The 56,316-nt window shown below is 62.5% G+C and carries 50 protein-coding genes and 1 pseudogene (1 of these 51 cut by a window edge); 24 read left to right on the forward strand and 27 right to left on the reverse strand.

What is annotated here, in order from left to right:
• The 4 genes from accB to BFP99_RS09760 form a co-directional block, all read right to left on the reverse strand.
• Positions 1–302, reverse strand: partial view of an acetyl-CoA carboxylase biotin carboxyl carrier protein gene (gene accB, locus BFP99_RS09745; protein ID WP_027607997.1) — the 5' portion only. It extends 160 nt beyond the left edge of the window; 302 of the gene's 462 nt are visible here — the first part of the coding sequence; it begins with the start codon at positions 300–302; its stop codon lies beyond the left edge, outside the window.
• A 24-nt stretch (positions 303–326) separates the two neighbouring features.
• The gene (gene aroQ / locus BFP99_RS09750) at positions 327–782 is read right to left on the reverse strand and encodes a type II 3-dehydroquinate dehydratase (RefSeq protein ID WP_065947165.1); all 456 of its coding nucleotides are present in this window, start codon (positions 780–782) and stop codon (positions 327–329) included.
• Between the two features lie 246 nt (positions 783–1,028).
• Positions 1,029–2,990, reverse strand: a complete 1,962-nt coding sequence (locus BFP99_RS09755) for a methyl-accepting chemotaxis protein (RefSeq protein WP_065947166.1) — start codon at positions 2,988–2,990, stop codon at positions 1,029–1,031.
• 53 nt (positions 2,991–3,043) lie between these two features.
• A complete protein-coding gene (locus BFP99_RS09760; protein WP_065947167.1) occupies positions 3,044–4,714 on the reverse strand; it encodes a response regulator in 1,671 nt (556 codons plus the stop codon).
• Between the two features lie 389 nt (positions 4,715–5,103).
• Between BFP99_RS09760 and BFP99_RS09765 the strand changes: the two genes are divergently transcribed.
• The 5 genes and pseudogenes from BFP99_RS09765 to BFP99_RS09785 all read left to right on the forward strand — a co-directional run.
• Positions 5,104–6,081, forward strand: coding sequence for a DUF2333 family protein (locus tag BFP99_RS09765; protein ID WP_370671257.1), 978 nt, complete (start codon positions 5,104–5,106; stop codon positions 6,079–6,081).
• A gap of 2 nt (positions 6,082–6,083) precedes the next feature.
• The gene (locus tag BFP99_RS09770) at positions 6,084–6,620 is read left to right on the forward strand and encodes an NUDIX hydrolase (protein ID WP_065925557.1); all 537 of its coding nucleotides are present in this window, start codon (positions 6,084–6,086) and stop codon (positions 6,618–6,620) included.
• 316 nt (positions 6,621–6,936) lie between these two features.
• Entirely contained in the window at positions 6,937–7,308 is a 372-nt protein-coding gene (locus tag BFP99_RS09775; RefSeq protein WP_027607992.1) for a translation initiation factor Sui1, read from the forward strand.
• A 143-nt stretch (positions 7,309–7,451) separates the two neighbouring features.
• Positions 7,452–9,365, forward strand: coding sequence for an arginine decarboxylase (gene speA, locus BFP99_RS09780; RefSeq protein WP_065925556.1), 1,914 nt, complete (start codon positions 7,452–7,454; stop codon positions 9,363–9,365).
• 298 nt (positions 9,366–9,663) lie between these two features.
• Positions 9,664–10,253 (forward strand): annotated as a pseudogene (locus tag BFP99_RS09785) (alpha/beta hydrolase); the annotation flags it as partial.
• Positions 10,254–10,677: 424 nt separating this feature from the next.
• Here the strand turns inward: BFP99_RS09785 and BFP99_RS09795 are convergent.
• Positions 10,678–12,015 (reverse strand): MATE family efflux transporter, encoded by a 1,338-nt coding sequence (locus tag BFP99_RS09795; protein ID WP_065925554.1) that lies wholly within the window; start codon positions 12,013–12,015, stop codon positions 10,678–10,680.
• A 213-nt stretch (positions 12,016–12,228) separates the two neighbouring features.
• Between BFP99_RS09795 and BFP99_RS09800 the strand changes: the two genes are divergently transcribed.
• On the forward strand, positions 12,229–17,124 hold the full coding sequence (locus BFP99_RS09800; RefSeq protein WP_065925553.1) for an alpha-2-macroglobulin: 4,896 nt from the start codon (positions 12,229–12,231) through the stop codon (positions 17,122–17,124).
• A gap of 138 nt (positions 17,125–17,262) precedes the next feature.
• Here the strand turns inward: BFP99_RS09800 and BFP99_RS09805 are convergent, their stop codons facing one another.
• Entirely contained in the window at positions 17,263–17,556 is a 294-nt protein-coding gene (locus BFP99_RS09805; protein WP_027607987.1) for a hypothetical protein, read from the reverse strand.
• A gap of 90 nt (positions 17,557–17,646) precedes the next feature.
• Between BFP99_RS09805 and pbpC the strand changes: the two genes are divergently transcribed.
• From pbpC to BFP99_RS09835, 6 genes are all read left to right on the forward strand, one after another.
• A complete protein-coding gene (gene pbpC / locus BFP99_RS09810) occupies positions 17,647–19,977 on the forward strand; it encodes a peptidoglycan glycosyltransferase PbpC (RefSeq protein ID WP_083221159.1) in 2,331 nt (776 codons plus the stop codon).
• A gap of 95 nt (positions 19,978–20,072) precedes the next feature.
• Complete coding sequence (locus tag BFP99_RS09815; protein WP_058423592.1) at positions 20,073–20,381, forward strand: MazG-like family protein; 309 nt, start codon at positions 20,073–20,075, stop codon at positions 20,379–20,381.
• Positions 20,374–21,123 (forward strand): methyltransferase domain-containing protein, encoded by a 750-nt coding sequence (locus tag BFP99_RS09820; protein WP_065947168.1) that lies wholly within the window; start codon positions 20,374–20,376, stop codon positions 21,121–21,123. Before BFP99_RS09815 ends, BFP99_RS09820 begins: the two co-directional genes overlap by 8 nt.
• Before the next feature lie 24 nt (positions 21,124–21,147).
• Positions 21,148–21,750, forward strand: coding sequence for a DUF4136 domain-containing protein (locus BFP99_RS09825; RefSeq protein WP_065947169.1), 603 nt, complete (start codon positions 21,148–21,150; stop codon positions 21,748–21,750).
• Between the two features lie 44 nt (positions 21,751–21,794).
• Positions 21,795–22,352, forward strand: a complete 558-nt coding sequence (locus BFP99_RS09830) for a DUF4136 domain-containing protein (protein ID WP_065925550.1) — start codon at positions 21,795–21,797, stop codon at positions 22,350–22,352.
• A gap of 85 nt (positions 22,353–22,437) precedes the next feature.
• Entirely contained in the window at positions 22,438–24,387 is a 1,950-nt protein-coding gene (locus BFP99_RS09835) for a pilus assembly protein TadG-related protein (protein ID WP_065947170.1), read from the forward strand.
• Here the strand turns inward: BFP99_RS09835 and BFP99_RS09840 are convergent.
• Both BFP99_RS09840 and BFP99_RS09845 read right to left on the reverse strand, forming a co-directional pair.
• Positions 24,372–27,110, reverse strand: coding sequence for a PAS domain-containing sensor histidine kinase (locus BFP99_RS09840; RefSeq protein WP_065947171.1), 2,739 nt, complete (start codon positions 27,108–27,110; stop codon positions 24,372–24,374). The genes BFP99_RS09835 and BFP99_RS09840 overlap by 16 nt on opposite strands.
• Positions 27,107–27,550, reverse strand: coding sequence for a TadE/TadG family type IV pilus assembly protein (locus BFP99_RS09845; RefSeq protein WP_065925547.1), 444 nt, complete (start codon positions 27,548–27,550; stop codon positions 27,107–27,109). The genes BFP99_RS09840 and BFP99_RS09845 overlap by 4 nt, the downstream gene beginning before the upstream one ends.
• 72 nt (positions 27,551–27,622) lie before the next feature.
• Here BFP99_RS09845 and BFP99_RS09850 point away from each other — a divergent pair, with 72 nt between their 5' ends.
• Positions 27,623–28,072, forward strand: coding sequence for a prepilin peptidase (locus BFP99_RS09850; RefSeq protein WP_027607978.1), 450 nt, complete (start codon positions 27,623–27,625; stop codon positions 28,070–28,072).
• 126 nt (positions 28,073–28,198) lie between these two features.
• Positions 28,199–28,978, forward strand: coding sequence for a response regulator transcription factor (locus BFP99_RS09855; protein WP_065947172.1), 780 nt, complete (start codon positions 28,199–28,201; stop codon positions 28,976–28,978).
• A 10-nt stretch (positions 28,979–28,988) separates the two neighbouring features.
• Here the strand turns inward: BFP99_RS09855 and BFP99_RS09860 are convergent, their stop codons facing one another.
• Genes BFP99_RS09860 through cpaB form a run of 8 tightly spaced genes read right to left on the reverse strand, consistent with a single transcriptional unit; the run spans position 28,989 to position 36,387 of the window.
• A complete protein-coding gene (locus tag BFP99_RS09860; protein ID WP_027607976.1) occupies positions 28,989–29,249 on the reverse strand; it encodes a DUF3613 domain-containing protein in 261 nt (86 codons plus the stop codon).
• Positions 29,250–29,259: 10 nt separating this feature from the next.
• The gene (locus BFP99_RS09865) at positions 29,260–29,970 is read right to left on the reverse strand and encodes a tetratricopeptide repeat protein (RefSeq protein ID WP_065947173.1); all 711 of its coding nucleotides are present in this window, start codon (positions 29,968–29,970) and stop codon (positions 29,260–29,262) included.
• Between the two features lie 11 nt (positions 29,971–29,981).
• Positions 29,982–30,869: a type II secretion system F family protein gene (locus BFP99_RS09870; RefSeq protein WP_065947174.1), complete on the reverse strand. Its 888-nt coding sequence runs from the start codon at positions 30,867–30,869 to the stop codon at positions 29,982–29,984.
• Position 30,870: 1 nt separating this feature from the next.
• Positions 30,871–31,752: a type II secretion system F family protein gene (locus BFP99_RS09875; protein WP_065947175.1), complete on the reverse strand. Its 882-nt coding sequence runs from the start codon at positions 31,750–31,752 to the stop codon at positions 30,871–30,873.
• A gap of 10 nt (positions 31,753–31,762) precedes the next feature.
• Positions 31,763–33,031 carry a CpaF family protein gene (locus tag BFP99_RS09880; RefSeq protein WP_065925542.1) on the reverse strand — a complete coding sequence of 423 codons (1,269 nt, stop codon included), beginning with the start codon at positions 33,029–33,031 and terminating at the stop codon, positions 31,763–31,765.
• On the reverse strand, positions 33,028–34,221 hold the full coding sequence (locus BFP99_RS09885; RefSeq protein WP_065947176.1) for a pilus assembly protein: 1,194 nt from the start codon (positions 34,219–34,221) through the stop codon (positions 33,028–33,030). Before BFP99_RS09885 ends, BFP99_RS09880 begins: the two co-directional genes overlap by 4 nt.
• Complete coding sequence (locus tag BFP99_RS09890; protein ID WP_065947177.1) at positions 34,218–35,435, reverse strand: type II and III secretion system protein family protein; 1,218 nt, start codon at positions 35,433–35,435, stop codon at positions 34,218–34,220. The genes BFP99_RS09885 and BFP99_RS09890 overlap by 4 nt, the downstream gene beginning before the upstream one ends.
• 19 nt (positions 35,436–35,454) lie before the next feature.
• Positions 35,455–36,387, reverse strand: a complete 933-nt coding sequence (cpaB, locus tag BFP99_RS09895) for a Flp pilus assembly protein CpaB (RefSeq protein WP_065947178.1) — start codon at positions 36,385–36,387, stop codon at positions 35,455–35,457.
• A gap of 319 nt (positions 36,388–36,706) precedes the next feature.
• Between cpaB and BFP99_RS09900 the strand changes: the two genes are divergently transcribed.
• Complete coding sequence (locus tag BFP99_RS09900; protein WP_065947179.1) at positions 36,707–36,904, forward strand: Flp family type IVb pilin; 198 nt, start codon at positions 36,707–36,709, stop codon at positions 36,902–36,904.
• Between the two features lie 53 nt (positions 36,905–36,957).
• Positions 36,958–37,362, forward strand: coding sequence for a response regulator (locus tag BFP99_RS09905; protein ID WP_065947180.1), 405 nt, complete (start codon positions 36,958–36,960; stop codon positions 37,360–37,362).
• Positions 37,363–37,370: 8 nt separating this feature from the next.
• On the opposite strand, the gene BFP99_RS09910 is transcribed toward BFP99_RS09905, so the two are convergent.
• On the reverse strand, positions 37,371–39,053 hold the full coding sequence (locus tag BFP99_RS09910; protein WP_065925538.1) for a ShlB/FhaC/HecB family hemolysin secretion/activation protein: 1,683 nt from the start codon (positions 39,051–39,053) through the stop codon (positions 37,371–37,373).
• Between the two features lie 185 nt (positions 39,054–39,238).
• Positions 39,239–40,708, reverse strand: a complete 1,470-nt coding sequence (locus BFP99_RS09915; protein ID WP_065947181.1) for a collagen-like triple helix repeat-containing protein — start codon at positions 40,706–40,708, stop codon at positions 39,239–39,241.
• Between BFP99_RS09915 and BFP99_RS33255 the strand changes: the two genes are divergently transcribed.
• A complete protein-coding gene (locus BFP99_RS33255; protein ID WP_155954386.1) occupies positions 40,707–40,880 on the forward strand; it encodes a hypothetical protein in 174 nt (57 codons plus the stop codon). The two genes, BFP99_RS09915 and BFP99_RS33255, sit on opposite strands and share 2 nt — an antisense overlap.
• Positions 40,881–41,008: 128 nt before the next feature.
• Here the strand turns inward: BFP99_RS33255 and BFP99_RS09920 are convergent, their stop codons facing one another.
• Both BFP99_RS09920 and BFP99_RS09925 read right to left on the reverse strand, forming a co-directional pair.
• The gene (locus BFP99_RS09920; RefSeq protein ID WP_065947182.1) at positions 41,009–41,857 is read right to left on the reverse strand and encodes a MaoC family dehydratase; all 849 of its coding nucleotides are present in this window, start codon (positions 41,855–41,857) and stop codon (positions 41,009–41,011) included.
• A gap of 2 nt (positions 41,858–41,859) precedes the next feature.
• Positions 41,860–43,203 carry a 3-oxoacyl-ACP reductase gene (locus BFP99_RS09925; protein ID WP_065947183.1) on the reverse strand — a complete coding sequence of 448 codons (1,344 nt, stop codon included), beginning with the start codon at positions 43,201–43,203 and terminating at the stop codon, positions 41,860–41,862.
• A gap of 103 nt (positions 43,204–43,306) precedes the next feature.
• On the opposite strand from BFP99_RS09925, the gene BFP99_RS09930 reads away from it, so the two are divergent.
• Positions 43,307–44,584: an acetyl-CoA C-acetyltransferase gene (locus tag BFP99_RS09930; protein ID WP_065947184.1), complete on the forward strand. Its 1,278-nt coding sequence runs from the start codon at positions 43,307–43,309 to the stop codon at positions 44,582–44,584.
• Positions 44,585–44,717: 133 nt separating this feature from the next.
• Positions 44,718–45,617, forward strand: a complete 900-nt coding sequence (locus BFP99_RS09935) for a PA4780 family RIO1-like protein kinase (RefSeq protein ID WP_027607961.1) — start codon at positions 44,718–44,720, stop codon at positions 45,615–45,617.
• 97 nt (positions 45,618–45,714) lie between these two features.
• On the opposite strand, the gene cueR is transcribed toward BFP99_RS09935, so the two are convergent.
• From cueR to BFP99_RS09950, 3 genes are all read right to left on the reverse strand, one after another.
• The gene (gene cueR, locus BFP99_RS09940) at positions 45,715–46,116 is read right to left on the reverse strand and encodes a Cu(I)-responsive transcriptional regulator (RefSeq protein WP_065925533.1); all 402 of its coding nucleotides are present in this window, start codon (positions 46,114–46,116) and stop codon (positions 45,715–45,717) included.
• Positions 46,113–48,329, reverse strand: coding sequence for a heavy metal translocating P-type ATPase (locus tag BFP99_RS09945; protein WP_065947185.1), 2,217 nt, complete (start codon positions 48,327–48,329; stop codon positions 46,113–46,115). Before BFP99_RS09945 ends, cueR begins: the two co-directional genes overlap by 4 nt.
• 65 nt (positions 48,330–48,394) lie before the next feature.
• Positions 48,395–48,775, reverse strand: a complete 381-nt coding sequence (locus BFP99_RS09950) for a hypothetical protein (RefSeq protein WP_027607958.1) — start codon at positions 48,773–48,775, stop codon at positions 48,395–48,397.
• Positions 48,776–48,922: 147 nt separating this feature from the next.
• Here BFP99_RS09950 and BFP99_RS09955 point away from each other — a divergent pair, with 147 nt between their 5' ends.
• Both BFP99_RS09955 and BFP99_RS09960 read left to right on the forward strand, forming a co-directional pair.
• A complete protein-coding gene (locus BFP99_RS09955) occupies positions 48,923–49,120 on the forward strand; it encodes a heavy-metal-associated domain-containing protein (protein ID WP_027607957.1) in 198 nt (65 codons plus the stop codon).
• Positions 49,121–49,205: 85 nt separating this feature from the next.
• On the forward strand, positions 49,206–50,399 hold the full coding sequence (locus tag BFP99_RS09960) for a multidrug effflux MFS transporter (RefSeq protein ID WP_027607956.1): 1,194 nt from the start codon (positions 49,206–49,208) through the stop codon (positions 50,397–50,399).
• 8 nt (positions 50,400–50,407) lie between these two features.
• On the opposite strand, the gene BFP99_RS09965 is transcribed toward BFP99_RS09960, so the two are convergent.
• The 3 genes from BFP99_RS09965 to BFP99_RS09975 all read right to left on the reverse strand — a co-directional run bounded on the left by BFP99_RS09965 (position 50,408) and on the right by BFP99_RS09975 (position 52,069).
• Positions 50,408–50,590 (reverse strand): hypothetical protein, encoded by a 183-nt coding sequence (locus BFP99_RS09965; RefSeq protein ID WP_027607955.1) that lies wholly within the window; start codon positions 50,588–50,590, stop codon positions 50,408–50,410.
• A gap of 147 nt (positions 50,591–50,737) precedes the next feature.
• Positions 50,738–51,751 carry a zinc-binding alcohol dehydrogenase family protein gene (locus BFP99_RS09970; RefSeq protein WP_065947186.1) on the reverse strand — a complete coding sequence of 338 codons (1,014 nt, stop codon included), beginning with the start codon at positions 51,749–51,751 and terminating at the stop codon, positions 50,738–50,740.
• 24 nt (positions 51,752–51,775) lie between these two features.
• The gene (locus tag BFP99_RS09975) at positions 51,776–52,069 is read right to left on the reverse strand and encodes a putative quinol monooxygenase (protein WP_065925529.1); all 294 of its coding nucleotides are present in this window, start codon (positions 52,067–52,069) and stop codon (positions 51,776–51,778) included.
• A gap of 115 nt (positions 52,070–52,184) precedes the next feature.
• Between BFP99_RS09975 and BFP99_RS09980 the strand changes: the two genes are divergently transcribed.
• Both BFP99_RS09980 and BFP99_RS09985 read left to right on the forward strand, forming a co-directional pair.
• Positions 52,185–53,114 (forward strand): LysR family transcriptional regulator, encoded by a 930-nt coding sequence (locus BFP99_RS09980; protein ID WP_065925528.1) that lies wholly within the window; start codon positions 52,185–52,187, stop codon positions 53,112–53,114.
• A gap of 134 nt (positions 53,115–53,248) precedes the next feature.
• Positions 53,249–53,944: an ArsR/SmtB family transcription factor gene (locus tag BFP99_RS09985; RefSeq protein WP_065947187.1), complete on the forward strand. Its 696-nt coding sequence runs from the start codon at positions 53,249–53,251 to the stop codon at positions 53,942–53,944.
• A 72-nt stretch (positions 53,945–54,016) separates the two neighbouring features.
• Here BFP99_RS09985 and BFP99_RS09990 read toward each other — a convergent pair whose 3' ends face one another.
• On the reverse strand, positions 54,017–54,970 hold the full coding sequence (locus BFP99_RS09990; protein WP_043051475.1) for an adenosine deaminase: 954 nt from the start codon (positions 54,968–54,970) through the stop codon (positions 54,017–54,019).
• 194 nt (positions 54,971–55,164) lie between these two features.
• Between BFP99_RS09990 and BFP99_RS09995 the strand changes: the two genes are divergently transcribed.
• Positions 55,165–56,256, forward strand: a complete 1,092-nt coding sequence (locus tag BFP99_RS09995; protein ID WP_065925525.1) for a calcium:proton antiporter — start codon at positions 55,165–55,167, stop codon at positions 56,254–56,256.
• The last annotated feature ends 60 nt before the right edge of the window (positions 56,257–56,316 follow it).

The following is a 56,316-nucleotide window of genomic DNA, read 5'->3' on the forward strand; positions in this document are numbered from 1 at the left end:
TCAACGAAGGCTGGCGAGGTCGGTGCCGGGGTGCGGTAGAACGTACCGACCATTGGCGACTTGACCACGAAACCGTTCAGCGCAGGGGCTGCCGGTGCGGCAGGTGCGGCGGCGGCAGCAGGCGCGGCGGCCGGAGCAGCAGCCGGTGCCGGTGCTTGCATCTGTGGTGCGTAGAACTGTTGGGCCGGGGTCTTGCTGTGGCGGCTGATCCGTACGGACTCTTCGCCTTCCTTGATTTCCAGCTCGTCGATACCGGATTCTTCCAGCAGTTCGATCAGTTTCTTAACTTTACGGATATCCATGAATCATCAACTCCCAAGGGTCGGTCAGGGGCGCTTGGCCTGTTCTTCAAGCTGTTCCAGGGCGGCCTCCAGGGCCAGTCGGTAACCGCTGGCGCCAAGGCCGCAGATCACTCCTACCGCAACGTCGGAGAAGTAGGAGTGATGGCGGAAAGGTTCGCGTTTGTGCACGTTCGATAAATGCACTTCGATGAATGGGATGCTCACCGCCAGCAGCGCGTCACGTAATGCAACGCTTGTGTGCGTAAAAGCGGCGGGATTGATCAGGATAAAGTCCACGCCTTCGCCACGGGCGGCATGGATGCGATCAATCAATTCATACTCGGCATTGCTTTGCAGGTAGAGCAGATGGTGGCCGGTTTCACGTGCCCGTCGTTCCAGGTCAAGGTTGATCTGATCGAGGGTCACTGCCCCGTAGACGCCCGGTTCACGGGTGCCGAGCAGGTTCAGGTTGGGTCCGTGAAGAACCAGTAAGGTCGCCATCGGCTGTTCCTTGTTATTGATGTGGGCAAGGCAGAACCCGGCGACTATGCCGCAAAGCCTTTGTGACTGTCCAGTTCTATGCAGTAGGCGGCACGATTAGCGAGGATTGCGCAAAATTTGTGACTGGGGGTCGGGATCCGGTCATGGGTAATACGCCCTTGAATCCCGTGGAGATCAAATGTGGGAGGGAGCAAGCCCCCTCCCACATTTTGATCTTCATTTGATTTTGGATCTTCATGGGGCCGGTCAGACACGGAACGCCTGCACAGCCGTATTGAGCTGCCCACCCAGCACCAGCAAATGCTCACCCTGGCTGCGGCCCTGGCCGATGCGCAGCAAATTATCCTCGCCGAGCTGATGAATCCGCTCGCTGTTGTCGCGAATCTCACTCACGGCGCCACTTTGCTGCGCCGTTACATCGGCAATCCGCACGGCGGTGTCGGAAATGGTCTGGATCGCGCCGACGATTTCATCCAGCGCGCCATCCGCAGCCTGGGCTTGCTGGGCGGTAGCCTCGGCATGTTCAACCTGGGCGCGCATGCCCTGCACCGATTGGTGCGCAGCGGTTTGCAGGCCGGTGATCAAGCCCTGGATTTCGGCGGTGGCGCCAGCGGTGCGTTGGGCCAGGGTGCGCACTTCGTCAGCGACTACGGCAAAGCCGCGCCCGGCCTCACCGGCGCGTGCGGCTTCGATGGCGGCGTTGAGCGCCAGCAGGTTGGTCTGGTCGGCAATCGAGCGAATCACGGTCAATACGCCGCCAATGGTGGCGGACTCCTCGGCAAGTTTTTCGATCATCTGCGCATTTTGCTGCACTTCACCCACCAGCGCGTGCAGGCCGGTCAGGCTCAGGCCGATCACGCGCTGGCCTTGCTCGACCGCCTGGCCCGCGCTGCGACTGGCGCCGGCCGCCTGGCTGGCATCACCGGCGACTTGCTGGATGGTGGCTTCCAGTTCGCCCAGGGAATCACGAATCTGCGCAGTATCCCCGGCCTGGCGCTCGGCGCCGTCGTGCAGGCCACTGCTCAGTTCGGCCAGGGCGCGGCTGCTGCCGGCCACTTCTTCGGCATTGCCACGGATGGTACCCACCAGATCCACCAGATAGGCGCGTAAACGGTTGAGGGACGCTTCGATGTCGCGCAGTTCGCGGTTGGTCTTGCCCAAGGTGATCGGTTGGCTGAAGTTGCCCTCGCCCCAGATCGACAAGGCGGGGGCCAGGTTGGTCAGCACCCGCGCCAGGCGCCGCTGCAGGGTGTCGATCAACAGGGCGATCAGCAGAATCAGGCCGATCATCACCCCTTGCATCAGGCGCACTTCGCCCTGGATCTTGCCGTGTTGCGCGCGCACCACCGGCTCGAGGCCGGCGATGGCCTGCTGAACGGCCGCGATTTTCAAGTGGGTGGCGGCGGCCAGGTCGGCACGCTGCTGGATCTGCGTGCGGGTGCGCTGGAGTTCGGCGGGGTAGCGGGCCAGCAGGCCGTTGAGTTCGCGCTTGAGCTCGACGCCGGTGTCCTGGGCTTCGGTTTTTGCGCTGTTTTCCAGGCCCATCAAGGCCGAAAAGTCATCGGTGTTGGATTCTGCGCTGGCCTTTACCCCGAGTAATGGCAGTTGTTCCAGCAGGTCGGCCTGGCTGCGCATATTGCTGACTTCGCGTTCCACATCGTCCGCCAGTTCCGCGCGGCCGCTGCTCACCAGTTTGTCGCGAGCCAGGGACAGCTTGCCCAGGTGCTGTGAGGCCGCCAGCAGCGGCGGCAGGTAGCGCGCGGCCTCGGCGCTGTTGACGCCCTTGGCGTACTGGCTCAACTGCTCCAGGTTGGCGCCCAGCTCCCGCTCGGCCTGCAGCAACAGGGCTTGTGGGTCACCTGCCAACTTACCGGCCGCCAGCAGGTCGGTCTTGCTGAAGGCATCCAGGTCCGCAAGGCTGGGGCGCAGGTTCTGCGCGAGGTCGGCGGGCAGTTCATCCAGGTGCTGCAACAGGCTTTCCAGGCTCTGGCTGGCGCTGCTCAAGCGCAATGCATCACCGCTGCCCAGATAGTCGTCGATATTGCGTGCGGCCTGGTTCTGGAAGGTCTGTGACAGGCCGAGGTAGCGTTCCATCAGCAAATAAGGCCGTTCCAGCGCCCGTTGCGACCACCACAGCGTCGCTCCAAGTGCCAGGCACACGGCCACCAGCAGGAGGGTATTGAGATTGGTCAGCAGCTTCAGGCGCATGCGGGGTATCAACCGACAGCAAAAGGTAAGTGCCTGAAGTTATTGCGTTTTCATTACAGGGTTATGACGGAATCAGTGGATTCTGGTGAAAAGGTGGCACTTTGCTTTGATGTGCGCGCCGCTTGCACGCGGTTACGCCCGGCATCCTTGGCGCGGTACAGCGCCTCGTCGGCCTGGGCGGCCATCATCAGGCTGTCGGAGCCGTCACACAGCTCCACCACCCCGGCGCTGAAGGTGCACCACAAATCCTGCGGCTGCGCCGGGTAGTGAATCTCGGCAAAGCGCCCACGAATTTCATCCAGTACCTTGCAGGCCGATTCCAGGTCGGTGTCGGGCATCACGATGGCGAATTCTTCACCGCCGTAGCGGCCGATGTAGTCGGTCTTGCGCAGGCGTTGCTTGAGAAACAGCGCCAGGCTCTTGATCACGCGGTCGCCCATGGGGTGGCCGTGGCTGTCATTGACCCGCTTGAAGTGATCGATGTCGAGCATGGCAAAGCTCAACGGCTTGTCCTCGCGGCGCGCACGGAAACTGCAGTCTTCAAGCAATTGCAGGATATGGGTGTGGTTGTACAACCCGGTCAGGCTGTCGCGCACCATCCGCGCCTTGAGGTTGCGCGCACGGGCGGCGCGGTTGCGCACCGTGGTGATCAGGTGGCGCGGCTTGATCGGTTTGGTGAGGAAGTCGTCGCCGCCTTCGCTCATGGCGTCCAGCTGCTTGTCCAGGTCGTCTTCGGCCGACAGGTAGATGATCGGCACACTGACGTAACGGTCATTGTGGCGAATGACCTTGGCCAGTTCGGTGCCGGTACAGGCCGGCATGTACATGTCGAGGATGATCAGGTCGGGCTGGAAGTCTGCCAGCTCGGCCATGGCCTGGATCGGCTCGATCAAGGTGCGGGTGACGATGCCGGCACTGTTGAGCAAGCGCTCGGTGTGCAGCGCCTGGGCCCGCGAGTCATCGATGATCAGCACTTTGTACGGTTCGTACTGGGCGACGCAGGTCAGTACTTCGATCTTTTCCAGCAGGCTGGAGGCTTCCAGCGTGCCGGTGAGGAATTCCTGGCCGCCGGCGCGCACGGCGGCGAGGCGAGTAGGGGTGTCGGTTTCGTGCAGGCTGAAAAACAACAGCGGCAGTTTATGCTCCAGGCCTTCCTGGGCTTCGGCGGCGAGCTTGAGGCCCAGGCCGGCGCCGCAGAAATCCACGTCCATCACGATCGCCGACGGCAGGCGCTCGGCCAGGGACGCGCGAAACGCAGCGACGCTGTCCAGGGATTGGGCGCTCATGCCAAAGAATTCCAGCTGCTTGGCCAGGCGCTCGGCGCGGTCGTGATCGGCCAGCATCACGTAGATCGGCTTGCGCATCGGCGGCAGGAAGGTTTGTTCCAGCTGGTCGCCCTGGCGCAGGCCGGTGCGGGACAGGCGCTGCATCAAGCGGTTGAGTTCGGTGATCAGGTGGCTGCTCAGGCGTCCGCGGTTTTCGTCGACGGCCTTGAGCGATTCGCCGATGTGCCGGGCCAGTTGGCCGTGTTCGGGTTGTTCGAAGCGCTCGGCGAAGCGTTGCAGGCGCAGGTTGGCCTCGCTGAGTTCGGAGAGGTCGGCGCCTGACCATTCGCTGCGTTGCAGGCGCTGCCAGATCTCAAGAATTTGACGTGCCTGATGAATTACCCGCTGGGCAAAATGCTGCTTGAGACGCTCACGGCTGGGGTCTTCTGGCTCGGTCATATCCTGACTACTAGTGAGGGTGCATGCTGAGGTCGAACTGATGGCTCTATGCTAGCACCTCTTTCCAATGGGATGAGTGTCATATGTCAATTAACTGCGTGTCCCTGATATTCAGTTGGTGACCTGACGGTCGCGCAGCTTAAAAAGCGTGCATCCTTTATAGTCGAATGCTTGCCGTATGCACGTTTGGTGAAAAGCCCCGCATGGGCGGGCACGATGGGGTAGGGTTGTGGTCGGAGTGTTTGAACGCACGCCCTCAATTCAAGTGCATGAACTCAAGTGATTGAAAGGATATCGCCATGCTGGACTGGAAAAACCGTGCGGGCAGTGCCAAAGGCCCTGCCCCTGAGCCCAAGTCGGCCAACCGCAGCTATTTTCGTACCTTGCTGATGAGCCGAGCCGTGCTCAGCGTGCTCGGCCTGTATCTGTTGGTCACCGGCGCCCTGGGCTGGTACTGGAGCGAAGAGCCGGCGCTGTTCCCGGTCCAGCAGAATGCGCAACTTGCCGCCGAGAAGGAAGGCAAGCAGATGGTGGTGGGCTATACCACCGTCGAAACCCTCAAGACCGTGGTCGGCACGTTGCTGAACAAGCCCGGTGGCTATATTTCCAACGACCGTTTCCCGCCGGGCCTGTGGATGGACAACATGCCCAGCTGGGAATACGGCGTGCTGGTGCAGGTGCGCGACCTGACCCGCGCCTTGCGTAAAGACTTCGCCCGCTCCCAGTCGCAGTCGGCCGAAGACGCCGATCTGGCCAAGGCCGAGCCGCGCTTCAACTTCGACAACAAGAGCTGGGTGCTGCCGTCCAGTGAGTCGGAGTACCAGGAGGGCATCAACTCCCTGAACCGCTATGAAGCACGCCTGTCCGACCCGAATCAGCGTGGCGCCTTGTTCTATGCCCGCGCCGACAACCTGAACAACTGGCTGGGCGATGTGGCCACCCGCCTGGGCTCGCTGTCGCAACGCCTGTCGGCCAGCGTGGGCCGGGTCAAATTGAACACCGCACTGAAAACCGAAGCCCTGGCGCCGGGTGAAGTGCCGCAGGTCGACGAAGAAGTGGTGGAAACCCCTTGGATGCAGATCGATAACGTGTTCTACGAGGCCCGTGGCCAGGCCTGGGCGCTGTCCCACCTGTTGCGTGCCATCGAAGTCGACTTTGCCGACGTGCTGGCCAAGAAAAACGCCACCGTCAGCGTGCGCCAGATCATTCGTGAGCTGGAGGCTTCGCAAGAGCCGGTTTGGAGCCCGATGATCCTCAACGGCAGCGGTTTCGGCGTGCTGGCTAACCATTCGCTGGTCATGGCCAATTACATTTCCCGGGCCAACGCGGCGGTGATCGATTTGCGTCAACTGCTCAACCAGGGTTGATGATGGACGCAGCTCAAAACGAGGCCGCGCACCGTGCGGCCTCTGATGCCGAACTGATCTGCTGGGTCGACGAGCGGGACAACCTGCTCGGCCACCTCGTCAGGTCCGATTTGCGCCAGCGCGGCTTGATCGGCCGTTGCACCTTTATCTTCCTGTTCAATTCCAAGGGTGAGCTGTGCGTGCATCGGCGCACCCTGAGCAAGGCCCTGTACCCGGGGTTCTGGGATACGGCGGCGGGCGGGATGGTCGCGGCGGGAGAGTCCTACGCGTTATCTGCGGCCCGCGAGCTGGAAGAGGAACTGGGTGTTGGCGGGGTGGAACTGACCGAGCATGACCATTTCTACTTTGAGGATGGCGAGAGTCGGCTCTGGTGCAAATCCTACTCGGCGATCTGGGATGGGCCATTGCGCCTGCAGCCTGAAGAAGTCATGGAGGCGCGCTTTTTGCCCGTAGAAACGGTCCTGCAGGAAGCCGAGCACAAGCCTTACTGCCCGGACGCCCAGGAGGGCTTGCGGCGCTATCTGGCCTCGCGTCGCTAAAGCTGCATAAATTGGCGCCATTTGGCTCTTAGCAAGTGGGCTTTTTGCCGTTACACTGCGCGACTTTTCACCCGAACCGCCATTGTTTCACCCTGGGATCACTGTAGGAGCGAGCTTGCTCGCGAAAAACTCAAGAACGCCGCGTGCATTCGGAATGCACGCTTCATCGTTGACGATTTTCGCGAGCAAGCTCGCTCCTACAGGTGGGGATCAGCCTTGGCGGCTCGGTAGCGCTGCCCCTGCCTGAGTGGGGCTTCGCGGTCGGTCGTCCCTTAGCGGAGGCCGATCAGTCTTTGTCCTCCCGAGAGGATTGCCGGTGGCCAAAAAAGCCGCATCCTTCGCCGCCCTCGGCGGCCTGGTATTTTCCACCGACGCAGGTCGACACTGCCCGGACTGTCGTCAGCCCGTGGATTCGTGTACCTGCAAACAGACCCTGATCCCCGAAGGCGACGGTATTGCCCGCGTGCGCCGCGAAAGCAAAGGCCGTGGCGGCAAGACGGTGACCACCATCACCGGCGTGCCGTTGGCCGAAGAGCCGCTCAAGGCACTGGCCACCACGCTGAAAAAGCGCTGTGGCACCGGTGGCGCGTTGAAAGACGGTGTCATCGAGATCCAGGGCGATCACGTCGAACTGCTGTTGGCCGAGCTGATCAGGCTGGGTTACAAGGCCAAGAAGTCCGGCGGCTGAAAGCCTCTTCCCAACCTGTGTCTAAACTCTGTCCTGCGAGTGGGGTCTACCTTGCTTACAGGCAAATCGTCATTTTCATTCTTTAGACTGCGCCAGCCTCGAACGAGAGGTGGCGCCTTCGCCTTCATTTATAGGGGACTTCGATGTCCGTACGACGCACACGCAAAGACGATGGCAGCCAATGGACAGTTGCGGACAGCCGCAGTGTTTACGGGATTCGCCATTGGGGGGCCGGGTATTTCGCGATCAATGATGCCGGTCGCGTTGAAGTCCGTCCGAACGGCCCGAACAGCACACCCGTCGACCTCTACGAGCAAGTGGACGAGCTGCGCAAGAGCGGCCTTTCCCTGCCGCTGCTGGTGCGTTTTCCCGACATCCTGCAAGACCGTGTACGCCAGCTGACCGGCGCTTTCGATGCCAACATCGAGCGCCTGGAGTACCAGAGCAAGTACACCGCACTGTACCCGATCAAGGTGAACCAGCAGGAAGCGGTGATCGAGAACATCATCGCCACCCAGAATGTTTCCATCGGCCTCGAAGCCGGCTCCAAGCCTGAGCTGCTGGCCGTGCTGGCCCTGGCGCCGAAGGGCGGCACCATCGTCTGCAACGGTTACAAGGACCGCGAGTTCATCCGCCTGGCGCTGATGGGCCAGAAGCTCGGCCACAACGTATTTATCGTGATCGAGAAAGAATCCGAGGTTGAACTGGTGATCGAAGAGGCCGCCAGCCTCAAGGTCAAGCCACAGGTGGGCCTGCGCGTGCGCCTGTCTTCCCTGGCGTCGAGCAAGTGGGCGGACACCGGTGGCGAGAAGTCCAAGTTCGGGTTGTCGGCGGCGCAACTGCTGTCGGTGGTCGAGCGCTTCCGCGCGGCGGGCCTGGACCAGGGCATCCGCCTGCTGCACTTCCACATGGGTTCGCAGATCGCCAACTTGGCCGACTACCAGCACGGGTTCAAGGAAGCCATTCGTTACTACGGCGAACTGCGCAACCTCGGCCTGCCGGTGGATCACATCGACGTCGGCGGTGGCCTGGGCGTGGACTACGACGGTACTCACTCGCGTAACGCCAGCTCGATCAACTACGACATGGACGACTACGCCGGTGTGGTCGTGGGCATGCTCAAGGAATTCTGCGACGCGCAGAGCCTGCCGCACCCGAATATCTTCTCTGAAAGCGGCCGCTCCCTGACCGCGCACCACGCCATGCTGGTGGTGCAGGTGACCGACGTCGAGAAACACAACGACGAAATCCCGACCATCGAAAACAAGGAAAGCCTGCCGGAAACCGTGCAGTGGCTGGTAGACCTGCTGGGCCCGACCGACATCGAGATGGTCACCGAAACCTACTGGCGCGCCACCCACTACATGAGCGACGTGGCCACCCAGTACGCCGACGGCAAACTGACCCTGGCCGAAAAAGCCCTGGCCGAACAGTGCTACTTCGCCGTGTGCCGCCGCCTGCACAACTCGCTGAAAGCCCGCCAGCGCTCGCACCGCCAGGTGCTGGACGAACTCAACGACAAGCTGGCCGACAAGTACATCTGCAACTTCTCGGTGTTCCAGAGCCTGCCGGACACCTGGGCCATCGGCCAGGTATTGCCGATCCTGCCGCTGCACCGCCTCGACGAAGAGCCGCTGCGCCGCGCCGTGCTGCAAGACCTGACCTGCGACTCCGACGGCAAGATCAAGCAATACGTCGACGAGCAGAGCATCGAGACCAGCCTGCCGGTGCACGCCTTGAACGAAGGCGAAGACTACCTGCTGGGCATCTTCCTGGTCGGCGCCTACCAGGAAATCCTTGGCGACATGCACAACCTGTTCGGTGACACCGACTCGGTGAACATCTACCAGCGCGAAGACGGTTCGGTGTACAGCGCCGGGATCGAGACCCACGACACCATCGAAGACATGCTGCGCTATGTGCACTTGTCGCCGGAGGAGTTGATGACGCACTACCGTGACAAGTGTGCGAGCGCGAAGATCTCCGCGTCGGAACGTACCCAGTTCCTTGATGCCTTGCGCCTTGGGTTGACGCGGTCGTCGTACTTGTCCTCGTAAGCTGAGCTGACACACATCCAACTGTGGAAGGGGCGGTGCGACGATTCGACGTGCCCCCGATAGCGGTACATCAGCAGCAGGTAAGTTGCCTGACACACTGCCATCGGGGCATGGATATCTACACAACTTCCAGTGAATACGGAATCTATGGCAATTAGGCTTCTGTGGTGAGCGGGCGGTGCGACGATTCGACAAGCCCGCTCACCACAGAGTTATGTGTCAGCCTTTAAGAGTTGTGTAGATACCTATGGCCATCGGGGGCAAGCCCACCCCACATTTGGAACACTGCTATTGCTGAGGTTTTGTGGCGGTGATCGCCGATTACCGGCTGTACCCGCAGGTGCGTTACCCCGCGTTTCTCCAGGATGGCGCCCAGGCCGTTGCGTGGGCGGTCAACCACAGCGCTGAATACGGTGCAGATCCCAAGCAGCTTTACGTGATGGGCCATAGCTCTGGCGCCTATAACGCCGCGATGCTCGCGCTGGATGGGCGTTGGCTCAAGGCAGTGGGCTTGGCGCCGTCGATCTTCAAAGGCTGGATCGGCCTGGCCGGGCCTTATGACTTCTTGCCGATTGAAAACCAGGACGTGCGCCCGGTGTTCTTCTTCCCCGACTCACCGCCGGAGTCGCAGCCGATCAACCATGTCAGCCATGATGCACCGCCAAGCCTGTTGATTGCCTCGACCGATGACACGCTCGTCAACCCCACCCGCAACACGGGTGGGTTGGCGAAAAAACTGCGGGAAGCGGGGGGGGGCCGGTCGAGGTGTTTTATTTCACCCGAACCCGCCACGCGACATTGGTCGCGTCCATCGCCAAGCCGTTGTGCTGGCTGGCGCCGGTGCTGGATCGGGTGACGGGGTTTATCGAGTCCACCGCCGGGCAGTGAGCTGACAAGGCGTTGGCTCAGGTCAATTGAGTTCGAGGCAATGTGCGACTGCGCACCGGCCTGGGTTGTATCTCATGACTATTCGGTCAATAGTTCCCACGCTGTTGACACGCATTATTGTGATATTTGCGCTGTTTATTTCCAGGTCAATCGACGTTGCGGGGGCAAGCTGATGCATCTCAGTCCCTTGCGCTACCACGAGTGCGAACGCTGTTTTGTTTTCGATCCGTTGTATCCCGGCGATGTTGTTGGGCCCTTGCCCATTGGTGCATCCGGCTAGGGTTGCCAATGTGCAGATCGCAGCAACCCACAGGGTTTTTGTGATGTTCATATCCGACTCTCCATGCATATATGAAAGGGTAGATCCCTGACCATTCAACGCTTGGAATGTCGGTTTGTAACCTGTCAGAACTAACAGGTAGGGTCAGTTGAACCATTGGTCCTGGCGTTTGAGCCGCCAGGCGATGACGCCCAAGGTCAGGCTGCGCAACGTCATGAACAGCAGGAAAGTGATCCACAGTCCGTGATTGCCCAAGCCTTGCAACGCCCAGGCAAACGGCAGTGTTAGCAATAACGTCAGCAGCATCCCATTGCGCATTTCACGCGCACGGGTGGCACCGATAAACAGGCCGTCCAGCAGGTAACTCCCCACCGCAATCAACGGCAGCAGCGCCAGATACGGCAGGTAGATATCGGCGGTGTCGCGCACGCTGGGGATGTCGGTCTGCATGGCGATAAACAGGTGCCCGGCAACCGTGAATAACAGCGCGAAACCGACGCTTGCGATCAGCGACCACCCACCTGCAACTACCAATGAACGGCGCAGTGAGTGGCGGTCGCGGGCGCCGATGGCGTGGCCGCACAGGGCCTCGACTGCGTGGGCCAGACCGTCCAGTGCATGGGCCGTCAGCAGCAGGCCGTTGAGCAGCAGGGCGTTGGCGGCCACGGTCGCATCCCCCAATCGCGCGCCTTGCACGGTGATCATGAAAAACACCGACTGCAGCGCCAGGCTGCGGATAAAGATGTCGCGGTTCACCGCCAGCAACGGGCGCCAGCTTTGCCACCGTTTCAACGCGGCCCAGGCGATATGCCCGGGGTAGGCGCGCAGGGCTTTTTGCGTGAGGGCAAGGCCGAGGAGGGCGCCGGTCCATTCGGCGATCACCGATGCGCGGGCCGAGCCGACCACGCCCCAGTCCAGGCCCAGTACAAACCACAGGTTCAGGGCGATGTTGACCAGGTTGGTGGTCAACAGGATTGCCAATGGCGCCCGGGCGTTTTGCGTGCCGAGGAACCAGCCCACCAGCGCGTAGCTGGCCAGGGCGGCGGGGAGGCCGAACAGACGGGTATGGAAGAACTCGCGGGTCAGTTGATTGAGTTCAGGGGAAGGCTGCATCCATTCCAGGGCCAGATGGCTCAGCGGAATGCCGACGGTGCCCAGCACCATCGCCAACCCCAGCGCCAGCAGCAAGCCTTGCAGCAGGATTTGCCGCAGTGCCGCACCGTCCTTGCGCCCGGCGGCCTGGGCGGCGAAACCGGTGGAACCCATGCGCAGAAAACCCATGGCCCAGGCGAGGAAGGTATACAAGCTGGCACCGACGGCCACGGCGCCCAGTTGGTGGGCGTGGGGCAGGTGGCCGATGACCATGCTGTCGACCAACGCCACCAGCGGCACCGAAATGTTCGACAGGATCATCGGCGCAGCCAAAGCCCATACGCGGCGATGGGTAGGGCGGTCGCGCCAGTCGGTGAGTAAGGTGGACATGCAGGCTCCTTGGGGGAGCGGCATTGTAACCGGCCATTGGCAACGCAACAGGGTCAATGTGGCATGGGGCCCAATGTCCGTGGGATTTGGCTGGGACTTGAGACCGTTGAGAACCAACTCACCCTCCGTCGGTCAATGTGACCAGCGCCACATCGGCTTGGCCGGCGCTGATATATAGTTCACCCCTCGGTTCCCTCTGACTACGAGTGCCCCATGCTTAACAAAGGATTGTTCCTGGCCTGCGCGCTGGCCCTGCTGAGCGCCTGCGATTCTTCCGATAAACCGGCAGCACCGCCTGCGCCCACCGTGGCGGCAGCGCCGAAACCGGCCAAGGCGGCAGTGGATGTGGCGGCGCTGAAGCAGCGCTATGCCGGGCGTGAGTTGAGTGTGGTGGACGTGTCCGAGGTGCAGTTGGACGGGGCCAGCACCTTGTCGGTGAGTTTTTCCATTCCGTTGGATCCGGAGCAGAAGTTTGCCGACAAACTCCATCTGGTCGACAGCAAGTCCGGCAAGGTCGATGGCGCCTGGGAGCTGTCCGATAACCTGATGGAACTGCGCCTGCGCCACCTGGAGCCCCAGCGCAAACTGGTGCTGACGGTGGATGCCGGGGTGAAGGCGGTCAACGCCAACACGCTCGCCGCCGAGTACATCGCGCGCCTGGAAACCCGTGACCTGCAAGCCACCGTCGGCTTCGCCAGCCGTGGCACATTGTTGCCGACGCGCCTGGCCGAAGGCCTGCCGGTGATCGCGCTGAACGTCGACAAGATCGACGTTGAATTCTTCCGGATCAAGCCCGAATCCCTGCCGTCGTTCCTGGCACAGTGGGGGCGCAATACCAGCCTGCAAAGTTATGAATCCCGCGAACTGCTGCCGCTGGCCGACCTGGTCTACGGCGGCCGTTTCGACCTGAACCCGGCGCGCAATACCCGTGAAACCCTGCTGCTGCCGATCGCCGGCCTCAAGCAATTGCAGCAACCGGGCGTGTACCTGGCGGTGATGCGCGCTTCGGGCACCTACAACTATTCGCAACCGGCCACGCTGTTTACCTTGAGCGATATCGGCCTGTCGGTGCACCGCTACGCCAATCGCCTGGATGTGTTTACCCAGGCGCTGGAAGGTGGCAAGGCGTTGGATGGCGTCGACCTTGAAGTGCTCGATGCCGACGGCCGTGTGCTGGGCCAGGGCAAGACCGAGAAGGGCGGCCACGCTGAGTTGCCGTTGCCGAAAAAGGCCCAGGTGCTGCTGGCCAAACAGGGTGAGCAGACCAGTCTGCTGCGCCTGGACAGTGCCGCGCTGGATCTGGCCGAGTTCGATATCGGCGGCCAACCTTCCCATCCGTTGCAATTCTTTGTGTTCGGCCCGCGCGACCTGTATCGCCCCGGCGAAACCGTGCTGCTCAACGCCCTGCTGCGGGACAAGGACGGCAACGCGGTCAAGCCGCAACCGGTGAGCGTCGAAGTGCGTCGCCCGGACGAACAGGTGAGCCGCAAGTTTGTCTGGGATGCCGATGCCTCGGGCCTCTACCAATATCAACTGCAACTGGCCGGCGAAGCACCGACCGGCCGCTGGCAGTTGGTGTTCGACCTGGGCGATGGCAAGCCGCAGCTGTATGAGTTCCTCGTCGAAGACTTCCTGCCCGAGCGCCTGGCGCTGGAACTCAGGGGCAGCGACACGGCATTGAGCCCGGCGGATAACCCGGTGATCAAGGTCAACGGTCGCTACCTCTACGGTGCGCCGGCGTCGGGCAACCGCGTCAGCGGGCAAGTCTATGTGCGCCCCCTGCGCGAAGCGGTCAAGTCGCTGCCGGGCTATCAATTCGGCTCCGTCACCGAAGAGGAACTGAGCCAGGACTTCGAGCTGGACGAAAGCGTGCTCGACGCCAAGGGCCAGGAAGAACTGACCCTGGAAAGCAAATGGGCGGAGGCCAAATCTCCCCTGCAACTGATCGTGCAAGCCAGCCTGCACGAGTCGGGCGGACGGCCGATCACCCGGCGCCTGGTGCAGCCGATCTGGCCGGCCGAGCAACTGCCGGGCCTGCGTGGCCTGTTTGACGGCAAGGAAACCAATGGCGACGGCCCGGCGGAATTCGAAGTGCTGCTGGCCAACCAGGACGGGCAGAAACTCGCCGCGCAAAACCTCAAGGTCCGCCTGGTACGCGAGCGCCGTGACTACTACTGGAACTACTCCGACAGCGATGGCTGGAGCTATCACTACAACGAGAAATTCCTAAACCTCGATGAACAGACCCTGAGCATCAAGGCCGGCGATACTGCCAAGGTCAGCTTCCAGGTGGAGTGGGGCCCGTACCGCGTCGAGGTCGAAGACCCGCAGACCGGCCTGGTCAGCAGCCTGCGCTTCTGGGCCGGCTACCAGGCCCAGGACAACACCGAAGGCGGCGCCGTGCGGCCCGATCAGGTCAAGCTGGCGCTGGATAAACCCGCCTATGGCGACGGCGACACCGCCAACGTCACGGTCACGCCGCCGGCTGCCGGTAAAGGCTACCTGCTGGTGGAATCCGCCGAAGGGCCGCTGTGGTGGCAGGAAATCGACGTGCCGGCCGAAGGTAAAAGCTTTGCCGTGAAGCTTGATCCGAAATGGTCGCGCCATGACCTGTACGTCAGCGCCCTGGTGGTTCGTCCCGGCGAGCGCAAAGCCAATATCACTCCCAAGCGCGCGGTAGGCCTGCTGCATCTGCCGCTGGATCGCACCCAGCGCAAGCTTGGCGTGACCCTGGCCGCGCCGGAAAAAATGCGCCCCAAACAACCGCTGACGGTGAAGGTCGCCGCCAAAAACGCCGATGGCAGCGTGCCGAAACAGGTGCACGTGCTGGTGGCGGCGGTGGACGTGGGCATCCTCAATATCACCGAATATCCGACGCCGGACCCGTACTCCAGCCTGTTCGGCCGCAAGGCCTATGGCGTGGACCAGTTCGATATCTACGGCCAGTTGATCGAAGCCGGGCAGGGCCGCCTGGCCAGCCTGGCCTTTGGGGGCGACGCCGCGCTGGCCAAGGGCGGCAAGCGTCCGGACACCAGTGTGACCATCGTCGCCCTGCAAAGCGCACCGGTGACCTTGAATGAGCAGGGCGAGGGTGAAGTCAGCGTCAACATCCCCGACTTCAACGGCGAATTGCGCCTGATGGCCCAGGCCTGGAGCGATGACCGCTACGGCATGGCCGAAGGCAAGACCTTGATCGCCGCGCCGCTGGTGGCCGAGCTATCGGCACCGCGCTTCCTCGCCGGCGGTGACCAGACGACGTTGGCCCTGGACCTGTCCAACCTGTCGGGCAAGGCGCAGAAACTCGATCTGCAACTGAGTGCCGAAGGGCAATTGGAGCTGGTCAACAGCGGCGCGCAAAGCGTCGAGCTCAAGCAAGGCCAGCGCACCACCCTGCGTATCCCGGTGAAAGCCTGGGGTGGCTTGGGTCAAGGCAAGGTGAAGGTCACGGTCAATGGCCTGGACCTGCCCGGTGAGAACCTGCCGCCGTTCAGCCGCGAATGGACCCTGGGCGTGCGCCCGGCCTACCCGGCGTTGCTCAAGCATTACCGCGCGGTGCTCAAGGGCGAGCCGTGGAGCTTGCCCGCCGGCGCATTGGATCAATTCGATGCCTCTGGGCGTGAGGCGCTGCTGAGCCTGTCGAGCCGGCCGCCGCTGAACCTGGGTGCGCAGATCTCGGCGCTCAAGGCCTACCCGTATGGGTGCCTGGAGCAGACCGCCAGTGGTCTGTACCCGTCGCTGTACGCCGACGACGCGCTGCTCAAGCGTTTGAGCATCAAGGGCGAGCCGGATGCCGAGCGCAAACGCAAGATCGAGCTGGGCATCGAACGCCTGCTGGGCATGCAGCGCTACAACGGCAGCTTCGGTTTGTGGGGCGCCGATGGCGAAGAGGAATATTGGCTGACGGCTTATGTCACCGACTTCCTGTTGCGTGCCCGTGACCAGGGCTTCGCTGTACCACCCGAAGCGCTGAAAAAAGCCAGCGAGCGCCTGCTGCGCTATGTGCAGGAGCGCAACCTGATCGAAGTCGACTACAGCGACAACGCTGACCACACGCGCTTTGCCGTGCAGGCCTACGCCGGCATGGTACTGGCGCGCAGTCAGCAGGCGCCGTTGGGGGCGCTGCGCAGTATTTTCGAGCGACGCAGCGACGCGCGTTCCGGGTTGCCGTTGGTGCAGTTGTCCATCGCATTACAGAAGATGGGTGACCAGCCCCGTGCGGATCAAGCCTTGCTGGCCGGCCTGGCAGCGCAACGCAGCGCCAAGGAATGGCTGGCCGACTACGGCAGCCCGCTGCGCGATCAGGCGATGATCCTGGCATTGCTGGAAGAAAACGACTTGGCCAAGGGCAAGCGTGAGGAGCGCTTGTTTAGCCTGTCCGATCAGTTGGCGGCCAGCCCGTACCTGTCGACCCAGGAGCGCAATTCGCTGTTCCTGGCCGGGCGCCTGGGGTTCGCCCAGCCCGAGTCTGCCTGGAAGGTCCTGCTCAATGGCAGCGGTGGGGAACATGAGCTGAACAATCAACAGTCGACGCTGGACCTGGAAGGCAAGCTGCTTTCTGGCGATCTGAACCTGACCAATCAGGGCGATGTGCCGGTCTACCAGCAACTGACGATCTCGGGTTATCCCCAGGTGCCACCGGCACCGGGTGGCGACAACCTGAGCATCCGCCGGGAATACCTGGGCATGAATGGCCAACCGCTGAACCTGCGCAACCTCAATAGCGGCGACCTGGTGCTGGTGCACCTGGCCGTGAGCGCCAGGCAGCGCGTGCCGGATGCCTTGGTGGTCGATCTGTTGCCTGCTGGCTTGGAGCTGGAAAACCAGAACCTGGCACAAAGTGCCGCCAGCCTGGAAAACGCCAGCAGCCAGGTGAAGGAGTGGCGTGAGTCGATGCAGAACGCGGCGCTCAAGCATCAGGAGTTTCGTGATGACCGTTACGTGGCGGCCATCAACCTTGACGGCGATGGCACCACGCACTTGCTGTACCTGGCCCGTGCCGTGACACCGGGCACTTACCGCGTGCCACCGCCGCAGGTGGAGTCGATGTATCGGCCGAACTGGCAGGCGGTGGGGGAGACGCCGGCGGATCTGGTGATCAAGGGACGCTGAAATTTGACGGTTGATCACTGTAGGAGCGGGCTTGCCCGCGAAGAACGCAAGGGCACCGCGTTTATTCCGGATGTCAGCGTTATCGTTGACGTCCTTCGCGAGCAAGCTCGCTCCTACAGTGGCTGGGTGTTTTTGGGTTCAGTGGACGACCCAACTGAGCAGCCACAGGCCAAGTATCAGCCAGATCACCCCGAAGATGATCGAAGCGCGCATGAAGGCGCGTACGGCTGAGTACAGAAACAGCAGGCCGACGATCAGGGTGAGGATGCTGATGATCGAGGTGTCCATGCCCAATGTGCGTGACAGGCCTTCGACAAAGTTGCCGCCGGCGTGGGTCAAGGCTCCGAACAATCCGCTGAGCCCGTCGACGATAAAGCGGATGACGGAACCGAGCGCCTGGCCCAACCATTCGAAAAAGCTTTCTACCTGCATATGTGTGTCCTGATAAGAAGGTGGGCGTATCTGTGCCTTTGGTTGTTATTGCAACAGGCTAGTTCCCTACAAGCATAGAGGTTTGCCCGCTTGAATTTGCGTTTACTTGTCCGCTGGACCCTGGCGAGCCTGGTCTTGATGATTGCCCTGCTGTGGCTGGCCGATCGTATCTGGCCGTTGCCGTTGCCCAGGGACGACCTGGCGCGGGTAGTGCTGGCCGAGGATGGCACGCCGTTGTGGCGGTTTGCCGATGCCAACGGTGTGTGGCGTTACCCGGTGCAAACCAGCGAAGTGTCGCCGTATTACCTCGATGCACTGCTCACCTACGAAGACCGCTGGTTCTATCAGCATCCCGGTGTTAACCCGTTGGCGCTGGTGCGGGCGACGTGGCAGAACCTGACGGGCGCGCGGGTGGTGTCGGGTGGCAGTACGTTGTCGATGCAGGTGGCGCGTCTGCTGGATCCTCACTCGCGGACCTTCCACGGCAAGTTGCGCCAACTGTGGCGCACGGCGCAGTTGGAGTGGCACCTGTCCAAGGAACAGATTCTCAACCTGTACCTGAACCGCGCACCGTTCGGCGGCACGTTGCAGGGCGTGGCGGCCGCCAGCTGGGCGTACCTGGGCAAGTCCCCGGCGCAACTGACCCACGCCGAAGCCGCTTTGCTCGCGGTATTGCCCCAGGCGCCGAGCCGCCTGCGCCCGGATCGCCACCCGCAGCGCGCCCAGGAGGCCCGCGACAAAGTACTGCGCCGCCTCGCCGAGTTCCAGGTGTGGCCACAAGCGGCCGTCGACGAAGCGCTGGAGGAGCCGTTGCTGCTCGCCCCGCGCCTGGAGCCGAGCCTGGCACCGCTGCTTGCCCGCCGCCTTAACCGTCCGGACAGCCCGCCGCTGATTCGCACCACGCTGGATGCCACCCTGCAACGCCGTCTTGAAGACCTGTTGTTGGGCTGGCGTGCGCGGTTGCCGGAATACACCTCGGCCGCGATCCTGGTGGTGGAAGAAGAAAACATGGCCGTGCGCGCTTACCTGGGGTCAGTGGACATCAACGACGTGAAGCGCTTTGGCCACGTGGACATGATCAGCGCGCTGCGTTCGCCGGGCTCTACCTTGAAGCCGTTCCTGTATGGCATGGCCCTGGACGAGGGCCTGATTCACTCCGAATCGCTGTTGCAGGACGTGCCCCGGCGTTATGGCGATTATCGGCCGGGCAACTTTTCCATGGGCTTTACCGGCGCAGTGCCGGCGAGCACGGCGCTGTCCAGTTCGCTGAACCTGCCGGCGGTGCAGTTGCTGGAAGCCTACGGGCCCAAGCGGTTTGCCGCGCAGATGCGCATCGGCGGCGTGCCATTGGCCCTGCCGGCGTTGGCCGAGCCCAACCTGGCGCTGATCCTCGGCGGCGCGGGCAGCCGCCTGGAGGATCTGGTCAGCGGCTACAGCGCCTTTGCCCGCGACGGCAGGAGCGCCACCCTTCGATTACAGCCGGACGATACGCTGAGAGAGCGGCCCTTGCTGTCGCCAGGGTCCGCCTGGATTATTCGGCGCATCCTCAGTGGCCAGGCGCGGCCTGATCGCGACCCGCGTGCCGAGCTGGTGCAGCGCCCGGTCCTGGCCTGGAAAACCGGGACCAGCTACGGTTTTCGCGATGCCTGGGCGATTGGCGTGGGGCCGCGCTATTTGATCGGTGTGTGGATCGGTCGCCCGGACGGCACGCCGGTGCCGGGGCAGTTCGGTTTGGCCTCGGCGGCGCCGCTGATGTTGCAGGTGCATGACGTGCTGACCAATCGCGACAGCCAGCGCGGCATCAGCGCGCAGGTGGTGGCGGTGCCGACCAATGTCGGCGTGGCGGCGATCTGTTGGCCGCTGGGCCAGCCCATGAACCGCAGCGATCCGAATTGCCGCCGCCAGCGCTTTGCCTGGACCCTGGACAACACCACGCCGCCGACCTTGCAGGCGCTGGATCAGCCGTTGAGCGTCGGCTTGATGGAAAGCGTCTGGGTCAACGCCAAGGGCTTGAGGGTGGATGCCCATTGCCCTGGCGCTGTGTCTAAAAATATCGCCTTGTGGCCCGCACCCCTGGAGCCATGGTTGCCCAGGATCGAGCGCCGTGACGCGCGGATTCCCGCCGCCGACCCCGACTGCCCGCCACCGGCGCTGGCGGCGTCTTCGCCGCTGTCGATTGTCGGCGTGCGCGAAGGCGACCAACTGCGCCTGCCCGCCGCCAGTCAGCAAACCCTGCGCCTCAAGCTTTCCGCCCTGGGCGGCAGCGGCCGGCGCTGGTGGTTCCTCAACGGCGCCCCCCTGGGCGACAGCGCCAACCAGGACAGCATCAATGCCAGTTTCGAGCGCTTGGGCCGCTACCAACTCAGCGTCCTCGACGAAGCCGGCCAGACCGCCCGGCTCGAATTCAGCGTGGTGGATTAGGGCCTCATCAGGGGCAAGTCGAATCGTCGCACCGCCGCTATTCACTTGCCTTCACTCTCCATCCCCCTGAAGCTATACCCATTCAGGAGCCCCCCATGAACCTCGAACACCTCACCGAACGTCTGCACCGCATCCGCGATACCAACGACTGGAAGCCATTCCACAGCCCGAAGAACCTGGCCATGGCCGCCAGCGTGGAAATGGCCGAACTGGTGGAAATCTTCCAGTGGCTCACCGAAGACCAGTCCCGCCAGTTACCCGCCGACAAACTTGCCCACGCCGGCCAGGAAGTGGGCGATATCGTGCTGTACCTGCTGTTGCTGTGCAGCGAGCTGGGCCTGGACATGAACGAGGTGGTGCGCGCCAAACTGGCCGACAGCGAGCGGCGGTTTGCCCATGAGTGACCGGCATTTCGACCAATTGGCCACGCGCTTCGCCGAGAAAATCTACGGTGGCGCAAAAGGCGCGATTCGCCTGGCTGTGCTCCAGGCCGACCTGGCTGAGGCCCTGCCGGAGCGTCCGTTGCGCGTGCTGGATATCGGCGCGGGCCTGGGGCATATGTCGCTGTGGCTGGCCGAGCGCGGCCATCAGGTGACCCTGGCCGAACCCGCCGAGCCGATGCTCGAAGGCGCGCGCCAGCGCTTCGCCGAAGCCGGACAGAGCGCCACCTTCATTCATGCGCCCTGGCAAGATCTGCTCGGCCAGCTCACCGAGCCCTACGACCTGGTGCTGTGCCATGCCGTGCTGGAATGGCTGGCCGAACCCCACGGTATCCTGCCGGTGCTGCACCAGCTGACGCTGCCCGGTGGCTGGTTGTCGCTGGCTTTCTACAACCGCGATGCACTGATTTATCGCAACCTGCTCAAAGGCCATTTCCGCAAGATGCGCAAGAACGACATGGCCGGCGAAAAGCAGAGCCTGACCCCACAACAGCCCCTCGACCCGCGGGAATTGGCGGCGCAACTCGAAGGGCTTTGGCAGGTCGAAAGCCAAAGTGGCGTGCGGGTATTCCACGACTATATGCCGGTGGAATTCCAGGCCCGCGCCGACTTGAAGGACCTTGTAGAGATGGAGCTCGCTCACCGTCGTCACCCAAGCTTTGCCGGACTTGGGCGTTATTTGCACTGGATCTGCCGTCCGGTATAAGCGGCCCAGTCTGCGGAGGTCGAAATGCGTCGTCTCTGTTTGATCCTGTTATCCCTCGGGCTGGGCGCCTGCTCCAGCCCTAACCCTTATGTGGCGGCTTCTGCGCCCATGCCACCGGCGCCCGCGCAGGCGGCCACTACCTTCGACGCCAGCGCTTACCCGGCACCGGTGCGCGACTATGGCGCCTACCGCAATTGGGCCTGGCGCAACGGCCAGCTCCCGGCCGGCACGGCCTGGGCGGACTCGGCGCAGGTCGCCGAAGCGGTCAGCGGTGCCCTCGACCAGCGCGGCCTGCGGCCCTTGCACGACAACCGCCCGGCGGACCTGCTGGTGAGCGCCGATGTGCGCCTGGAGAAGCGTCTCAAGCAGGTCCGGGACGATTACGGCTACGGATACGGCGGCTATAACCGCTACGGCCCGGGCTACGGCATGTACAACTCGGTGCCGATTGTGCGCACCTATGAGGTTCAAGTGGTGGTGGTGCGCGTCAACCTGTTCGACGCCCGCAGCGGTCAGCCGGTGTGGAGTGCCAGTGCGGAAACCGGCAGCCAGGGCAGCCTCAGCGAGCGTGCGGATGCGTTGCGCCAGGCCGTGCAGAAGGCGATGACCGCCTATCCTCCGAGTTAACAGCTATTCTCATCTAAAGCCCGGTCCCTTGTTGGAGATCAACCATGTTTCGTCGTATCGCTACGCTAGCTTTTGTTGTGCTGCTGGGCGGTTGCCAGACCAGCCAGGTCAACCACGATTTTGATGCCAGCCGCGACTTCGGCGCCTACCGCAACTGGGCCTGGAAAGACCCGGCGCTGCAATACCGCCCCGATGATCCGCGGATCAAGAGCGACCTCACCGAACAACGCATCCGCCAGGCCGTGGGTGAACAGCTTGACCAGCGCGGCCTGCGCCCGGCAGCCGCAGGCACCCGGGCTGACCTGAACGTGCAGGCCTACCTGATCGTCGAAGACCGCCAGCAACAAGTCACCACCAACTATGGCGGCGCCTGGGGTGGTCCGTGGAACGGCTATTGGGGCGCGCCGATGTACAACGAAACACGCAACATCACCTACAAGGTGGCGACCATCCAGATCGACCTGCTCGACGGCAAGGACGGCAAGTTGGTGTGGCGCGGCAGTGATGAACAGATGATGAGCAGCACGCCCAACCCCCAGGATCGTAATAACGCGATTCGCACGACGGTGACCCGCATCCTCTCCAGCTACCCACCGCACTGACCGTTTGTAGCGACCGGCCGGCGCACCTGCCAAGCCTTGTCTACACTCCACGGCAACACGGAGAGTAAGCGCTAAGGAGTGCCTGATGTCTCCCCGACTCGGTTGCAGGCAGCGTGGTGCGATTGGCTTGATGGCAGCGGGCACCCTGGCGTTAGCGCTGGTGTTCCTGCTGCTGGCGGTGGACAGCGGCCGCCTCTACCTGGAAAAGCGCAAGCTGCAGTCCATTGCCGACACCGCCGCCCTGGAGGCCGCCGGGCGTGGTGGCCTGTGCAGCCCGACCACCAGCGCCAACGACTATGCCGTGCAGAACGCTGCGCGCAATGGCTTCACCGTGGTTGCCGGCGACAGCAGTCGTGGCCTGGCCGTGACCTGCGGCACATTGACGACCAATGCCGGCAACATCCGCGTATTCAGCGCCGACGCCAGCAAAAACGAGGCCATTCGGGTAGTGGCGACGCGCAGCGTAGTAACCAGCGTCGCCACCGGTATCTGGAATATGTTCAGCGGTACGCCGGCGTCCACCCAGATGACCCTGGGTGCCACCGCCGTGGCCGCGTACGCGCCGCCAGTGGCGCAACTGACGATTCGCAGCAACCTGGCGACGGTGGATTCGGCGAAGTCCCCGCTATTGAACATGGTCATTGGCAACCTGTTGGGCGGCAGCCTGTCGCTGACGGCGGCGGGCTGGAATGGCTTGCTGGCGACGAACGTCAACCTGCTCGGCTACCTGGATCAGTTGGCGATTGAGCTGAACGTGACGGCGGGTGACTACGATGCGCTGCTCAACGCCGCCGTATCCGCCAACCAGTTGATCGATGCCGCGGTAAAGGTGCTGCAAAAAAACGGCGCGGTGGCGACGGCGGTCATCAACGATGTGATTTCATTGAAAGCCATCGCGCCCAATACCCAGCTGCTGAAAGTCGCAGACCTGCTGAAGGTTGCCAGCGGAACACCGGCCGCGGCGTTGAATACCAATGTGCAGTTGTTTCAATTGCTGGAGGCCGTTGCGCAGCTGTCCAATAGCAAGAGTGCGGTGAGTGCGGCCGCTCAGGTGAATATTCCCCTGGTGGGCAATGTCTCGATCCAGACCAAAGTCATCGAGCCGCCGCAATTGTCGGCGATCGGTAATCCGGCGAAGGCCAAGGCGGGGCTTCTGAATAACCCGCAGACGGATCAGATTGTTGTCCGAACCGCGCAAGTGCGCACATTGGTTACGGTGGATGCGCCGATCATCAAGCTGGTGTCGGGGGTTTCATCAATCCTGACCGGGTTGGCGACACCGGTGTCGAAGGTGGTCGGCGGCCTGTTGAACCTGAACATCCCGGCAGTGGTGGGCGGCGTGTTGTGCCTGGTGGCGTGTAACGTCACCGACGTGGATATCACGCAATCACTGTCCATCTACATCGAAGCGGCCAGTGCGCAGAGCCAAGTCACGGACTACAGCTGTGCCACGCCGGCCACAAAGTCGCTAACGGTGCAGGCCACCACCGCCATGGCTACCTTGGGCGTGGGCTATGTCGACCCTGCCACCGCGTTTTCAACATCGGCGCCAGTCACCGTGCAGCCGGTCAGGCTGATCGATTTTGGCCAGCGCTACTGCATTGTGCTGTCGCTGATATGCGGCACGCGTACAGCGGGTGTAGGCGGTGGTTTGAATGTGAAGGCGTTGTCTACCGTGGCAGCGCAGACCAGCTCGTTGCTGTTTTTACCGGTCGCCGATATGAATGCCGCGCCGACCTACAAAAGTCCAACCGGCACCGCCAATATCGTCAATAGCCTGGGAGCAACCCTGAGCGGCCTGCAGGTTACCTACGTACCGCCCAGCGGCAGCACACCCGGTGCGGCGAACGGCACTGTTACGACGGCCCTGGCTACCATCACCAGCGCGGTGGTCACCCTTGTCCAGGACGTCCTGTCACCGCTGCTCGACCCCATTGTCAACACGCTGCTCCCGGCCCTGGGCATCAACCTGGGCAACGCCGAAGTCGGCGCCAACCTGACGTGTCAGATGGGCCGCGCCTACCTGGTGATCTGAACCACCGGCAGTTCCACACAAAACCGTGCGCCTTCCTCGCCATTGATCACGCTCAAGCGCCCACCCATGTTTTCCACGATCCCGTAGCTTACCGACAGCCCCAGGCCGGTCCCCACCCCAATCGGCTTGGTGGTAAAAAACGGCTCGAAAATCCTCTCCAATAATCGTGGGTCGATGCCGCCACCGTTGTCCTCGACCCAGATGCGCACATGCCGGCTGTCGTGCTCGCAGTGCAGTGCAATCCAGGGGCGCAATTGCGCGGCTGTTTCGCGCTGGCTCAATAGCGCATCGCGGGCGTTGACCATCAGGTTGATCAACACCTGCTCAAGCTGGTCGACATGACCTTTGACCTGCACCCTGAAGTCTGCAGGTGTGATGCGCAGGTCCACGCCTTTGCCGCGCAGGCCCTCACTCAGCAGCGATATGGTCCCTTCCACGGCTTGCGCTGGGTCGAACGGTTGCTGTTCGATTTCCGAACGGCGGCCAAACACGCGCATATGGTCCACCACCCTCGCCGCGCGTTGCACTTGGGTGTCGATGCGCTTGAGTTTTTCGGTGAGGTAGTCGATCTGCGCGTCGCCGTTGGCCAGGCGCTTGAGCACATTGACGATCGCCATGCGCATCACGTTCAGCGGCTGGTTGATCTCATGGGCCAGGCCCGTGGCCATTTCGCCGAGGGTCGCCATCTTGGCGCTCTGGGTCAGTTGCTGCTGGGAGCGACGCACTTCGGTGTTGTCGCGGCCCACGGCCTGCACTTCCACCAGTTGACCTTGTTCATCAAACACACCACGGTCGGACCATACCCACCAGGCATGTTCGCGCCCGGGCAGCTGCAGGCTGATTTCGGCGGTGCTCACCGGAAACTCGGGGGTCAGTCGGCGGATGCGTTGGATAAATGCCTGGCGCTGTTCATCCGACAGCCACGCGTCCAATTGCCGCCCCGGCAGTTGCGCGGGCAAGCACTCCAGGTAGTTGGCCAGCGGCGTGTTGCCAAACGTCAGGGTCAGGTCCGGGCGATAACGGCAGATCATTGCCGGCGAGTCTTCCACCAGGATGCGGTAGCGCTCTTCGCTCTGCCTGACCTGTTCGGCGGCCAGGGTCGCGTCGGTCACATCGAGCCATAGCCCCACGGCCTCCACCGGCAGGCCCAAGTCATCGCGCAGCAGCTTGGCCTCGTCGAGCAGCCAATGGTAGTCGCCGCGGGTGTCGCGCACCCGGTAGCGGCTGCGTACATTCCCTTCGCGTAGTAATTGACGGGTGCGTTGGAAGTACAACTCACGGTCTTCGGGATGGATCAACGAGGCCAGGCCGTCATGGCTGCAATCGGCCAGGCTCCAGCCCAGCAGCGGCAACAGGCTGTCGCTGAAAAACGCCGGGTGCAGCGCGCCGCCGACATAGCGCTGCACGTAGATCACCGCCGGTGAACTGGCGATCAGGTTATCCAGGCGTGCATGGGCGGCGGCGGCTTGCAGTTGCTGGTTCTTGATGTCGCTGATGTTGAGCATGAAACCGACCCAGCGCCGGTTGTCACCCACGCCCAGTACCTGGCCCTGCACGCGATACCAGATGGGCGTGTGGTCCGCGTCACCGCCTGGCAGGCGCACGCTGGTCAGCAGGGGTTTGTCCAGTGCCTGCAGGTCTTGCAGGTGGCTGAGCAGTTCCTGGCGATCAGCGGGGTGGATCAGCTCCAGCCAGAGGGCCAGTGCCTGGCGCGTGGCGCCGTGTTCCTGGCCCAGGCTATGCAACAACTGGGGAGCGAGCTGGATCTCCTGGGTGGCGGGCAGCAGTTCCCACCAGCCGGTGCCGAGCAGTTCTTGCAGGGCCTCCATGCGCTCCAGTTGCTGATGGCTGCGTTGTTCGCGCAGGCGGTTCAGCAGCGGGGCGGCGAGTGCGGCGGTGAGGTCCAGCCAGTCACGTTCGCGGGTGTGCGGTTCGCCGCCGTAGAAACCGCAGAGCAACCAGGCTGCCACGCCCTGGCTGTCACGGTAGGGCACCAGCAAACCGTCGATATCGCCGAAAATGCTCTGCAGGCGGGGGTTGTCAATGCGCCCGTGGGCCAGGCTCAGGAGCGCGTTGCCGTTGACACTGTCCAGGCTGGCCCCCAGATGTTGGCCGGTTTGCCACAAGCCCGGGGCGTCGTGAGCGGTGTATTGGCTGTAGATCCGCCAACCCTGGTTGGCTTCATCGAGCAATGCCAGGGCCACACAGGGGATACGCCAGCGTTGGGCCAGGCTGCGCAGTTGCTCGTTGAACGTCTCGGGCAGGCGACTCAGGCTGCACACTCGCAACTGTTCGCTCATCCTGCAGGCGAGTTGGTGGTTCTGCTCGCGCTGTTCAGCCAGGTGGCGGCCGGCGAGCAAGTCGCCGATGTCCAGCAGGTGCAGCACCCAGCGGTCGCCCTCCGGCTCGACCCAGCCACGGGTGGGCAGGACCTGGCCGGCAGAGCCCTGGAAGTCCAGGTCCAGGGTATGGCGTTGCCAGTCGGCAGGGCTGCCTTCGATACTCAAGGCGCTGCTGGCGCACAGCAACTCCCGCAGCAGCGGCCGTGCTTCACCCGCGACGGGCATGGCGAGTTGCGAACGCAGTGTGCCGCTGATGTCCACCACATGGCCTTGATGATCCAATAACACGCGCAGCCCTGCCGCAGGGACAGTGGGCGCCTCGAAGGCCTGGGTGCCGACACGGCTCCGCAGGCGCTCGAAGAAATTATTCCCCGCAGTCAAAACTGAAGACTCGAGCTGGCCGAAAGGTTGGTCGGCAGGTTCGGCACAGTGCCAATGCCTGGCACCACCAGCGCCGGGAATACGGAGTAGAGGTTGGAGGAGGGGTATTTGATCGTGACAGTCAGCGTGGTGCCGGTGTAGGTGGCGCTGATGAAGGACGGCTGGAACTGGAAGTTGGCGGGGATCCAGCTCAATTGCGCCGCTACCGCATCTTTCGCCCGCTGGGTGACAAGGGTGGGGTAGGCCGATCCTGCCGCTACCGGGTCTACGGCCATGGCCTGGCGCACGGCCTCGGCCGCTGCCTGGTTGAACGACTGCATCAACAGCAGCGGCAGGCTGAAGCTGATCAAGCCATAGAACACCGCAAAAAAGATCCCGAAGACCAAGGCGAACTCGATCGCCGCAGCCCCTTTTTGCTTTGCCGGCAGGCCTGTTTTCATGACTGCGTCTACCCTGACGTCTACGACTCGATATCAGCATAGAATCATTCAGCGAAAAGGAACGTTTTTTACGTGATTCATGGCGTAGTGATAGTGATCTGGCTGGGAGTCTGTGCGGTGCAGGATATTCGCCGGCGACAGATCGCCAATGGCTTGACCCTGGGCGTGGCGTTGCTGGCGCTGTTATACCTGTTGTGCACAGGTGCCACCTGGCTGGGCGCGCCGGCGAGCGCCGGTCTCTTGGCGTTTGCCCTGGCGCTGCTGTTGACCCTGCCGGGCTATGCGCTGGACCGCTTCGGTGCGGGCGACGTGAAGCTGCTCGCGGCGCTGGGCCTGGCCACCACGGTGGATCATGTGTTGTGGTCGCTGATCGGTGCCGCCATCACCCTGGTCGGCTGGTTGGTCGTTCGTCAACAGCTCGGTCCGCGCGCTGCTGATCGGGTGCAAGGCCCGCCTGCCAAGCAGCCTTTCGCCGCGTTTTTATTCGCGGGTTTTGTGCTGTATGGGGTATGGACCCTTTAGTCGCACAATGCCTCTATTGCTATGTACAGAGTCGGAAAGTAGGTCTACGTTTATGGAACGGATGTATAGGATTCTTCGTCCAAACGGATAGGTCAGTCTTTTGGCTTGCCAGGCATGGAGTCGCGTGTGAACAAGCTGAAATCGGCTGTAAAAGTGCTGGTGGTCGATGACCAACCGCTGATCGTTGAGGAGCTTTGCGAGTTCCTCGAAAGCAGTGGCTACCACTGCGTCCCGTGTGAATCCAGCCGCCAGGCCTTGCAGCGTTTCAGCGAGGACGCCGAGGTCGGCCTGGTGCTGTGTGACCTGCACATGCCGGACATGGATGGGATCGAGCTGGTGCAGTCGATGCAGAAGATCGCCGGCAAGCAGCGTGCGTTCGAGGCCATCATGCTCACCGGGCGTGCCGACAAACAGGACGTGATCAAGGCCCTGCGCGCGGGCATCTCGGATTACTACCAGAAGCCGATCAACCTCGATGAGTTGCTCGAGGGCCTGCAGCGCCAGGAAGCGGCGCTGGAAGAGCGGCAAAAGGAGCTGCAACTGGGGCACTTGAACCAGAAACTGCAGTACCTTTCCGAATCCATCAATGACTTGTACCAGGACCTCGACAAGGTACGGCGCGGCCCGCTGCAGGAGGCTGACGGCGAGGGGCGGCAAGACGCCGGAGCGGCGCAGGTTCCATCCATCTTCAACCAGCTGTCACCCCGTCAGATGGAGGTGGCGTGGCTGGTAGGCAAGGGCCAGACCAATTACCAGATCGCCTGCGAATTGGGCATCACCGAAAACACCGTCAAGCTGTATGTGTCCCAGGTGTTGCGCCTGACCCATATGCACAACCGCACCCAGCTGGCGCTGGCGTTGTCGCCAAGCCACTCGCCGATGCGCCAGCAGGTGAGTGCGCACTGACGCACGGGGTTCACTGGCTCTTGCCGCCCGCCTCCGACTTGGTTTCAAAGAACTCCGGAATCGGGTGCTTGTGACTGTCCAGCCAACGCTGCAATGCCTGCTCCTTTTCTGCCGGGGTGGTGCTCTGCGGTGTCGGCGAGGCTGCCCGCCCATCGACCTGCAACGCCATCCAGTTTTCCGTTTCGGCCTGCTGCGGGGACGAAGGCCCCGGTGGAATAGCCGAGGCGCTCAATGGCAACAGCGCCAGACACACAACGTAATGGGCTTTCATCATCGACTCCTTACTTGATACTCACCGGCAGGGTATCGGCGGCCGTCGCGACGTTGCGCGCGGTCCTGGCTGAGTGCTTGAGCCGGGCCGCGCGGGCCTGTGCCTCGGTGACCTGGCCGGGGTTCAAGCCCAGCTGGCTGACCACTCTGGCCGCTTGCCCCCAGTCATCCTGATAAATCAGCAAGGTCACCAGGTTGACCGCAGCCAGCGTGTCGCCCTGTTTGAGCTCGATAGCCGTCATGAACTCAAAGCGCGCGTCTTCCAGGCGCAATTGGTTGAGGTACACCACGCCCAGGTCATTGCGGATTTTTTCATCGGTGGGCGCCAGGCGCGCGGCCCTTTGCAGGTGAGCCATCGCCTGTGGGTGGTCGCCCTTGGCCGCTGCCAGTTGCCCCAGCCCATGTTCGCCTTCGGCGGTCATGCAAGTACCCAGCAGGCTGCGATACAAGGGTTCGGCCTCACTGCGGCCCAGCAAGCGAAAGTTACGGGCCTGGCGCTGGCGCACCTGGGGCAAGCTGTCGGGCAGGTTCTGCAGGTTGGCCAGGCTGGCGTGCAGCTTGCCCTCGTTGGCCAGGTCATCGGACAGGTTCAGCGTCAGTTCCTGCTCCGCACTGGGTTTGGCGCAACTGCCCGGCGCGGTCAACGCGGCCCATGGGGTGTGGCCGTTGGTGGCGCATCCGCCGAGCATCAGCAGGGTCAGGCCGGCAATCAGTGGTTTCATCAAGGTGGTCCTCAGAATTGGCTCAAGGCGCGGGCGATGCCGATAAAGGCGGGGCCGCCGAGCACGATCAGCAAGGCGGGAAACAGGAACACCATCATCACCACCGACATTTTGGCCGACATTTTCGAGATGTATTCCTGCATGCGGGTCAGGCGCCGGTCGTCGAGCAATTGCTTGAGCGTCAGCAGGGATTTCATCGCGCCACCCCCCTGCTGGATCAATTGCTGGAGGATGATGCAGGTGTCGGTGAACTCATCCACCTCCAATATGCGCGCGGTCTTGCCCAGTTCTTCGCTCAGTTCCAGGCCGGAGTCGACGCGTGCCAGGATCAGGCGCAATTCGTGGGTCAGGTCTGGAAGCAAGCGCTGGGCTTCGTTGGCCATCACGCGCAGGGATTGTTCAATCGCCATGCCCGACTCGAACAGGATGCGCAGCAGCGGAATGAAGGTTGAGATTTCCTTGGCGATGCGCTGCTGGCGGAATTTGGCGGCAGCGGCGAGCACGCGTTTTGGCAACAGGTAGCCGATGCCCAGGGCGACCGCCGGGGCAATCCAGGCGGGAGTGGCGTGAGGGAAAAATAGTTGCTGGCCGAGCAGGGTCAGGCCCATCGCCGCGACAGGCACGCCGATCTGGAAAGCGGCAAACAGCGAGCGCTGGCTGGCCCTGCGCCAACCGACCCGGTTGAGCAGGACCTGGGTCTCGTTGTCCAGGCTGACTGAGCGCTGGCCCAGCGTGCTTGCGCCCAGTTGGCGCATGAACGTGCCAAGTTTGTCATCGCTGGCGCTGCGCCCTTGCAAGCGCTCAATGACCCTGCGATCACGACGGCGATGTTCGAGCCATTGCCCGCCCACCAGTACCATGGCGGCGAGCGCCAGCAACAGGCTGACCATCAGGGCCATCTCACACACTCCTCAGCATGCGCCACATGGCAAAGGTGCCCGTCAGGTCCATCGCCAGTGCGCCGAACAGCAGGGAGCGCCCCGTGTCGTCGTTCCACATGGTCATCAAGTAGCCAGGGTTGACCAGGATGAAGTAGCCCACGATCAGGATCGGCAAACCGCCCAGCACGTAGGCCGTCATGCGGGTCTCGCCCGTCATCGCCTTGAGTTGCCGGGCGCCCTGGTCCCGCTCGCGGATCATCTTGATCAGGTTTTCCAGCAGTTCGCTGGCGTTGCCGCCGTAGCGGTGGTTGACCTTCAGGCCAAGGGCGAACAGGCGGAACTCGTCCTGTTCGTAGAATTCGGCGAAGTCGCTGGCCGAATCCGGCAGGCTCACCCCCAGGCGCACGTTGCGCTGCATGCGGCCCATGGCGTGCTTGAGCGGGTTTTCCACGCTCTCGATACCGCCCAATACCGCGTCGGCCAGGGTGCGGCCGGATTTGAGGCTGCGTACGCTATGGTCCAACAACTGCGGCAGTTGCTCGACCATACGTTGCACCCGCTGCTGGTAACGCCAGGCGATATAGGCACGCAATGCCAGGGGCGGGCCCAGGGCCATCAACACCAGGCCCAGCCCGTCGGCGACCAAGTAGCCCAGCAGGGCGCCGACCACCCACGCGCTCAGCCACAGGCCGAGGCGTTCCTTGGGTTTGCCCAGCCCGGCGCGCAGAAACATGCGCTCAAGGCCGGTCCAGGTGCCGGGCTGCTCCTGTGCCTCGGGTTGGCCGTCGCCGAGGCGCTCCAGCACGCGACTGGTCCGGGCCTTGCGCAGGCCATGCTGAAACAGCCAGAACGACAGACCGATCAGCAATAGGCAAACCAGCAGCAATACAGGTCCGGTCATCAGGCGCTCCCTACAGCGGCATGGCTGTGGCGCGGCGCAACTTATCGCCGGCCGGGTTGATGGCTTCGCGCAGGAAACCGACGCCGGTGCGCCGGTCCAGCCGGAACAGGGTATTGGTGACATACACGTCATCGCGCACACCGACCACTTCCACCACCTCGCTCACGCAACGACGGCCATCGGGCATGCGCGTCAGCTGGATCACCACATCCAGCGCGGCGCAGATCATCTGGCGCAGAGTTTTTTCCGCGATCACGCGGCCGGTCAGGCCCACCAGGGTTTCCAGGCGCAGCAACGCATCCTGGGCATTGTTGGCGTGCACGGTGCTCATGGAACCGTCGTGGCCGGTGTTCATGGCCGTCATTACGTCGAGCACTTCCACGCCACGGATTTCCCCCAGGATGATGCGGTCCGGGCGCATCCGCAGGGCGTTGCGAATCAGGTCGCTGGACCTGACCTCACCGTGGCCCTCGGCATTGGGCGGGCGGGTTTCCAGGCGCACCACATGGGGATGCCCCAGTTGCAATTCGGCAACGTCTTCGATGGTCACCAGACGCTCGTGGGGATTGATCAACTGGCTGAGAATATTGAGCAACGTAGTCTTGCCGGTGCCGGTGCCGCCGCTGATGAGGATATTGCAGCGCCTGCCGACGGCTTCCTGGAAAAACTCGAAGATGCTCTGGTCGATGGTCTGCATGGCAACCAGGTCGCTGCTCTTGAGCATGTCCTTGCGGAACTTGCGGATTGACAGGCATGGCCCATCCAGGGCAATCGGCGGGATGATCGCGTTGACCCGGCTACCGTCAGGCAGGCGTGCATCGACCATCGGCGAGGATTCGTCCAGGCGCCGGCCCAACGGCGCGAGGATGCGTTGCATCACGCGCTCCACGTGGTGGTCGTCGATAAAACGCAGGTCACTCTGATGCAGCAGGCCCTCACGTTCGATAAACACCCGGTGCGGCCCATTGACCAGGATTTCGGTGACCGATGGGTCGCGCAGCAGCACCTCCAGCGGGCCGAAACCGGTAAGTTCGTCGACGATCTCTTCGGCCAGGCGTTCCATCTCATAGCGCGAGATCGCCAGGCGCATGCGCGTGATGTACTCGGACACCTTGTCGACGACAAATTGCGCCAGGGATTGGCGCGTGTCTTCAAGCAGGTTCTTACCCGACTCCTCGATAGCGTCGATGATGTAGCGATGCAGCACCAGCTTCAAGCCATCGTGATCCGTGTTGCCGCCGCTGCGGGCCGGGCCGCCGAAGAGTTTCTCGCCGTTCATCGCACCGTCCCCAGGATGCGTTCGAACCAACGCATTGATGGTTTTTCCAAGCCCTCGGAGCGTTTCGCCAGGCGTTCGCCCAAGGTGCGCACGGCCTGGCTCAACGCTTCACGTGGGGCCAGGGCAAACAGGGTCTGGCCCTGGTTCTTTACGTTCAGGCGCAGTTCGGCGCTCAGCGGCAGCACGGCGATGCACTCAAGGCCGTAGCTTTTTTCCAGGGTGTCGGTGTCTGGTACGCAGGACTTGATATAACGGTCGACCACCAGCCTGGCGTGGTCGAGTTTCATGCCTTTGTCGCGCCAGCGATTGAGCACCGCGAGGTTGCGGCGACAGTCCAGTACGTTCTGGTCGGTGCACCACAGCAGTTTGTCGCAGTGGCCGACAAAGGTGCGCAGTGCGTCGCTGTCCGGTTGCCCGGTAAGGTTCACGACGATGTGCTGGAAGTGCTGGCGCAGTGCGCTGAGCAGCATGTACAGCTCGGCGGCGCTGGTCAGTTTCAGCGGTTCGTCGCCGGTGGCATACGCCAGGATGCGCAGGCCATCCACGGTTGTGGTAAAGGCGCTGTTGATCAGCGTGGTATCGAGGCGGCGCAAATGCCGCAACGCGTCACCGAAGTTGAAGGTGCTCTCCAGCCCCAGCAGCGCCAGGCTGTCGCTGCGTGGCAGGCCCAGATCCAGCAGCAGGGTCTGCTGGCCGCTTTTTTGCACCACCAGGGCCAGGTGAGTCGCCAGCATCGCGCCGTCCGCGTTGCTTTGGGTGCCAAACAGAACGGTCAGGCCGCCCAAGTGTGCACTGGGGGTGATGGTCGGCAGGCGCTTGCTCAAGCGGCGCACCAGGCCGGCCACTTCGCTGGAGCGTGAGCCGTAGGCGACGAAATCCCGGGCGCCCGCCCGCATGGCGTTGAGTACCAACTGGTTGTCCATGCCGTCGCCCAGGGCGACCACGGCGAGCATCGGCTTGGCCTCCAGGGCGCCTTCGATCAGCGCACTCTGGGCCACCAGGTTTTCACGGTCCAGGCCGATGAAGACCAGGTTGGCAAAGGTCACGTCGACCAGCGCCAGCAGCTCGTCCAGGCTGCCGGTGCCAGCGCTCACGACTTGGCCAAGGGGCGCCAGGGCACCCTGCAGCCACTCCAGGTCGATGGTGTTGCGAGTGATGGCGAGGAACGTCTGGCTCAAGCTATCGCTCATTGGGAAAGTCCACTGCGGCGGTCGAAATTACCGTTTTCGAGGAAAAACAGGCGGTACCAGTTGGGGTCATAGTTGCGCAGTTTTTCGCCGGGCAAGGAAGGCAACTGAGCGTTGGCCGCCAGCGGTTGCACCAGGTGCGGCGTGACGATCATCAGCAGCTCCTTTTCTTCGCGGCGGATATTGGTGTCGCGGAAAAACGCACCCAGGACCGGGATATCGCCCAACCCCGGAAACTTGCTGATGCTGGAGCGGTTGTTGGTGCTGATCAGGCCGCTGATCACAAAGCTTTCGCCATCGGCCAGGGACACGCTGGTGTCGGTGCGGCGTACGGTCAGGGCCGGCACCTGGATGCCCTGGATCTGTACGGCGTTGCTGTAGTCCAGCTCGCTGACCTCCGGCGCTACCTTGAGGGTGATGCGGTTGCGATCAATCACCGTCGGCGTGAGGGTCAGGCGAATGCCGAATTCCTTGTATTCGATGGAGATGGTGTCACTGCCGGCGCTGGGTACGGGTATAGGTACTTCACCGCCGGCCAGGAAGGTTGCGCTCTGGCCGCTCAGCGCTACCAGGCTGGGACGCGCCAGGGTGTAGGCAAAACCGCTGCTCTCGAGGGCGTTGATCATCGCTTTGACCCGACCGCCGCCAAAACCGACATTGAAAGACTCGGCACTCACCGGCAGTTTGAACACACCTTCTGCCGGGGAGAGAAGGTTGGGGCTGCCGAGGAAAAAATTGTTGCCCAGCCCCAGGAACTGGGTGCTGGCTTCCTTGAGCTTGGTGCGGCTGACTTCTACAAAGCGTATATCCGTCTGCACCTGGCTGGGCAGCAATGGGTCTTCGGAGGGTGGCCGCGACAAACTGGTCAGTGCCGACGTGGCCTTGCCCTTGACGAACACCATGCTCTGGCGCGGCGCCTTGGTACAGGCAGTCCACACCATCAGGCTGGTAGCGCCGCTGGCGACGCCGGTCAGCAGGAAATGACGGTCACCATTGACGCGCACATCCGCGATCTTCGGGTCGCCAATCGCCAGGCGGGTGATTGGCACCGGCGATTGCAGCTCCTGTTGCAAGCCTTCGCCCACCTCGACCACGGCAGGCAACTGGCCCAGGGCGCTGCAATTGCCGGGTGCCGCCAGGGTCATGGCGGCTGGCAGGCTTGTCAGCATCAAGGCCCAGGCAATTGGCGTGAACATGAGGGCGTAGCGATGGCTCATTCAAGGCATCCTTGCTCAATCACGGGGTTTGTTCAGTGGCCTGCGCGCCGCGAATCACCTCGACGCCCCGGCGTACAGCGGGTGCGCCGCTGATTTGCGCGACGCTTTTGGGCGGTCCCACAAGGGCAAGCTGGGTGAATTGGTAGAGGTCACGATTGGCATTGGCCAGTTTGTCCGAAGCGTCGTTTTCCCCGGCCCAGTACTGGCTGAGCAGTTGCTCCTCGGCACTGCGCACGGCCAGGCGCAAGGTACCGGCTTGCGACGCCAGCATCAGGCGGCTCAATAGAGGCTCCGGCACGGCCAACACCACGGTGCGTGCAGCAGCGCGACGCTGGGCAGCCTGGGCGCGCTCCTCGGGCGTGGCGGCGGGCGGCACGGCCGGCAAGCCATCGTTGGCCAGGCCCAATTGGTCACCGACGCTGAGCAGGCGCAGGGCTGGAAGGACGATTTGTGCCGACTGCTCCGCGTTGCCAGCATCCTGGCGCAGGAACAGCAGCACATCCACATAGTCGCCGGGGCTCAGTTGGCCTGCCGCGCCGATCACCTCGTCGACGGCCACGGCCAATGCGCGCTCATCGGGATGAATCATGCGGGCAAGCGGGCCGCCGGCGCTGAAGCTTTCTTCGCTGAGCCAGGTACCTGCTCCCAGTGCGCGCAGTGGTTGGCGGCCGATGGCCTGGTCCAGCCGCGTCAGGCTGCCGGCGGGCACCGTGCGGAGTTTTTCCACGACCAGGTCGGCAGCGGTAAGTGCAACGAAGGCAGGGACGTCATGCGCCAGTACGACCACTGGTTGGCGGGTCTGGTCTTCGACGACAGCAGTGGGCTTTTCGGCAGAAATGACAGGTGTTGCGACGGGCTCCGTTTGGCGGCTCAACACCAGCCCCCAGTACCCTGCAATCAATGCCCCGATTAGCAGCACAGCGGCCAGGGCCATGCTGATGCGACTGTTCATGACGGCTCTCCCTTTCCCGTTGCACTACCTGTTCGTCAATCCAAACGAACTAATTCGCAACCTGGCTGTGATGAACATCTAACGATTTGGCTATTTGAAGGTAGCTCAGCCAGGACGAAACGCCATTTGTCACGGATAAAATTTTATTTGAACGCTATTTGCAGCCGGGTAGTCAGGCATGCACCGACGACTAATACTTTGTGATTAATGAGTTCTTACAGTTGTGAGGCTGAGGTTTGTTGGCAATGCTCTAATTGCACGTCGCAAACATCGTGCTAGAGCCGTACTGGCTTTTAGTGGCGTATTAGGGAGAAGTCGTATGTTCCTTGACCTGATGTTGAAGTTATATGTTCAGATACAACTGTTCTTCAAACGCAAAGAGGCTGCTTCAGGTATTGAATACGCCATTATCGTGGCGCTGGTGGCCCTCGTCATTGTGGGTGCCGGAACAGGCCTGGGCACCAAGATAAGTGGAATTTTCACTTCGATCGCTACCAAGCTGCCAACGGCGACCTGACTGCCAAGTTGCAGCGGCTATTCTCCAATTACCCCATTCTTCCAGGTACGGCCATGAGCGCATCTTCTTTGTCTCGCCAACAAATATTATTGGTGGACGACGAAGAGGATGCTCTGGTTGAGCTGGCCGAATCCCTCGAACACGAGGGCTTTGTCTGTTTTACCGCCACCTCCGTGACCTTCGCCTTGCAAGAATTGACACTGCATCCGGATATCGCCCTGGTCATTACCGACCTGCGCATGCCTGAGGAAAGCGGTATTTCCTTGATCAAGCGCCTGCGCGAACACACCTCGCGCTCGCACCTGCCGGTGATCGTGATGTCGGGCCATGCCGAGATGGATGACGTCAGCGACATGCTGCGCCTGCAGGTGCTGGACCTGTTCCGCAAGCCGATCTATCTGGTGCGCTTGATCGATACGCTCAACAACCTGTTTCCTCTCTCTCACTCCAGGTATTAAGCGCTCATTCACAGCTGATAAGTGAAGCTCAGCGTATACCGCGGCCGCCGGTCGAAGTTATCCCGCGCCACATCCGCCATCGGCTTGGCCGCCTCCACGGAAATGTTGTAGTACCTGGCGTCGCCAAAACGCAGGCCCAGGGCCGCCGATGACATATCGCTGCCCTTGACCGGCAGGTCGTTGAACCAGGCCCTGGCGCGGTCGAACACCATATAGGGCTGCAGGATGCGCACCCACTCGCTGGTACGGTTGTAGCTGTAGTTGATCTCATACGCCACGCCCCAGCCTTTGTCGCCGGAGCCCTGGTCATCGGGGTAGCCACGGCCGAAATTCTGCCCGCCGAAGGTGGCGCGCTCGCTGTCGGGCAGGTCGTCGTGGCTCCAGTAGAGTGCGCCGGAGAGCACACCTTGCCAGTTATCGAAGAGCCTGTTGCTCTGCACGCCGGAGAGACGCAGGCGGAAGAAGTCGAGGTCCGGCTTGAGCCCGCCGAAGTCTGTGCGGGTCTTGGCGCCCATGCCGTTGATGCCTTGGTACACACCGGCGCTGAGGATGCGCAACTGGGTCGTGTCGGCCTTGCGCCAATCGCCTTCGAACGCCAGTGCGCGCAGGTCTGTTTGCAGCGCCAGGCGTTGCGGGAAACCTTCGAGCTTGTAGCGCGTAGTCTGGTCGACGGCATAGTAGCGGGCGCCGAGGTTCAATGACTCGTTGGGCGACGCGATCAGCGGGTGGCTGAAGCCGATGGCGTAGCGGTCGATTTCCTGGTGTGGCTTGAGCTCCAGGCCTTCGCCCAGTTGCAGGCTGGTGCGTGGATCGGCGCGGTAGCGTTCACCCGACAGCGTGAGCTGGGTGCCCTCGGCATTGATGAATTGGCTGTAGGCTGCGCGGTAGTAATGTTCTTTGTCGTCGCCGGGCGGGAACAGGCCGCTGAGGCTCAGTTGTTCGCCCATGGAGGTCCAGGAGTTGCCGGTGCCGGTGAGCAGCGCCTGCGTGCCGCCTCGGCTGGCCTCGTTGAGGCTCATGCTGGTGGTGAAGGGTTTGCGGCTGGCGGTGATGTGCATCGGCGTGCCGCCGTCGGTGGTGGCGGGCGGCGGTACCTGGGCCTGCAAGGTTACGCCCGGGATGGCGCTCATCAGTGTCGTGTAACGCTCGAACGTCTTACGGGTGAGTGGACGTTCGGCCTTGAGTTTTTCGGCGAGTTTGTCGACGTATGACGAAACCGGGCCGATGTCGCCTTGCAGCTGGTAATCGCGGATATAGCCTTCGACCAGCACCACATGCACCAGGCCGCCGTCGAAGCGCTGTTCCGGCAGGAAGGCGTAGGACAGCAGGTAGCCATCTTCCTGGTAGCGGCGGGTGATGCTGCGGGTGGCTTCGATCAATTGCGCCAGGTTGGTTTCATGGCCGATCAGCGGTTCGAATGCCTGGGCGACGTCCTTGAGCGGGTAGACCGTGCCGCCGTCGATCTGCAGCTTTCGAATGGTCACCTTGGTGTCCATCAGCAACGGCTGCTCCGCGCTGGCAGCAGGGGCGGGCAGTCGGGTCTGCGGGGGCGCCGGTCGATACGCGTCGGCGGGCAGGTTAGGCACGGGCAGGTTGCGGACGGTGTCGTTGCTATTGAGGAAACTGGGCAGGGGGTCGGCGTGGACGGAAGCACTGAGGGTGAGCAGTAACAACGGTGTCAAAGCGCGCATAGGACACTCCATGGTCAAAACTGCTGCAGCGTTTTGCAGGTTCCCGTCGGGCTCGGGGAGCGCGGTCTGGGTGTTTTCAGGGGTCGATCATTGACCCATGAAAAAAAGACGAGAGACTTAGCTGGTCTCTCGTCTCAACCAAGCGTAGGCGCTGTAGGTGAGGCCGTCTAATCGGCCAGGTGCAATCATTTCCTGCCGGTCAGGCCACCCAGCAGCCCGCCCAGGGCACCGCCATTCGTGCTGGTGCTGGCACCCGCGGAGGTCGTCACGGCCAGGCCGCCGCCGAGCAAACCACCACCGGTGTTGGGGCCGCCGCTGACCAATCCTCCGACCGAGGCCACGGTGCCACCCACTGCGTTGACGGTACCCCCCAAGGCGTTGATGACCGGGTTGGCGTTGGTGCTGGTGATTTGGCTGCCCAGCCTGCTGACGGCGCCGCCGGCGTTGGTGGCCAGGCCGTTGATTGGAGTGCCCAGGCCGGTGGCATTGCCGACGGTTTGAGTGAGGCGGGTGACGCCACTGGTGACGGGGTTCAACGCGCCGCCGACCTGGCTGGTCAACGTGGCAATGGGAGTGCCTGCGGCGGTGTTGGGGACGCCACTGCCGCCCAGAAGGGTGCCCAGGGATGCCACGGTAGTGCCCGCCTTCACACCGGTGACGCCGGTGGCGCTGACCAGACCGTTGCTACTGCCGGCATTGAGGCCGCTGCCGGCGCCCGCTATCACGCCGCCGATGAGTTCCGCCAGGCCCGGTCTGCGGTTGCTGCCGCCACTGTTACCCGTGGCGTCGACATAGCCGCTGGCCTTGCCGACCACGGTACCCACGCCATTGAGCACGCCGCCCACGGCGCCGGTCGCCGGGTTGCCGCTGCCACCGGTGTCGGCGACTTGATTGCCCAGGCTATCGACGGTATCGCCGAGCTTTTGCAGCAGGCCGCCCACGGGGCTGTCCAGGCCGGTCGTGCTGCCGACTTTAGCGGTGGTGCTTTCCACCAGCGACACCACCGGGACCAATACCTTTGCGCCAAGCGTATGGGTGGCCGAGCCCAGCGGGCCGGTGGTACTGGCGGTGCTGAGGGTGTCGCCGAGCATGGTCACGGCATTGCCGAGCTTGCCGACGACGTTGCCTGCCACCGGTGCCGCGCCGCTGACCACCGGCACGTGCCCCAGCAAGGTGGCGACGTTCTGGCCGGTGGCGGTCACGCCTGCACCGAGGTCGGAGACACCGTCGGCCACGCCCGCGACGGTGTTGCCCAGTGCATTGCTGTCGGTACCCAGTGAACCGAGGCCATCCGACAGGCCGTCGCCGATGCTGCTGACGGCGTTGCCGGTAGCACGCACCAGGCTGCGCGTAGTTGCACCCACGATAGGCAGGCTGCCGAGGGTAGTGCCCAGGCTGCTGACGGTGCCGCCGAGGTCGGTCACGGTATCGCCGAGGGTGTCGGCCACACTGGCCGTTACCAGGGTGCTGGTTGCGCCAGTACTGCCACCGTCTGTACCGCCACCACCGGTGCTGCCACCGCCAGCAGCAGTATCCGAGGAAGCAGAGCCCCCACTGCGATGTCCGCCGCCACCGCTGCTGCAACCGCCGAGTGTGAGTGCGATTGCCAGTGCCAGCGTGGTACTTGCTTTCCAGAACATGACTTGAGTCTTCATGATTGAGTTCCTTGCACCTGTACAACCTGAGTTGTCTCAAACGCTGGCTATTTCTGCGGATAGCGATGCGTTTGTCCGTGTGGCTATAACAGGCCCGGGCGCTCTTTCTCTCAATGCTCAACTTGGTATTAATGATTTATATACGGCTGGGTTGTACCGTTTAAGCGACTAATGCCAAAGGTATAGGGCATGATGTTTCTGGATGTATATATGTTTAAAATCAAAAACCTGCATATAAAAAGCGAGCCTGAAAAGGCCCGCTATCACTTAGGGTGTATATATACAATTTATCAGTCGCTTTTATGCAATGGGCTGCCATTTACCCAGCATATGCTCGATGTCACCCGCGCCTTTCAATAAGAATTCGCCGCTGGAACCGGCGGCGCTGGCCAGTAACCTGACTTCACTGGGCAGGCGCACGGGCTTCCTGAACTCCACGTCTATCTCAATATTGGCCGCAGGCAGGTGTTCACCCAGGGCGGCGAGGGTGTGCGCCTTGTTCCACAGCCCGTGGGCGATGGCTTGGGGGAAGCCGAACAGTCTGGCGGTCGGCGCACTGAGGTGGATCGGGTTGTAGTCTCCTGACACCCGTGCGTAGCGGCGGCCGATATCGGCTGGGGCCTTCCAGCGAGTCAATTCGCTGATCTCGGCAGGGCTGGGACGGGCATCATCGGTCGCTTCGCCTTCGAGCTTTACACCCCGGCACAGCATTCGGCTCTCGGCTTCCCACAGCAGGCCGAGAGAGTCTTCAACTGTGGTGACCACTTCAAAGGTCGCGCCCTTGGGGTGGGGCCTGAGGTTCTGCGTGTGCACGCCGATGGACAATTCGCTGACTCCGCCCAGTGGGCGATGGATGCGGATACGGTTACTCAGGTGAATCAATCCCAGCAGAGGGAAGGGAAACTTCTTATCGGTGAGCAACTGCATCTGAAGACCGAATGCCAGGATGTGCGGATAGGTCGCCGGCAGCATGGGGCTCTCGGTAAACCCGCAGACCTGGCGGTACGCCGCCACCTGCTTGGGGTCGACGCTTACCCGACAGCGCAGGCCTTGCTCGGGCAGCGTGGTGCCGGTGATCTTGCGCTTGAGCGCTGCCCGCCAATACAACGGTGGCAGAAACGGCGTACTGCCTAAGGTTTGCCAATCCATGCTTACGCTCCCAATAGACTTTGCCCACACACCCGCAGCGCTTGCCCGCTGACCGCACCGGAACCCGGCTGGCCCAGCCAGGCCACTGCTTCGGCGACGTCATGCGGCAAACCGCCCTGGCCCAGCGAGCTCATGCGCCGCCCGGCTTCACGCAGGGCAAAGGGAATATGCGCGGTCATCTGGGTTTCGATAAAGCCTGGGGCTACGGCGTTGATACTGATCCCGCGTTCTTCCAATAACGGCGCCCATGCCTGTACCAGGCCGATCAAGCCGGCCTTGCTCGCGGCATAGTTGGTCTGCCCACGGTTGCCGGCGATGCCGCTGATGGAGGCCAGCACCACCACGCGGGCGTTGTCGTGCAGGGTGCCGCTGTCCAGCAGTGCCTTGGTCAGCACTTGCGGGGCATTGAGGTTGACCGCCAGCACCGCGTCCCAGTATTCCGGGGTCATGTTGGCCAGGGTCTTGTCACGGGTGATCCCGGCGTTGTGCACCAGGATGTCGAGGCCGTCGGGCAGGTGTTCGATCAACTGGCCGGCGGCGTCTTCGGCGCAGATATCCAGCACCACGGTGCGCGCACCCAGGCGTGCGGCCAGGGCCTCGAGGTCGGCCTTGGCCTGGGGCACGTCGAGCAGGATCACTTCGGCGCCGTCGCGGGCCAGGGTTTCAGCGATGGACGCGCCAATGCCACGGGCTGCGCCGGTCACCAATGCCTTGCGCCCGGCGAGGGGGCGAGTCCAGTCTTCGACGGGCGTGGCACAGGCCTTGAGGCGAATCACCTGACCGGAGATATAGGCGCTTTTCGGTGAGAGGAAGAAGCGCAGCGCGCCTTCCAGTTGGTCTTCGGCACCGTCGCCGACGTAGAGCAATTGCAGCACGCCGCCGTTGCGCAGTTCCTTGGCCAGTGACCGGCTGAAACCTTCGAGGGCGCGCTGGGCGCTGGCGGCGAACGGGTCGCTGAGGCTTTCCGGCGCGCGGCCGAGGATCACCAGGTGTGCACTGTGATCCAGGTTTTTCAGCAACGGTTGGAAAAACTCACGCAGTTGCTTGAGCTGGTCGGTGTGTTGCAGGTCGCTGGCATCGAATACCACGGCCTTGAGCTTGGGGCCATGGCCGGGAATCCAGGTCGAAGTGTCGGCGCCGTAGGTGTAAATGGCGTCGGTGAGCCGGTTGGCAAACGCTTTCACGTTCGTTGCCAGCGCGCCACCACCCAGTAACAGCGCACCTTCCACCGGGCGCAGGCGCCCGGCTTGCCAGCGTTCCAGGCGTACCGGTGACGGCAGGCCAAGGGCGGCGACCAGGCGATGGCCGAGGCTTGAGTTGGCGAAGTCGATATAACGGTCAGACATGGAACGCTCTCCGAAGGCTGGGGTTCAAAGGGTTGACCATCCCAGGGTAGCAGTCGTTCGACTAGGCTCAGTTATCCAGACCACAACCGACAGGGAGCTTTCCATGACTCAATTGCGCCGTGTAGCGATCATTGGCGGTAACCGCATTCCTTTCGCCCGCTCCAATGGCCCCTACGCCACGGCGAGCAACCAGGCGATGCTGACCGCGGCCCTGGAGGGCCTGATCGAACGCTACAACCTGCACGGTCTGCGCATGGGCGAGGTGGCCGCCGGCGCGGTGCTCAAGCATTCCCGCGACTTCAACCTCACCCGTGAATGCGTGCTGGGTTCACGCCTGTCGCCGCAAACCCCGGCCTATGACATTCAGCAGGCGTGCGGCACGGGGCTCGAGGCGGCGTTGCTGGTGGCCAACAAGATCGCCCTGGGCCAGATTGAATGCGGGATTGCCGGTGGGGTGGATACCACCTCCGACGCACCTATCGGCGTGAATGAAGGGCTGCGAAAGATCCTGCTGCAAGCCAATCGCAGCAAGTCCATGGCGGATAAATTAAAAGTCCTGTTACAACTTCGTCCCCAGCACCTCAAGCCTGAGCTGCCGCGTAACGGCGAGCCGCGCACCGGTTTGTCCATGGGCCAGCATTGCGAATTGATGGCACAGACCTGGCAGATTCCCCGTGCCGAGCAGGATCAACTCGCCCTCGAAAGTCATCAGAAAATGGCCGCTGCCTATGCCGAAGGCTGGCATAACGATCTGCTCACGCCGTTTTTGGGCCTGACCCGCGACAACAACCTGCGCCCCGACCTGACTCTGGAAAAACTCGCCGCGCTCAAGCCCGCGTTTGAGCGCAGCGAAAAGGGCACGCTCACGGCCGGCAATTCCACGCCGCTCACCGATGGCGCATCCCTCGTGTTGCTGGGCAGTGAAGCCTGGGCCCAGGAGCGTGGTTTGCCGATCCTGGCCTACCTGCGAGATGGCGAAGCGGCGGCGGTGGATTTCGTCAACGGCGCCGAAGGCCTGCTGATGGCGCCGGTGTATGCGGTGCCACGTTTGCTGGCGAGGAATGGCCTGACGCTGCAGGACTTTGATTACTACGAGATCCACGAAGCCTTCGCGGCCCAGGTGTTGTGCACGCTCAAGGCCTGGGAGGATGCGGATTACTGCCAGACGCGCCTCGGGCTGGACGCGCCATTGGGGGCCATTGATCGCAGCCGGCTCAATGTGAAGGGCAGCTCGCTGGCGGCCGGTCACCCGTTTGCCGCCACCGGTGGGCGCATCGTTGCCAACCTGGCCAAGTTGCTCGACGCGGCGGGCAAGGGGCGCGGGCTGATTTCGATCTGCGCGGCAGGCGGGCAAGGTGTGACGGCGATCATCGAACGTTGAATTCGCCAAAATTGGCATATTGGATGCATTCTTGAGTGGTCAGAGGTCGGTAGCCCCTCCCACCGGCGAGCCGATTGCCGTATAACGAGTGCCATACGCGTATTTGGTAATAAAGGACCCACAATAAAAGCTGATGAAGACTCCTAAACGCATTGAACCCCTGATCGAAGACGGTCTGGTCGACGAAGTGCTGCGCCCACTCATGAGTGGTAAAGAAGCAGCTGTTTATGTGGTGCGCTGCGGCAACGAATTGCGTTGCGCCAAGGTTTACAAGGAGGCGAATAAACGAAGTTTTCGTCAAGCGTCTGAATACCAGGAAGGCCGTAAGGTCCGTAACAGCCGGCAGGCCCGGGCCATGGCCAAGGGCTCGAAATTCGGCAAGAAAGAAACCGAAGATGCCTGGCAGAACGCCGAAGTAGCGGCGTTGTTCCGTCTGGCCGGTGCGGGCGTTCGCGTGCCCAAGCCATACGACTTCCTTGAAGGCGTGCTGTTGATGGAGCTGGTGGCCGACGAGTACGGCGATGCTGCGCCACGCCTGAATGACGTGACCCTGGAGCCGGACCAGGCGCGTGAATACCACGCCTTCCTGATTTCCCAGATCGTGCTGATGCTGTGTACCGGCCTGGTGCACGGTGACCTGTCCGAGTTCAACGTGCTGCTCACGCCGACCGGTCCGGTCATCATCGACCTGCCCCAGGCGGTGGATGCGGCGGGCAACAACCACGCGTTCAACATGCTGGAGCGGGATGTGGGCAACATGGCTTCCTATTTCGGGCGTTTTGCCCCGGAGTTGAAGAAGACCAAGTACGCCAAGGAAATGTGGGCACTCTACGAAGCCGGCACCTTGCACCCGGCCAGTGTCTTGACCGGCGAGTTCGACGAGCCGGAAGAACTGGCGGACGTAGGCGGTGTGATCCGCGAGATCGAAGCGGCAAGGCTGGACGAAGAACGGCGCCAGGCCATTCGGGCGGCGGATGATGCGCCGCCGAGCAAAGCGTCGGAAGAGCCACCGCCGCCGCCCTGGATGCAGTGATCCCTGGCTGGATGAGGATCAAAATGTGGGAGGGGCAAGTCGAATCGTCGCACCGCCCCTCCCACATTTGGTTTTGCATGCATTCAGATAGATTCCGTCACGCGCAGCAGCTTCCCGATGCCAGTTCCTTGAGAATCGGACAATCCGGCCGGTGATCGCCCTGGCAGTGCTCCACCAGGTCCTGCAACGTATCGCGCAATTGCCCCAACTCCAGGATCTTCTGGTTCAATTCATCGATATGTTGGCGCGCCAGGGCTTTCACATCGGCGCTGGCCCGTTGCCGGTCCTGCCACAGGGTCAGCAGTTTGCCCACCTCTTCCAATGAAAACCCCAGGTCCCGCGAGCGTTTGATAAACGCCAGGGTGTGCAGGTCGTCGGTGCCGTAGATGCGGTAGCCGCTGTCGGTGCGATGGGCCGCCTTGAGCAGGCCGATGGATTCGTAGTAGCGAATCATCTTCGCGCTCAGCCCGCTTTGCCGGGCGGCTTGGCCGATGTTCATGGGCGTTGATCCTCCAAGTGCGACTGTTTCCAAGTGCTTGGTTTCCAAGTTTTCAACAGCAAGGCGTTGCTCACGACACTGACGCTGGACAAGGCCATGGCCGCGCCCGCGAGCACCGGGTTGAGCAGGCCGAATGCGGCCAGGGGAATGCCGATCAAGTTATACACAAAGGCCCAGAACAGGTTCTGGCGGATCTTGGCGTAGGTCTTGCGGCTGATCTCCAGGGCGGCCGGGACCAGGCGTGGGTCGCCGCGCATCAAGGTGATGCCGGCGGCATGCATGGCCACGTCGGTGCCGCCGCCCATGGCGATGCCGATGTCGGCGGCGGCCAGGGCCGGGGCGTCGTTGATGCCGTCGCCGACCATGGCCACTACGCCGGTTTTTTTCAGTTCGGCGACGGTGGCGGCTTTATCGGCGGGCAGGACTTCGGCGTGTACGTCATCAATGCCCAGCGCTTCGGCAACGACACGGGCGCTGCCGCGATTGTCGCCGGTGAGCAAGTGGCTGCTGATGTGCCGGGCCTTGAGTTGTGCCACCGCTTCCAGCGCGCCAGGCTTGAGCGTGTCACCAAAGGCAAACAGCCCGAGTACACGGGGTTGTGCGCCTTGCTCGATCAGCCAGGACAAGGTACGGCCCTCGGCCTCCCAGGCCGTGGCAGAGTCGGCCAGCCCACCCGCGTCCAGGCCGCTTTCTTCCAGCAGGCGCCGATTTCCCAGGGCCAGTTGGCGCCCGCCGAGGGTGCCGGCAATGCCACGTCCGGTCAGGGATTGGCTGGTGCTTACGTCCGCCACCGTCAGGCCTTGCTCGCTGCACGCATCCAGCACGGCCTTGGCCAACGGGTGTTCGCTGCCGCGTTGCAGCGCACCGGCCTGTTGCAGCAATGTGGCTTCATCGCCATCCACTGCCGCCAAATGGGCAATTTTTGGGGTGCCGGAAGTTAGAGTGCCGGTTTTGTCGAACACCACGGTGCTCACTTCATGGGCGCGCTCCAGCGCTTCGGCGTCCTTGATCAGGATGCCATAGCGTGCGGCGACGCCGGTGCCGGCCATGATGGCGGTCGGTGTAGCCAGCCCGAGTGCGCACGGGCAGGCGATCACCAGCACCGCCACGGCGTTGATGATCGCGGTCTCCAGCGGCGCACCGTACAGCCACCACCCCACCAGTGTGATCAACGCCAGCACCAGCACGGTCGGCACGAATACCTGGCTGACCTTATCCACCAGCTTCTGGATCGGTGCCTTGGCGGCCTGGGCGTCTTCCACCAGGCGGATGATGCGCGCCAGTACGCTTTCGGCACCGAGCGCGGTGGTGCGCACCAGCAGGCGACCTTCGCCATTGATGGCACCGCCGGTGACGGCGTCGCCGGGCTGTTTCGGCACCGGCAGGCTTTCGCCGCTGATCAGTGCCTCATCGGCATGGCTCTGGCCTTCTACCACTTCACCGTCCACCGGGAAGCGCTCGCCGGGTTTGACCAGCACCAGGTCATTAAGCTTGAGCGCGCTGATGGCCACATCCTCCTCGCGGCCAGCCTGTATACGCATGGCGCGTTCAGGGCGCAGGGCTTCCAGGGCGCGGATGGCGCTGGCGGTCTGGCGTTTGGCGCGGCTCTCCAGGTATTTACCGAGCAGCACCAGGGCGATCACCACGGCCGACGCTTCGAAGTACAGATGGGGCATGGTGCCCGAGGGGGCGGTCAGCCATTCATAGAGGCTCAGGCCGTAACCGGCGCTGGTGCCGATGGCCACCAGCAGGTCCATATTGCCGGCGCCGGCCCGCACGGCCTTCCAGGCTGCGATATAGAAGCGTGCACCGAAGATGAATTGCACCGGGGTCGCCAGGAGGAACTGCACCCAGGCCGGCAGCATCCAGTGCAGGCCGAAGGGTTGCACCAGCATCGGCAGCACCAGGGGCAATGCCAGCACAATCGCCAGCAGCAGCGACCAGCGCTCGCGGTGCAGGCGTTGGGCCTGATCGGCCTCGGTCCTGGTTTCGCTTTGCGGCAGGCTCGCGGTGTAGCCGGCTTTGTCGACGGCGGCGATCAGCACGGCCGGGTCGATCTGGCCCAGCACTTCGACGTGGGCGCGCTCGTTGGCCAGGTTGACGCTGACGCTTTGCACCCCCGGGACTTTGCCCAGCGCGCGCTCGACACGCCCGGCGCAACTGGCGCAGGTCATGCCGCCGATGGGCAGGTCAAAAGTGGTGGTTCCATTCATGGGGCAGTCCTCCAGAGAAGTTGCCCCTAGGATCAACCTTAACCTGTGGGGAAGGTCAAGCGTCTTCAGTACTCCAGTGCGGCAGGCTTGAGGTACATGCCTTCCGGGCCCTGGGCAATGCGCAATTTGCGTACGTCACCGGCCTTGAGTGTGATGTTCTGCGCCGGCGGTGCGAGCAGGCCCGGCAAGCAACCCGGTGACTGGCCCGGCAGCAGTTTCAGGCGCAGCGACACATTGCCGGCGGGCAGGTTGAACGAGGTGGACTGTTCCTGGAACAGGCGCCCGGCCAACTGGTCCTGGATGTACAGGCCGATCTCGCAATTGGTCGGTACTTCCAGGCGTTCGCGGGAAATGATCAGCACCGCATAGTCTTCTGCGGCGAGGGCCTGGGGCGCAGCGGCAGACAAGCTCATCAGGCCGACAAGGCCAAAAAACGACCAGCGCATGGCGAATGCTCCGTGGTTTGAATCGAAGATGGGTGAAGCTTGGCCGACGCCGCGGTGTAATACCAGCCCGGCCGAAAGTTTCAGAACTTGACCTTGCCATCGTGGCAAGGTCAAGACTGGGTTCAACCTCATCAAAGGAGTCATGTCATGCAAATATTCAGCGTTGAAGGAATGACCTGCGGCCACTGCGTTCGGGCCGTGACCCAGGCGGTGCAGAGCCAGGATCCGGCGGCCAGCGTGAAGGTCGACCTGGCGGCGAAAGAGGTGGGCGTCGAAAGCCGCCTGTCTGCCGAGGAAGTGATCAGCCTGATCAGCGAAGAGGGCTACAGCGCCAAGCTCGCCTGACCCATTCAAATAGTTAGCGAGCTATCGTATTCAATGCACCCAAGCGCGGCTAAACTGTCGGGCTGCCGACACACTTGGATGCCTGATGAACCTCCGCATAATCCTGATTCTGGGCGCCTTGAGCGCCTTCGCGCCGCTGGCGATCGATTTCTACCTGCCTGGCTTTCCTGCCATGGCGACGGCCTTCGGGACCGACGAAAAACATATCCAGTTGACCCTGGCGGTGTATTTCGCCGGCCTGGCCATCGGCCAACTGATCTATGGCCCACTGGCAGACCGCTTTGGTCGACGCGGCCCGCTGCTCAGCGGCGTAACCCTGTTTACCCTGGCGTCCTTTGCCTGCGCGTACGCGCCGTCCCTGGAATGGCTGATTGGCGCACGTTTCGTGCAGGCCCTCGGCGGTTGCGCGGGCATGGTGATTTCCCGCGCCGTGGTCAGTGACAAATGTGATGCGGTGGGCTCGGCCAAGGTGTATTCGCAACTGATGCTGGTGACCGGCCTGGCGCCGATCCTTGCGCCATTGGCGGGTGGTGTGATGGTCGGGTTGTGGGGCTGGCAGTCGATTTTCCTCGCACTGTCGATCTTCAGCGTGATGGCGGCGATCGCCGTGGCGGTCGGTTTGCCGGAAACCTTTCCGGCCCATCAGCCGCGTCAACCCTTGTCCGGATCGCTGCGCCGCTATGGCGCGCTGTTGTCAGACCGGGTCTACCTCGGTTACGCCCTGACCGGGGGCATTTCGATTGCCGGGATGTTTGCCTACATCGCCGGCTCCCCGTTCGTATTTATCAAACTCTATGGCGTGCCCGCCGAGCATTACGGCTGGCTGTTCGGTTCCAACGCCGCGGGGTTCATCCTGGTTGCACAGGTTAACGCGCGGCTGCTGGCCAAGCGTGGCCCGGCGTTTCTGCTGTCGCGCACGGTGTGGGTCTATCTGCTGGCGGCGCTGTCACTGTTGGGCATCGCGGCCTTGCGCACCGAAGCGTTATGGCCGTTGCTGGTACCGCTGTTCATCTGTATCGCCAGCCTGGGCTGCATCTTGCCCAACACCTCGGCCTGTGCCATGAGCGGGCAGGGCGCCCGGGCCGGCAGCGCGTCGGCCTTGCTCGGTTGCATTCAGTTTGGTGTGGCGGCAGGGGCTGCTTCGTTGGTGGGCGTGCTGCACGACGGCACGGCGATGCCGATGGCGATGGTCATCAGCTTGTGCGGGGTGTTGGCGGTGACAATTGCGATGTCGACCCAGCGCCTGCAACGGGCAAGAGCCACGCAGGCGCAGGGCTGAAATGCAGGTCAGCCAGCGGCGGAGCGTTGCTGGCTGAGCGGGAAGCGGTGGGGAGCCTGGATGCGGGCTTGCAGGGTATCGGCGAAGGCGCGGGCCTCGGCCTCGCTGCGGAAGGTGAACGCGTCGCCGTCGAGACGAACCTGCCATTTATTGCCTGGGGATTTTGCTAACGCTTTTATCAGGATTTTCATTGCTGACTTCCTCACGTAAAAGAATCGTGGCAAAGGCGGCCAATATAAACCCGAATACGCTCACAAATATGACAAAGATCAACTCTCTGACTAGCGGTGTCGTCCCTCACTTACACGAATAACGGACGACACTGATAGACGTTATCTTCAGAACCCTTCCAGCACGATCTTGCCCTTGGCTTTGCCGCTTTCCAGCAGGGCATGGGCACGGCGCAGGTTCGCCGCATTGATCACGCCGAAGTGCTCGCCCACCGTCGTTTTCAAGGTGCCGGCGTCGATCAGTTCGGCCACGCGATTAAGCAGGTTGTGCTGCTCGATCATGTCCGGGGTCTCGAACATCGAGCGCGTGTACATGAACTCCCAATGCAGCGACAGGCTCTTGCGCTTGAGTTTGCTCACGTCCAGCGCCTTGGGGTCGTCGATCAGCGCCAGCTTGCCTTGGGGTTGCAGCGCTTCGACCAGTTGGTCCAGGTGATGCTCGGTCTGGGTCAGGCTGGCGACGTGGGTCACCTGCGGGTGGCCGGCTTGTTTCAGCGCTTCGCTCAGCGGTTGGCTGTGGTCGATCACCAGGTCGGCGCCGAGTGCCTTGGTCCATTCCTGGGTTTCCGGGCGCGACGCGGTGCCGATCACCGTCAAGGCGGTGAGCTGGCTGGCCAGTTGGGTCAGGATCGAACCCACACCACCGGCGGCACCGACGATGAGCAGGCTCTGGCCTTGCGCCTCTTTACCTTCACGCACTTGCAGGCGTTCGAATAGCAGCTCCCAGGCGGTGATGGCGGTCAGCGGCAGCGCGGCGGCTTCGGCAAAGCCCAGGCTCTTGGGCATATGGCCGACGATGCGCTCATCGACGGTGTGCAGTTCGCTGTTAGCGCCCGGGCGGACCAGGGAACCGGCGTAGAACACCTTGTCGCCGACTTTGAACAGGCTCACTTCACTGCCGACGGCCTTGACCACACCGGCCACGTCCCAGCCCAGCACTTTGGCCGCGCCGTTCTCCGGGGCGACGTTCTGGCGCACCTTGGTGTCCACCGGGTTGACCGAGATGGCTTTGACTTCTACCAGCAGGTCACGGGGGCCGGCGACGGGCTCCGGCAGCTGGATGTCTTGCAGGGATTTTTCATCGTTGATCGGCAGTGATGCGTAGTAAGCAATGGCTTTCATGGGGGCTCCGGAAAAAGGCGGTGATCAGGCGAGAAACTTCAGGCGCTTGAGTTCGAAGTGTTCGATGACATCAGCGGCTTTGGCGCGAAAATGTTGGATATGCGCACTCTGGTCGTGGTCGGCCAGTGCGGCGTCATCGCTCCAGCGTTCGAGCATGTAGAAGGTCTCAGGGTGTTGCAGGTCCTGGTGCAGGTCGTATTGCTCGCAGCCGGCTTCAAGGCGGGTGGGTTCCAGCAGGTCGCGCAGCAGCGGCTCCAGGGTGGCCTGTTGGCCAGGTTTGGCGATCAGCGTGGCGATGACGTTAAAGGCTGTGGACATATTCAACTCCAGACACGTGATAACGGGATGGGCAGATGATTGGCCATTTCCCTGCAAGATAAAAGCGGCTAAAACAGCACTCTGTTTCAATAATATTTTGATAATGGGTGGTTGAATGCTGCGTTTTGATGATTTGCAGTTGTTTGTACGCGCCGCGGACCTGGGCAGTTTGTCGGCGGCGGCGCGGGTGATGGACCTTTCGCCCGCCGTGGCCAGCGCGGCGCTCAAGCGTATCGAACAGCAACTGGGCACGCGTTTGCTGGCGCGCTCCACCCGCAGCCTGCGCCTGACCGCCGAAGGTGAAGGCTTCCTGGAATATGCCCGGACTGCGTTGAGCGCCCTGGACGAAGGACGGCGATTGTTGGCCAGTGGCCAGGACCATGTCAGTGGGGTGTTGCAACTCTCGGCCCCCTCGGATTTCGGCCGCAACCAACTACTGCCCTGGCTGGACGAATTTCAGCACGAGTACCCGCAACTCACCGTGCGCCTGCTGCTGGGCGATCGGATTGCCGACCTGTTCCGCCAGCCGGTGGACATTGCCCTGCGCTATGGCGAGCCCGAAGACTCCAGCCTGGTCGCCCTGCCCGTCGCGCCGCACAACGTTCGCGTGTTGTGCGCAGCCCCCAGCTATCTCGCGCGTTATGGCGAGCCGCGACAGCTGGAGCAATTGGCCCAGCACAATTGCTTGCTTTACATGCTTGGCAGCCGAGTGCATGACCACTGGAGCTTCCACGATGGCAAACGCGAAGTCAGCCTCACGGTCGGTGGTGATCGCTTCAGCGACGATGCCGATGTGGTGCGCCGCTGGGCGGTGGCGGGCGTGGGCATTGCCTACAAATCCTGGCTGGATGTGAGCACCGATGTACTGGCCGGGCGCTTGCGCCTGGTCTTGCCTGAATTGCGTGGCGAGCGCACACCGCTCAATTTGTTGTGCGCCCATCGGGCCCAGTTGAGCAAACCCATCAACCTGCTGCGGGAAATGCTCGTGTCGCGCTGTGCGACATTGACCGCTCAATTGCCGGAGCGATTGGGTACGACGTATTAGCCTCCATCACACAAGGAAATTTCACTCAGCTCATGTCCCTATTCATGCTGTCAGACGCCGCGGAACCGCTGGTTTACGCACCTATACTTTGGCGCCCACCACAGCAGAAAAATAATTCGACAGGGAGTGAATCGATGGAACAGGCACCATGCATCAGTCAGATCGCCAGCTTGCTCGCCGAACCCAAACGCACCGCCATGCTCTGGTCCCTGATGGACGGCTCGGCCAAGTCATCGGAGGAACTGGCGCTGCTTGCCGGGTTGTCACCTGCCTCGGCGAATGCCCATCTGGCACGGCTGACGGGGAGTGGCTTGCTGCGTACCGAGGGCCGGCGTGGCAAGCGGCTGTTTCGCATGGCGGCGGCCGATGTCAGCGTCGCCATCGATGCCTTGGCCAGTACGACCCTGGCCAGCGCCGCACGTAGTGCGCCGCATGCTTCACCGCCGGTGTTGGTGGCGCCGCCATTGTTGCGACATGCGCGGCTGTGCCAGGGCCACCTCGGCGGCGAAGTGGCGGCGCAGCTGCGTGAGCGGATGTTGGTGGCGGGGTGGATCGAGCGTCATGAGCAACGCATTGAGGTGACGATCAAGGGCGCACAGCACCTGGCGGGCCTGGGTATTTACACCCAGGCGCTGGCGTCGCCACTGGTGTGCGACTGCTTCGATTGGAGCCAGCGGCAACCGCACCTGGGCGGCGCGCTGGGTGCGGGGCTGTTGCAGTTGTTCATGCAATCGAACTGGATCAGCCTGGTCAATGAGTCCCAGGCGGTGCAGCTCAACGACAACGGGCTGGCAGAAATCGCCCGATTGGCCATGTCCGAACAATCTTAGCCTTGAGGGTTTGCCATCATCGCCCTGGCCTTTTTGATTCCATGGACCTGGCGATGATGGCTTTGCGTCCGGTCAGGGTTTTACCAGGCGCGCATCCAGGCTGTTCTGCGCCAGGCGTTTGGCCTGGTCCTGGGTCATGCCCAGCGAGGTGTACAGCGCGTGGAAGTTCTCGGTGACATAGCCGCCGAAGTACGCCGGGTCATCGGAGTTCACCGTGACCTTCACGCCACGCTCGAGCATGTCGAGGATGTTGTGCTGGGCCATGTCGTCGAACACACAGAGCTTGGTGTTGGACAGCGGGCAGACGGTCAACGGGATCTGCTCATCGATGATGCGCTGCATCAGGCGCTCGTCTTCGATGGCACGTACGCCATGGTCGATACGCTGGATTTTCAGCAGGTCGATGGCTTCCCAGATGTACTCGGGCGGGCCTTCTTCGCCGGCGTGGGCGACGGTGAGGAAGCCTTCGTGACGGGCACGGTCGAACACACGCTGGAACTTGCTCGGCGGGTGACCCATTTCTGAACTGTCCAGGCCCACGGCCACGAACGCGTCACGGAACGGCAGTGCCTGGTCGAGGGTTTTCTCGGCTTCGGCTTCGCTCAGGTGGCGCAGGAAACTGAGGATCAAACCGCTGGTGATGCCCAGTTGCTGTTCGCCATCTTTGAGCGCAGCGGCGATGCCGTTGAGCACCACTTCGAACGGTACGCCACGGTCGGTGTGGGTTTGGGGGTCGAAGAAGGGCTCGGTGTGGATCACGTTCTGGGCTTTGCAGCGCAGCAGGTAAGCCCAGGTGAGGTCGTAGAAATCCTGGGAGGTGCGCAGCACATCGGCGCCCTTGTAATACAGGTCGAGAAACTCTTGCAGGTTGTTGAAGGCATAGGCCTTGCGCAGGGTTTCGACGTCGTTCCACGGCAGCGCGATCTTGTTGCGCTCGGCCAGGGCGAACAGCAGCTCAGGCTCCAGCGAGCCCTCCAGGTGCAGGTGCAATTCAGCCTTGGGCAGGGCGTTGAGCCAATCGTACATTTTCTAAATTCTCATCAGGTGCAATGGCGGCATTCTACAGGCCGTGGCTTAAATAATCGGCAAAACCTGACCAGCAGGAGAGTATTCGATTTATTCACGCAAGGGCTGTGTGAACTAAGGTGTAACGAAACGTTAGCGGCTTGGCGCAGTCTGTACCCCATCAATGACTGATTTGCCGTACTAAAAGGCCCGGAATGCTCACATCCCTCAAGCAAGAAAAATTCATGCTGCTGGCGCTGATTGCCGCCATCGCCGCCTACCCGCTGGAGCACTGGATGCTGCACAGCGGGCAAATGGTGGCACTGTTGGCCGGCGTGGTGTTGATCGGTTTTATCGTCGTGGCGTCGATGCGCGTGGCCCACCACGCCGAGCAACTGGCAGAAAAAGTCGGCGATCCCTACGGCACCATGATCCTGACCCTTGCCGCAGTGCTGGTGGAGGTGGTGATCCTGGCGATCATGATGAGCAATGAGCCGTCACCCACTCTGGTGCGCGACACCATCTATTCGGCGGTGATGCTCGATATCAACGGCATCCTCGGTTTGGCAGCGTTGATGGGCGGCATCAAGCATGGCGAACAGTCCTACAATGATGATTCGGCGCGGACCTACAGCGTAATGATCCTGACCGCCATGGGCGTGTCGATGGTGGTGCCGGAATTTATCCCAGAAGCCGACTGGAAAATTTACTCGGCCTTCACCATCGGCGCGATGGTGGTGCTCTACACCTTGTTCCTGCGCATGCAGGTAGGGCCCCACAGTTATTTCTTCAGCTACAGCTACCCGGAAAAGCGTCGCAAGAAGCTGCCGGAGGAACAAGAGTCGCCGCCGGTGAACCTGGCGTTCTCCATCGGTACCCTGGTGTTTGGCGTAATTGTGATTGGCGCGCTGGCCGAGGTGATGTCCAAGACCCTCGACCTGGGCCTGGAAGGTACGGGTGCACCGCCGGTGATCACGGCGATTGTGGTGGCGGCTATTTCGGCGGCACCGGAGATTCTGACGGCCTTGCGCGCTGCGCTGGCCAACCGCATGCAGTCGGTGGTGAACATCGCGCTGGGTGCGTCGTTGTCGACGGTGATCCTGACGGTGCCGGTGATGGAAGCCATGGCGCTCTATACCGGCCAGCCGTTCCAGATGGCGATGACGCCGGTGCAAACGGTGATGGTGTTGATCACGCTGATCGTCAGTGCGATCAACCTCAACGATGGCGAAACCAATGCCATCGAAGGGATGACCCATTTTGTGTTGTTTGCGACCTTTATCATGTTGTCGCTGTTGGGCCTGTAGGAGCGAGCTTGCTCGCGAAGAACCTGAGATCGCCGCGTTAAACCAGAAAACCCGCGTTAT

It is taken from the genome of Pseudomonas sp. 1 R 17, from assembly GCF_900067035.1.
GTDB classification, from domain to species: Bacteria; Pseudomonadota; Gammaproteobacteria; order Pseudomonadales; family Pseudomonadaceae; genus Aquipseudomonas; species Aquipseudomonas marginalis.

Excerpts from the sequence above, each read along its gene's own strand:
- aroQ (WP_065947165.1), bottom strand. The coding sequence starts at position 782 with ATGGCGACCTTACTGGTTCTTCACGGACCCAACCTGAACCTGCTCGGC.
- BFP99_RS09755 (WP_065947166.1), bottom strand. The coding sequence starts at position 2,990 with ATGCGCCTGAAGCTGCTGACCAATCTCAATACCCTCCTGCTGGTGGCC.
- BFP99_RS09760 (WP_065947167.1), bottom strand. The coding sequence starts at position 4,714 with ATGACCGAGCCAGAAGACCCCAGCCGTGAGCGTCTCAAGCAGCATTTT.
- BFP99_RS09765 (WP_370671257.1), top strand. The coding sequence starts at position 5,104 with ATGAGCCGAGCCGTGCTCAGCGTGCTCGGCCTGTATCTGTTGGTCACC.
- BFP99_RS09770 (WP_065925557.1), top strand. The coding sequence starts at position 6,084 with ATGGACGCAGCTCAAAACGAGGCCGCGCACCGTGCGGCCTCTGATGCC.
- speA (WP_065925556.1), top strand. The coding sequence starts at position 7,452 with ATGTCCGTACGACGCACACGCAAAGACGATGGCAGCCAATGGACAGTT.
- BFP99_RS09795 (WP_065925554.1), bottom strand. The coding sequence starts at position 12,015 with ATGTCCACCTTACTCACCGACTGGCGCGACCGCCCTACCCATCGCCGC.
- BFP99_RS09800 (WP_065925553.1), top strand. The coding sequence starts at position 12,229 with ATGCTTAACAAAGGATTGTTCCTGGCCTGCGCGCTGGCCCTGCTGAGC.
- BFP99_RS09805 (WP_027607987.1), bottom strand. The coding sequence starts at position 17,556 with ATGCAGGTAGAAAGCTTTTTCGAATGGTTGGGCCAGGCGCTCGGTTCC.
- BFP99_RS09815 (WP_058423592.1), top strand. The coding sequence starts at position 20,073 with ATGAACCTCGAACACCTCACCGAACGTCTGCACCGCATCCGCGATACC.
- BFP99_RS09820 (WP_065947168.1), top strand. The coding sequence starts at position 20,374 with ATGAGTGACCGGCATTTCGACCAATTGGCCACGCGCTTCGCCGAGAAA.
- BFP99_RS09825 (WP_065947169.1), top strand. The coding sequence starts at position 21,148 with ATGCGTCGTCTCTGTTTGATCCTGTTATCCCTCGGGCTGGGCGCCTGC.
- BFP99_RS09830 (WP_065925550.1), top strand. The coding sequence starts at position 21,795 with ATGTTTCGTCGTATCGCTACGCTAGCTTTTGTTGTGCTGCTGGGCGGT.
- BFP99_RS09835 (WP_065947170.1), top strand. The coding sequence starts at position 22,438 with ATGTCTCCCCGACTCGGTTGCAGGCAGCGTGGTGCGATTGGCTTGATG.
- BFP99_RS09845 (WP_065925547.1), bottom strand. The coding sequence starts at position 27,550 with ATGAAAACAGGCCTGCCGGCAAAGCAAAAAGGGGCTGCGGCGATCGAG.
- BFP99_RS09860 (WP_027607976.1), bottom strand. The coding sequence starts at position 29,249 with ATGAAAGCCCATTACGTTGTGTGTCTGGCGCTGTTGCCATTGAGCGCC.
- BFP99_RS09865 (WP_065947173.1), bottom strand. The coding sequence starts at position 29,970 with ATGAAACCACTGATTGCCGGCCTGACCCTGCTGATGCTCGGCGGATGC.
- BFP99_RS09870 (WP_065947174.1), bottom strand. The coding sequence starts at position 30,869 with ATGGCCCTGATGGTCAGCCTGTTGCTGGCGCTCGCCGCCATGGTACTG.
- BFP99_RS09875 (WP_065947175.1), bottom strand. The coding sequence starts at position 31,752 with ATGACCGGACCTGTATTGCTGCTGGTTTGCCTATTGCTGATCGGTCTG.
- BFP99_RS09880 (WP_065925542.1), bottom strand. The coding sequence starts at position 33,031 with ATGAACGGCGAGAAACTCTTCGGCGGCCCGGCCCGCAGCGGCGGCAAC.
- BFP99_RS09885 (WP_065947176.1), bottom strand. The coding sequence starts at position 34,221 with ATGAGCGATAGCTTGAGCCAGACGTTCCTCGCCATCACTCGCAACACC.
- BFP99_RS09890 (WP_065947177.1), bottom strand. The coding sequence starts at position 35,435 with ATGAGCCATCGCTACGCCCTCATGTTCACGCCAATTGCCTGGGCCTTG.
- cpaB (WP_065947178.1), bottom strand. The coding sequence starts at position 36,387 with ATGAACAGTCGCATCAGCATGGCCCTGGCCGCTGTGCTGCTAATCGGG.
- BFP99_RS09900 (WP_065947179.1), top strand. The coding sequence starts at position 36,707 with ATGTTCCTTGACCTGATGTTGAAGTTATATGTTCAGATACAACTGTTC.
- BFP99_RS09905 (WP_065947180.1), top strand. The coding sequence starts at position 36,958 with ATGAGCGCATCTTCTTTGTCTCGCCAACAAATATTATTGGTGGACGAC.
- BFP99_RS09910 (WP_065925538.1), bottom strand. The coding sequence starts at position 39,053 with ATGCGCGCTTTGACACCGTTGTTACTGCTCACCCTCAGTGCTTCCGTC.
- BFP99_RS33255 (WP_155954386.1), top strand. The coding sequence starts at position 40,707 with ATGATTGAGTTCCTTGCACCTGTACAACCTGAGTTGTCTCAAACGCTG.
- BFP99_RS09915 (WP_065947181.1), bottom strand. The coding sequence starts at position 40,708 with ATGAAGACTCAAGTCATGTTCTGGAAAGCAAGTACCACGCTGGCACTG.
- BFP99_RS09920 (WP_065947182.1), bottom strand. The coding sequence starts at position 41,857 with ATGGATTGGCAAACCTTAGGCAGTACGCCGTTTCTGCCACCGTTGTAT.
- BFP99_RS09925 (WP_065947183.1), bottom strand. The coding sequence starts at position 43,203 with ATGTCTGACCGTTATATCGACTTCGCCAACTCAAGCCTCGGCCATCGC.
- BFP99_RS09930 (WP_065947184.1), top strand. The coding sequence starts at position 43,307 with ATGACTCAATTGCGCCGTGTAGCGATCATTGGCGGTAACCGCATTCCT.
- BFP99_RS09935 (WP_027607961.1), top strand. The coding sequence starts at position 44,718 with ATGAAGACTCCTAAACGCATTGAACCCCTGATCGAAGACGGTCTGGTC.
- cueR (WP_065925533.1), bottom strand. The coding sequence starts at position 46,116 with ATGAACATCGGCCAAGCCGCCCGGCAAAGCGGGCTGAGCGCGAAGATG.
- BFP99_RS09945 (WP_065947185.1), bottom strand. The coding sequence starts at position 48,329 with ATGAATGGAACCACCACTTTTGACCTGCCCATCGGCGGCATGACCTGC.
- BFP99_RS09950 (WP_027607958.1), bottom strand. The coding sequence starts at position 48,775 with ATGCGCTGGTCGTTTTTTGGCCTTGTCGGCCTGATGAGCTTGTCTGCC.
- BFP99_RS09955 (WP_027607957.1), top strand. The coding sequence starts at position 48,923 with ATGCAAATATTCAGCGTTGAAGGAATGACCTGCGGCCACTGCGTTCGG.
- BFP99_RS09960 (WP_027607956.1), top strand. The coding sequence starts at position 49,206 with ATGAACCTCCGCATAATCCTGATTCTGGGCGCCTTGAGCGCCTTCGCG.
- BFP99_RS09965 (WP_027607955.1), bottom strand. The coding sequence starts at position 50,590 with ATGAAAATCCTGATAAAAGCGTTAGCAAAATCCCCAGGCAATAAATGG.
- BFP99_RS09970 (WP_065947186.1), bottom strand. The coding sequence starts at position 51,751 with ATGAAAGCCATTGCTTACTACGCATCACTGCCGATCAACGATGAAAAA.
- BFP99_RS09975 (WP_065925529.1), bottom strand. The coding sequence starts at position 52,069 with ATGTCCACAGCCTTTAACGTCATCGCCACGCTGATCGCCAAACCTGGC.
- BFP99_RS09980 (WP_065925528.1), top strand. The coding sequence starts at position 52,185 with ATGCTGCGTTTTGATGATTTGCAGTTGTTTGTACGCGCCGCGGACCTG.
- BFP99_RS09985 (WP_065947187.1), top strand. The coding sequence starts at position 53,249 with ATGGAACAGGCACCATGCATCAGTCAGATCGCCAGCTTGCTCGCCGAA.
- BFP99_RS09990 (WP_043051475.1), bottom strand. The coding sequence starts at position 54,970 with ATGTACGATTGGCTCAACGCCCTGCCCAAGGCTGAATTGCACCTGCAC.
- BFP99_RS09995 (WP_065925525.1), top strand. The coding sequence starts at position 55,165 with ATGCTCACATCCCTCAAGCAAGAAAAATTCATGCTGCTGGCGCTGATT.